We start from the raw sequence: 54,582 nt of genomic DNA, 5'->3' as shown, positions 1-54,582 counted from the left end.
CCTGGCGCCGTTGCGTGGACCGATCTTGGTCTCGTAGGTATCGACGATGACGTCGATCGCGGCTGGATCGATCAGCCCCTTGCGGGTCAGGATAGTTTCGAGCGCCCGAACCCGCGCGGCAAACGGATCGAGTTCGTTGTCGTGGTCATGATCGTGGGACATGACGGCAAATTACGGTTCCGACCCGCCGGCCGCAAGCTCCATGGCTTGGGCCAACGGGACCGGAGCTTTGTCCGTCTGCTACTCGGCGGCCGTCTTCTGCGGCTCGCCCGCGATGTCGTCATTGGTGCCGAACAGCGAAGGCTGATCGCCATCCTCGACCACATGCAGCTCGGCTTTGCGCTTCGGCATGAGCCCGGCCAGCCAGCCCGAGAAATTCTCCATGTAGACATAGATCACCGGTGTCACGAACAAGGTCAGCGCCTGCGATGCGAGCAGGCCGCCGACGACGGCGACGCCCAGCGGCTGGCGCAGTTCCGCGCTGGCGCCGGTGCCGAGCGCGATCGGGAACGTCCCCATCAGTGCCGCCAGCGTCGTCATCATGATCGGCCTGAAACGCATCAGGCAGGCCTTGTGGATGGAGTCCGTGGCCGACATGCCTTCTCGTCGCAGTTCGAGCGCGACGTCGACCATCATAATGCCGTTCTTCTTGACGATGCCGATCAGCATCAGGATGCCGATCACCGCGATGACGGACAGATCCATGCCGGCGAAGCGCAAGGCAACGACCGCCCCGAGCACAGCCGACGGCAGGCCGGTCAAGATGGTGAGCGGGTGGATGAAGCTCTCATACAGAATGCCAAGCACGATATAGATGGTCAGGATGGCGCCGCCGACCAGCAGGCCCTGGTTGGCGAGCGAATCCTGGAAGGTCTTGGCCGTGCCGGCGAAGGTGGTCGAGATCGCCGCCGGCATGCCGATCTGCTCCTTGAGCTGGTCGATGCGTTTCACGCTGTCGCCGAGCGACACGCCCTGCGGCAAATTGTAGGAGACGGTGACGGCCGGAAGCTGGCCGAGCTGGTTGACCGTCAGGGCGCCGGCCGTGCGGTCGACACGGGCGAAAGCGCCGAGCGGGACCAGGCTTCCACTCGCCGTCCGCATCTGGATGGCGAGCATCCTCTCCGGCGACCATTCGATCTTGGGATCGAGTTCGGTGATGACTTCGTAGCTGTCGGCCGAGCCGAAGATCGTCGAAACCTGGTCGGTACCGAACCCGCCATAAAGCGCGGAGCGCAGCGTGTCGGTGTCGATGCCGAGTTGCGCGGCCTTGTCGCGGTCCACCACCAGCGCCGCCTGCAGCGCGTTGTTCTGCAGGTCGCTGGTGACATCGGCGAAGTTAGCGTGGTCGGCCGCCATCGCGTCATTCATCTTCTGAGCCCAGATATCGGTCAGGCCGGTATCGAGGCCCTGAACCACCAGCTGGTAGGCGCTGGCCGACGAGCGCGAACCCAGCCTCAGATTCTGCACCGGCTGCATGTAGGTTTCGATGCCCGCAACGCCGGCCAGGTGCTTGCGCAGATCCGCAAGCACCTTCTCGATATCGGGACGCTGGTCCTTGCCCTTGAGCTGGACGAAGAGCTGTCCCTGGTTGAGCGCATTGTTGCCGCTGCCCGCCGACCACGCCACATGGTCGACATAGGGCGACTTCGAGAACACGCTGGCCACCTGCCCTTGCAGCTTGGCCATGGCGTCGAACGAAATGTCCTGGCGCGCGATGGTGGTCACCGATATCTGGCCGATATCCTCCTGCGGGAAGAAGCCCTTCGGCGAGACCTCGATCAGCCACACCGAGGCTGCCGCGGTGCCGACGAAGACGAGGAACACAAGGAAGGTGTGCCGCAGGCAGAAGCTCAGGATCCGGTCATAGCCGCGCGTGATGAGATCGCGCTTGTGGCCGGCGCCATGCGCCTCGCGGTCGGCCTTGGTCACCGACAGCAGCCGCGAGCACAGCATCGGCGTCAATGTCAGCGACACGAACATGGAAGCCAGGATGGCGACGGTCACCACTACGGCGAATTCGTTGAAGATGCGACCGATCACGCCGCCCATCAGGAGCACCGGGATGAACACCGCCACCAGCGAGATCGAGATCGAAATGATGGTGAAGCCGATCTCGCGCGCGCCCTTCAGCGACGCGTCGAAGGCCGACAGCCCGTCCTCCTCCATGTGGCGGAAGATGTTTTCCAGCATCACGATGGCATCGTCGACGACGAGGCCGACGGCGAGCGTCAGGCCCATCAGCGAGATGTTGTCGATGGAAAAGCCGAACAGGAACATCGCGCCGAGCGTGGCGATCAGCGAGATCGGCACCGCCACGGCCGGGATGATGGTGGCCGTGACGCGGCGCAGGAACACGAAGATCACCATGACCACCAGCGCGATAGTCAACAGCAGCGTGAACTGCACGTCGTCGACGGCCTGACGGATCGAGGTCGAGCGGTCGTTGAGCAGCTTGATCTGGGCGGCGGCCGGCATCTGGTCCTGGAAGGACGGCAGCATCGCCTTGACCCGGTCGACGACGTCGACCGTGTTCGCGTCGGGTTGGCGCTGCACCGCCATGATGATGGCGCGGGTGCCGTCGTACCAGCTTGCGGTCGTGGTCGTCTGCACCGAATCGACGACGCGGGTCACCTCGCCCAGTCGCACCGGATGACCGTTCTTGGTGGCGATGATGAGGTTGGAGAAGCCGGCCGCGTTGGTAAGCTGCGTGTTGGCGGTAATGGTCAGCTGCTGCTTGTTGTTCTGCAGCACGCCGAGCGGCGTGTTGCTGTTGGCCGAAGCCACAGCCGCCTGCAGCTGATCGATCGAGATGCCCCGCGCGGCCAGCGCGGTCGGATCGATCTGGATGCGCACGGCGTATTTCTGCTGGCCGAAGATCGAGACCTGGGCCACGCCGTCGATGGTCGACAGCGACGGCGAGATGACGTTTTCGGCGAAGGCGTCGAGGTCGGTCAGCGGAACCGTATCGCTGACCAGCGACATCAGCAGGATCGGCGCGTCGGCCGGATTGACCTTGCGATAGCTCGGCGGCGACGTCATCTGCGGCGGCAGCGATTTCTGCGTGCGCGCGATCGCGGCCTGCACGTCGGCCGCCGCCGCGTCGATGTCGCGGTTGAGGACGAACTGGATGGCGATCGAGGTCTGGCCGAGCGAGTTGGTGGTCGAAATGGAATCGATGCCGGCGATGGTCGCGAACTGCTTGATCAGCGGCGTCGCCACCGATGTCGCCATGGTCTCCGGCGAGGCGCCGGGCAGCGATGCCGAGACGTTGACGACAGGGAATTCGGCGCTCGGCAGTGCCGCGACCGGCAGGAATTTGTAGGCGAACAGCCCGCCCAGCACGAGGGCGAACGACATCAGGAGCGTGGCGACGGGCCTGCGAATGCAGAATTCGGAGATCATTGGGCCGCCCCGCCGGCATTGGTCGCCTGGGCCACTTTGGGCGCGGCCTCCTTGCCTTCATGCACCGCGGCGCCGTCCTTCAGCCGTGTCTGGCCTTCGGTGACAACCTTCTCGCCGCTTTTCAGCCCTTGGCTGATGGCGCTGTTTTCGCCCTCGGTCAGCGCCACCTGCACTGGCCGCATCTGGACGGTGTTGTCCGGCTTGACCACATAGACGAACGGCCCCTTCTGGCTGGGCTGGACCGCGACGGTGGGAACCGAGGTCATCTGCGGCATGATGCCGGCGTCAAGCACGACGTTCACATATTGGCCCGGCCACAAGGAAAGATCCGCATTGGGAATGCTGGCCCGCGTGGCGATCGTGCCCGACGCGGTGTCGACGCTGGAATCGACGAAATCGAGCGTGCCCTTGCCGATCGGCCTCGGGTCGCCGTTTTGGGTCAGCGTCACCGCATTCTGCTGCGGATTGGCAAGCGCCTTGTGCAGCAGCGCGAGGTCGCGTTCCGGCAGATTGAAGTTGACCTGCAGCGGATCCATCTGGGTGATGGTCACCAGCGGCGTCGCCGTGCTGCTGTTGCCATTGCTGACCGTGACGAGATCGCCGACGGCGACGTTGACCGCGCCCAACCTGCCCGAGATTGGCGCGGCAATGGTGGCAAAGCCAAGCTGGACATTGTCGGCGTCGATCGTCGCCTTGTCGGCATCGACGGTCGCCGCCGCCGCCTTCTGCGCGGCAACGGCCTGGTCGTAGGTCTGCTGCGTCCCGGCCTGCTTGGCGACAAGATCCTTGGCGCGCTGAAGATCGGAATTCGAACTGGCAAGCAGCGCCTGGTCCTTGGCAAGCGTGGCCTGGTCCTTGGCCAGCTGCGCTTTCAGGGCGCGGTCATCCAGTGAAAACAGCACGTCACCGGTCTTCACCATCTGTCCGTCCTTGACGTCGATCGACACGATCTGGCTGGAGACGCGGGCGTTGATGTTGACCACGGCCGGAGAGGAAACGAAGCCGATGGCATAGCGGCGGATCGGAAAGTCAGCTGTCGTTGCAGTCGCCGAAACGATAGAGGCCGAACGGGCGCCGCCATTGCCGCCGCTGGCCTGTTTGCCGCCTGCCGGCTTGTCGGCCGCTGGCTTGTCTGTCGCGGCGACCTGCTTTGTGCCGATGAGCTGCTGAGCCTTGTTCAGCGCTTCCGGCGACAAATAGAGCCAGGCCGCGCCCGCACAGGCAATCGCCAGCAATGAAAGAAGGACTTTTCCACGCATCGACAAAAGACCTCTCCGTCCGACACGCCATAGCCAGGTGGTCGTATTCTAGCGCAATTCACGGCTCACTGCCGCGATTTCGCCGAATAGATAGGACGGGCGTTTGTCGGAAAAGGGCCAAAACACGGCATTACGAAGATTTAATGTGCACTGCACAATAGCTGTGCAGCCGGCTATCGTTTAGGGCCGAAGGCCCGATTGGCCCCGAAAATAGCCTCCGAAAGGGTGGAGCGGGCCGTAGCCTAGCGCAGCATCGGCCAAAGCGTCGCCGCCAGCAGCACGCCCATGGCGATGTTGAACCATTTCAGCCGCACCGCATCCGACAGGAAACCACGCAGCGCCGTGCCGAACCCCGCCCACACCGAGACGCTGGGAAGATTGACCACGGTAAAAGCCACGCCAATCAGAATGACGGACAGGAACGGCCGTTCCGGATTGGTGTAGACGGCCATCGCGGTGATGGCCATCACCCAGGCCTTGGGGTTGACCCATTGGAAAGCCGCCGCATCGACGAAGCGCATCGGCCGCGCATTGGTCTCACCCTTGCCGCTGAGCGAGCGCGACACGGCGATCTTCCAGGCCAAGTAGAGTAGGTAGACGGCACCGGCGATCTTCAGCCCGGTGTGCAATGCCGGAAACGCGGTCAGCACCGCGCCCAGGCCGAAGCCGACGGCGAGCAACAGGACGAGAAAGCCGATGCTGATGCCCAGCATGTGCGGCACTGTCCTGGCGATGCCGAAATTGACGCCGGAGGCCAGCAGCATGAGGTTGTTCGGCCCTGGCGTGATCGAGGTCACCAAGGCGTAGACAAGCAGGGCGAGGAATGCGTCGAGGGACATGATATCCTCCCAGATACGTCAGTACTCTTGTCTCTTTCCGACGGCTGCACAAAGGCCAGTGCCGGCCGTTGGTCACGCCAGTCCTGCATTCGTGGAAAATTCGGCTGGGTTACGTCGGTCTACATGCCTTGCGGGCCGCGGTTCATCGCCGCCACGCCGGTGCGGCAGATCTCGACCAGGCCGAGCGGCTTCATGATGGCGATGAACTGGTCGAGCTTGGAGCCCTTGCCGGTGATCTCGAAGATGAAATGCTCGGTATTGGCGTCGATGACGCTGGCGCGGAAAGCGTCGGCGAGTCTCAGCGCCTCGACCCGGGCCTCGCCGGTGCCGGCAACCTTGACCAGCGCGAGTTCCCGCTCCAGCGGCCGCTCCTGGCCGAGCTCGTGCGAGCGGACAGTCAGATCGACCACGCGGTGCACCGGCACGATGCGTTCGAGCTGATGCTTGATCTGCTCCATCACATGCGGCGTGCCGCGCGTCACGATGGTGATGCGCGAGAGATGTTTTTCATGCTCGGTCTCGGAGACGGTCAGGCTTTCGATGTTGTAGCCGCGGCCCGAAAACAGGCCGATGACCCGGGCGAGCACGCCCGGCTCGTTGTCGACCAGCACGGAAAGCGTGTGCGTTTCCGGCTTCTCGGTTTCCTTGGCGATGAAGTAGGCGGAGCCGGTGGGCTGAAGCTGTGCGTTCATGACGTGAATCTCGATTTCAAACTTTTGAGCTAATTCTCTGTTTTAACACGGCTTCCGCCTGCGGTTAAACCAGTTCCCTGCCCTTGGCGTCGATGGCGTTGGCCACCGCTTCATCCGTCGCCTCGTCGGGCAACAGCATCTCGTTATGCGCCTTGCCCGAAGGGATCATCGGGAAGCAGTTGGCGAGTGTCGCCACGCGGCAGTCGAACAGCACCGGCTTCCTGACCGAGATCATCTCCTTGATCGCATCGTCGAGCTCGTCCGGTTTGTCGCAGCGTATGCCGTGGCCGCCATAGGCTTCGGCCAGCTTGACGAAGTCCGGCATCGCCTCGGTATAGGAATGCGACAGCCGGTTGCCGTGCAGCAGCTGCTGCCACTGCCGCACCATGCCCATATACTGGTTGTTGAGGATGAAGATCTTGATTGGCGCGTCATACTGCACCGCCGCACTCATCTCCTGCATCGTCATCTGCACCGAGGCGTCGCCGGCGATATCGACCACCAGCGCGTTCGGATGCGCGATCTGCACGCCGAGCGCGGCCGGCAGGCCGTATCCCATCGTGCCGAGACCACCCGATGTCATCCAGCGGTTCGGCTTGTCGAAATGATAGTGCTGCGCCGCCCACATCTGGTGCTGGCCGACCTCGGTGGTGATGTAGGTGTCCATGTCCTTGGTCAGCGCGTAAAGCCGCTGGATGGCGTATTGCGGCATGATCACGTCGTTGTTCATCTTGTAGGCGAGTGAATCGCGCGCCCGCCATTTGGCGATCTGCTCCCACCAGGGATAGAGCGCCTTCTTGTCGGCCTTGGCGCTCGCCCGCCACAGCCGCACCAGATCCTCCAGCACCCGGCCGACATCGCCAATGATCGGCACGTCGGTGTGGACGTTCTTGTTGATCGAGGACGGATCGATGTCGATGTGAATCTTCTTCGAATTCGGCGAAAACGCGGTCAGCCGGCCGGTGATGCGGTCGTCGAAGCGCGCGCCGATGCAGATCATCACGTCGCAATCATGCATCGCCATGTTGGCTTCATAGGTACCGTGCATGCCGAGCATGCCCATCCAGTTCTTGCCCGAGGCCGGATAGGCGCCGAGTCCCATCAGCGTCGAGGTGATCGGGAAACCGGTGAGGTCGACCAGTTCGCGCAGCAGGTGGCTCGCTTCCGGACCGGAATTGATGACGCCGCCGCCCGAATAGATGATCGGCTTCTTGGCGCTCGCCATCAGTTCGACCGCGGCCTTGACCTTCTCCAGGTCGCCCTGGACCTTCGGCTGGTAGGAGGTGCGCGGTGCGATCTGCGGCGGGACATAAAAGCCCTTGGCGAACTGCACGTCCTTCGGGATGTCGACCACGACCGGACCGGGACGGCCGGTCGTGGCGACATGGAAGGCCTCGTGGATGGTCGCGGCGAGCTCGTTGACGTCCTTCACAAGCCAGTTGTGCTTGGTGCAGGGCCGCGTGATGCCGACAGTATCGCATTCCTGGAACGCGTCCGAACCGATCAGCGAGGTCGGCACTTGCCCCGTCAGACAGACCAGCGGGATCGAGTCCATCAGTGCGTCCTGCAGCGGCGTCACCGCATTGGTGGCGCCGGGGCCCGATGTCACCAGCATGACGCCGGCCTTGCCGGTCGATCGCGCATAGCCCTCGGCGGCGTGGCCGGCGCCCTGCTCGTGGCGCACGAGAATATGTTCGACCTCGTCCTGCTGGAATATCTCGTCATAGATCGGGAGAACCGCGCCGCCCGGATAGCCGAAGACATGCTTGACGCCATTGTCCTTCAGTGCCTGCACCACCATTTCGGCGCCAGTCATTTCCCTGCTGCTTGGCATGTCGCGCCGCTCACTCTGTCCGTTGCTCATCGGTCTGGTCCCGTACTGTCGCCATTTGGGCGTTTGCTGGTCGTTTAGTCGTGTTTCAGGCAATAAAAAAGGCCCCCGAGGGAGCCTGTGTGGTGCGCATGGGAGGTTTTCGCCCGGCGGTTACACCGCCTTGCCCACGCGCCTTCCTACGAGAATGAGTGCCGTTTTCATGGTGGCGGACCATAAAGGCGAACTCGCGGGGTCGTCAATGGGGTACGGCACGAATTCACTCAGCCGTGAGATCGGCTCCATCACGCGCTACCATAGTACAGTTGAGCCCATCCCATCGACACACCACTATGCCGGGCTGACGACGTCCCTGGGAGGAGACGCGTTGCCGGCGAATGGGAGTCCCATCCCAGGTGGAGGTCCTGGCCGGTCGCTTGCTGTTCCAGTGGAAGCCTGGACAGGCGTTCTTGGAACCCGACAACCGGAGGAGAAACCATGCTCGAGAGAACACCCACGACGAGGGCGCAGGCGCTGCTCGACAAGTTTGGCAAGGCGCTGGAGACCGGCGACATCGACGCGGCGGTCAACTGTTTCCAGGCGGATTGCTACTGGCGCGACCTTGTCACCTTTACCTGGAACCTGAAGACGATGGAGGGCCAGGACCAGGTGCGCGACATGCTGACGGCAACCCTGGCGGAGACCCGGCCGAGCGACTGGAAAGTGGCCGAAGGCGAGGAGGCGACCGAGGCGGACGGCGTCACCACCGCCTGGATCACCTTCGAGACCGAGGTGGCGCGCGGCTTCGGCCTGGTGCGATTCAAGGGCGAACTGATCTGGACCTTGCTCACCACCATGGCCGAACTCAAGGGCCATGAGGAGAAGGCGGGTTTCACCCGCCCGCTCGGCGCCAAGCATGGCCACGGCAAGGACAGGAAATCGTGGCGCGAGGAGCGTGACGACGAGATCGCCGAACTCGGCCGCAGCAGACAGCCCTATGTCGTGATCATCGGCGGCGGTCAGGGCGGCATTGCGCTGGGGGCACGTCTGCGCCAGCTCGGCGTGTCGGCCATCATCATCGAAAAGAACGAACGCCCGGGCGATTCCTGGCGCAAGCGCTACAAGTCGCTCTGCCTGCACGATCCGGTCTGGTACGACCATCTGCCCTATATCGACTTCCCCAAGAACTGGCCGGTCTTCGCGCCGAAGGACAAGATCGGCGACTGGCTCGAGATGTACACCAAGGTGATGGAGCTGAACTACTGGTCCTCCACGTCGGCGAAATCCGCGAAATACGACGAGAAGGCCAAGGAATGGACCGTCGTGGTCGAACGCGACGGCGAAGAGATCGTGCTCAAGCCCAAGCAGTTGGTGCTGGCCACCGGCATGTCCGGCAAGGCGAACTGGCCGAAATACAAGGGCCAGGACATCTTCAAGGGCGAGCAGCAGCATTCCTCGACCCATCCCGGCCCGGACAAATACCGCGGCAAGAAGGTCGTGGTCATCGGCTCCAACAACTCCGCCCACGACATCTGCGCCGCTCTGTGGGAGGGTGGCGCGGACGTCACCATGGTGCAGCGTTCCTCCACGCACATCGTCAAGTCCGACACGCTGATGGATATCGGGTTGGGCTCGCTCTATTCGGAGCAGGCGGTCGAGAACGGCATGACGACACGCAAGGCCGACCTGATCTTCGCCTCCCTGCCCTACCGCATCCTGCACGAATTCCAGATCCCGCTTTACCAGCAGATGAAGGAACGCGACGCCAAGTTCTACGCGGACCTGGAAAAGGCCGGCTTCCTGCTCGACTGGGGCGATGACGGCTCGGGCCTCTTCATGAAATACCTGCGCCGCGGTTCGGGATACTACATCGACGTCGGCGCCTGCGACCTCGTCATCGACGGTTCGATCAAGCTCAAGAGCGGACCAGGCGCCGCGGTGGAAGAGTTGACGCGAACCGGTGTCAAATTCGCCGATGGAACCGAATTGCCCGCAGATCTCGTAATCTATGCCACCGGCTACGGCTCGATGAACGGCTGGGCGGCGGACCTCATCTCTCAGGAGGTGGCGGACAAGGTCGGCAAGGTCTGGGGCCTTGGCTCCGACACCGCCAAGGACCCCGGCCCCTGGGAAGGCGAGCAGCGCAACATGTGGAAGCCGACCCAGCAACAGGCGCTGTGGTTCCATGGTGGCAACCTCCATCAGTCGCGCCACTATTCGCAATATCTGGCGCTGCAGCTGAAAGCCCGGCAGGTTGGCTTGCCGACCCCGGTCTACGGGCTCCAGGAGGTCCATCACAAGGGCTAGTCGGCTCCCCTCGCATCAAGGCGGGCCTGCCCGGCTTCGGGGACTCCGACCGCCGCGGCGGCGCGCCCGCCGGGCTCGCCGCTTGGGGTGGTCGGCGATGGTGTGAAAACGCCCTCGCCGGCCAAACGCTCGCCGCAGGTCTCCATCCGGTATGCGGCCACCGCGTTTTCGCCGTCGAAGCAGAAACACATGGGCTGTCTCTTCCCCGTGATTGGTTGCGTCAGGGCCGATTGGCGAAGTCGTGCACGACGCGCTGCAGCAACGGCACATAGTCGCGAAACGCCCGCGTCCGCATATTGGCGACCTTGCCGCCCTCGTCCCAGATGCGAACCCGCACCGCTTCCTCATGGAACGGGTTCTCGCGGAACTCGGCGACCTCATCGGCGCTCATCGGTCCGCCCTGTAGCGACAGCGTATGAACCGAAGCCGGCGACAGCCTGGAGAAATAGGTCGGGTCCGTGGCGCAGAGATAGCGCTTGGCGGCGACGTGCAGCCGGACGCATTCGACGATGACCGGTGGGAAGAACGGCGCCAGCACCTCGCCGCCGGCCTCGTCATGGTGCTTGTCCTCGACATCGTCGGGCGAATAGGTGCCGAACTCGCTGGTGTAGTGGCCGATGTCATGCAGCAGCGCGGCCGCCACCAGCACCTCGGGCGCTCCATCCTGCTCCGCCAACCAAGCACCCTGCAGCATGTGCTCGGACATCGTAACCGGCTCGCCGAGATAGGATTCGGCGCCCCGGCGCTCGAAAATGTCGGCGATGAACTCGACGATGGTGTCCGCGTTCAGATCCTGGCCGCTCATTCCGCGGCCTCCTTGAAGCCGTGTTCAATCGCCGCGAGCGTCGACAACAGGCCGTCCTTGTCCGCATAGCATCCCTGCAGCCAGCGCTTGCCGGTGCCGGAGAACGCCTTGCGGGCATGCATGACGCGGGTGTTGTCGACGATGAAGGCCTGGCCGGGCTCAAGCTTGAAGGTCACTTCGAAGGATGGATCCTCGATCAGTTCGGCGAAGCGGCGGTAGGCGCCATAGTAGCGATCCATGTCGGCGAACGGCACATCGACGGTCGGCGCCAGCGAGCGGTTGTTGAAGCGGATGCAGATCAGTTCGCCGTCGGGGCCAAGCTCGATCATCGGCCGTTTGGACTGCAGCCGCACGCCCGATGACCCTGCATATTCGAACCGCGCCGCATGGGAGCTCAACAGCCGAAAACCTTCGGGGTTTTCCGCCTGCAGGGCTGCGGCGACGGCAAAACCGTCAACGACGCTCGATTCGCCGCCCTCCACCGTGTTCTCGATGCAGGACAGGATCTGCAGTGTCGGCACCGGATCGCGATAGGGATTGTCGGTATGCGCCTGCAGGCCCAGATTGGTGTAGGCGAGGTTGTTCGGATTGACCTCGGCGCGCACTTCGAACCAGCGCCCGTAATTGGTCTCCCTGACGTAGCCGAACAGGTCGGACACCTTGCACAGCGCTCCGGATTCGGCTGGCAGCCCATTCATCACCGCAAAGCCATAAGTCCTCACCGCCGAAAGCCATTCGCGCAGCACGCTGCGGTCATGGAAGGCCGCCTTGTAGCTGGCGCGCGGCACGCAGTTCTGCATCGTCGCCTTGGTCCAGCGCTGGATGATGTCGCCCGTCCAGCCGGGCTGGCGTGTCTCGTCGCGATCATAGGCGTTTGCACGCAGCCATTGGGCGGGAAAGCTGACCGTCTTTCCCTCCGGTTCGAAGCTGATCTCCAGCGCCCCGGCCTTGATGGAAGCGGCGCCAATTCTCGTGCCAGCGGGAATGTCGAGGATGGTGACGAGCCGCTGGCCGTTGCCGGCGCTGCGCGTCTTGTCGTCGAGCGCATTGTCGCGCAGCCAGATGGCGTGAAAGCGGGTGCGCCTCCCGTCTGCCCAGCCAAGTTCGATTGTTCTGCCTTCGTCGCCAACCAGCGCGTGGGTAAGCATTGAGATCCATCCTGTCCGCTACGCCCCACGGTCCGATCCGCAGGGTTTCGATTGCATGTTGATCGCGCCATAGGCATAATTCAAATTATCATTTTTTGGCCAATGACCCCGATTGACTAATGGCACGACGAACCATCCCCGCCTTGCCTCCGCTCGACTGGCTGCGCAGTTTCGAAGCCGCGGCGCGGCTGTCGAATTTCACGGCGGCAGCGGCCGAACTCGGCCTGACACAGGCGGCGGTCAGCCAGCACATCCGGCTGCTCGAGGAACGGCTGAAGACGCGGCTGTTCTCGCGGCTGGCGCGTGGGGTCGCGCTGTCGCCGGAGGGTGCCGCCTACCTGCCCCACATCCAGTCGGCCTTCGCAACCATTGCCAGCAGCACCACGGAATTGTTCGAACCACGCGCCGTCCGGACCGTCTCTATCCGGGTGCCGATCTCGTTTGCCTTGCTGGCGCTGGTGCCGGCGCTGCCCGATCTCGCCGAGGCGCTGCCGCGCGTCCAGCTCGATCTGGTGACGATCCATCGGCCGACCGACTACGATCTGCCGGGCTCGGCGCTCGACATCCGTTTCGGCAACGGATCCTTTCCCGGACGCGAGGCCGAGAGGCTGACCGCCGAGCGGCTTGTGCCGGTGGCAAGTCCGGCGCTCGCCAGTGCCGCCGACTGGACATCCCTGCCGCTGCTTCTGGTGGCCGGCGCGCGCGAGATGTGGTCGGAATGGTTCGCGGCGGCCGGATTGGCCGGCCATCCCCAGCGGTCGCACCGCTTCGACAGTTTCGTCGCCGCCATGGAGGCGGCGAGCGCCGGCGCCGGCGTGCTGCTGGGGTCGCGACCGCTTGTCGACGCGGCGCTCGACAGCAGGACGCTGGTCCCGCTCTCCGATTTTGAACTCTCCAGCACGTCAGGGCATTTTCTGACCAGGCCGTCGACCGCGCAACTGACAAGTGCCGAGCAGGATTTCCGGCACTGGCTGATAAAGCGCCTTGCCGGCGGGGCCCGGACCTGACTGGCGCGCTACCGCGAAGCTATGCCGATACGCTTCCAGTAGATCAGCGTGCCCGTCAGCCCGCCATGCGGTTTCAGCGCATAGTCAGGAATTTCGCCGGTGAGGATGAAGCCGAGCTTTTCGTAGAGGCCCGAAGCCCCCTCCTCCGCCGCCGTGTCCAGAACCAGCAACGTGCGCCCCTTCTCCGCCGCGAGGCGTTCGGCGGCCCGCATCAGGCGTGTCCCCACACCCCGGCCCCGGTATTCGACTGATGTCATCAGCTTGGCGATCTCGGCCCGATGCGGCTGGTGGGCGGGCAGTCGAGCAGCAAGGTGACCGTCCCGACCAGAGCCCCGCCGTCCCAGGCCCCGAGCACCATTCTTTCTCCTCGTGCCGCCGCGGCCAGCGACGTCTCCCAGAATGCCCTTGCCGCTTCCGCCGCCAGCGGATGCATGAAGCTGACAGATCCGCCGGCGGCAACCGTTTCGACCAGCAGATCGGTCAGCATTGCAAGAGTTTCCCGGCTGGCGGTCAACGGCCCGATTTCGATGGTATTCATACCTGGTCCTCTGGAAACGATTGCCGGGGTCGATGGCGCCGGCGTCATTCGAGATGGTGCGACCGCCGGCGCTTGCGCGCGGCCTTGATGGCGCTGATGCGTTCGGTGTCTTCTTCACTGAGATGTCGCCCGCGCTCCAGGATTTCGAGCGTGTATTCCTCATAGGTCAGGCCCAGCCGCTCAGCCTTGTCCATGCGCATCAGCATGACGTCGCGGCTTGGCGCCTTCCACGCCTTGGCGTGCGCCGCCTGCCAGGCCAGGAAGATGTAAGGGTCGCCCTTGCCCCATGGCGGCCCCTTGTACTCGTCAAGAGGCGGCCCCCCATTGTGGGAGCGCGTAGGCCGTCTTGCCATGACGTCAGCCCCTGACCAGAGCGACGAGATAGTCGGCGCCCGGCTCCAGGGCATGGAAGGTGCAATCCGACGGCGCCCCGAGCGCCAGGCAGTCGCCCGGTTCGAGCCTGTGCACCTGATCGCCTTCGGTGAATTCGAGTTTTCCCGAGATCAGCCAGATCTGCTGCTTGATGAAGGCGTAGGAAGCCGCGGGCAAGCTGACCTTCGCGCCCGCAGGCAGATGGACCTTGATCAGTTCGAGCGGCATGTCGCAGGCCGGCGACAGATGCCGCCTGACATAGCCTGTATCGGGGTCGCGCCATACCGGCTGGTCGGCCGCGCGCAGCAGTCCCCCGCTCTGCAGTTCCGCGCGCGCGATGAGGGTCGACAGCGTCATGCCGAAGGCCGCCGCAATGCGCACCAGAAGTGCGGCCGTCGGGCTGGTCATGCCGCGCTCGATCGTGCTCAGCATCGCCTTGGAGACGCCGGACCGTTCGGCGAGTTCGGCCAGCGACCAGTCCCGCATGATCCTCTCGGCGTGAATCCTCTTGCCGATGGTCGAGGAAATATCGTTCGCTATATCATCCATTCGTCCATTATAGCGAAACAACAAGACAGGTGAAGAGCCATCTCACGATAATTTTCACCGGGTCCTTAATCCTCTCTACACCATCCGACCTCATCCGACCTTAACCCCGTTCCTGTAGGCTCCGTCTCCAGGGAAATGGGGATTGGCCTGTCCATGTATGTCGAACGCGAAGCTTCCGTCGGAGAACCGACATCGCAGGAGCGCCGCAACGCAGAGCAGAACGACCGGCGCATCCTCGGCAACGTCGTGCAATGCGACGGCGCGCGCGCCACCATCAGCGCCTATGCCGACGATGTCGACGGCGCGATCACCGGCCTGTGGACGGTCGGCAAGATGATCTCCATCAATCTGGGCACGACGCGCACCGTTGGCCTGGTCTATGCGATCGGCAAGTCGGATCGGGCCTGGAGCAATGAAGGCCAGAACGCCATCGAGGTCAGCATCGAACTGATCGGCGAAGTGCGCGACGGCGCCGAACCCGGCGCCAAGCCGATCTTCGACCGCGGCATCACCAGCTATCCGCATATCGGCGCCGTCGCGCACCGTATCCGCACCCGCGACCTGCAGGCCGTCTATGACCTGGCCGGCCGCCATTCCATCACCATCGGCTCGCTGGCGCAGGACGAGGCCATCGCCGCCAACATCGCCATCGACGATACGCTGGCGCGCCATTTCGCCATTGTCGGCACGACCGGCGTCGGCAAGTCGACCGCCGTGTCGCTGCTGCTGCGCAAGTCGATCGCCGCGCGACCCGACCTGCGCATCCTGATCCTCGATCCGCACAATGAATTCGCCGCCTCGCTGCCCGAATATTGCGTCCGGGTCGATTCCAAGACGCTCGACCTGCCGTTCTGGATGTTCACGCTGGAGGAATTCGCCGAAGTGCTGTTTCGTGGACGCGAAACGGTGCCGGAAGAGATCGACGCCCTTCGCGACCTCGTTCCGCTGGCCAAGAACCTCTACCGCAACCCCAATTCAGGCGCCTACCTCAGGCGCGGCAACGATGCGCTGACCGCCGATACGCCGGTGCCTTACCGCATCGCCGACCTGCTCAAGCAGATCGACGAGCGCATGGGCATGCTCGAAAGCAAGAACGATCGCCCGACGCTCAAATCGCTGAAGACGCGCATCGAATCCGCGGCTGCCGATCCGCGCTACCGCTTCATGTTCAATTCGCGCCTGATCGAGGACACCATCCACGAGACGATCGGCAACATCTTCCGCGTGCCGCACCATGGCCGTCCGGTAACCTGCTTCGAGATGGCCGGCATGCCCTCCGAAGTGGTCAATTCCGTCTGCTCCGTGCTGGCGCGCCTGGCCTTCGACCTCGCTTTGTGGAGCGAAGGCAAGCTGCAGCTCCTGTTCTTATGCGAGGAAGCGCATCGCTACATGCCGGCCGATTCGCGCCTCGGCTTCGCGCCGACAAGGCACGCGCTGTCGCGCATCGCCAAGGAAGGCCGCAAATATGGCTGCTATCTCGGCGTCGTCACCCAGCGCCCGGGCGAGCTGGACCCGACCATCCTGTCGCAATGCTCGACCTTCTTCGCCATGCGGCTTGCCAACGAGCAGGACCAGGCGATCATCCGCTCGGCAATCGCCGACTCGTCCGCCTCGACGCTCGCCTTCCTGTCTTCCATGGGGCAGCGCGAGGCGATCGCCTTCGGCGAAGGCGTGGCGACGACCATGCGGCTGAAATTCGAAAGACTGCCCGCTCACCTGCTGCCTGGCACGGCCAAGCACGAGGAAGAAGTGACGAAAGCCGGCGAGGTCGACCTGGTGGCGATCGTGGAGCGGCTGCGCAACGTGCCGAAGCCACAGAGCCAGGCGATACCATTCGCCGAGGTGGTCGATTCCGGCCGCCAGGCCGGCGATCCCGACTACCGCAAACCGCCGGCGACGGCGCGCGTGCAGTCGGACGAAGATTTCGACACACGCTACGGCCTCAAACCCGCGACCTTCGGCCTGCGCCCACAGAACGATTGAACCTAACAGGTCTCTGATCTCATCGGCATTCACGCTTGGCCAAATCCCGAAAGGGAATTCGTCAGGCCGAATTGAATGACGTGGCTTTCGAGAAGCCGGAGCGGAGCGGACATTCAGTCCGTGAGCTCAGTTCTACTGCGACGCAGTAGAACGGGGAAGTCGAGAAAGCCGCATCAGGCAACCGGCCTCATGAATTCTTCTTCGGGATTTTAGGCGCAGACGCGATTGCGGCCTTGCCTCTTCGCTTCGTAGAGCTGGCGGTCGGCGCGGCGATAGAACTCTTCGGCGGTTTCCTTGCGGTCCCATACGGCGAGGCCGACGCTGGTCGTGATCTTGAGCCGGACATTGTTGCCGGAGAGGATCGACATGTTGGCGATCGCCTTGCGGATGCGCTCGGCGAATTTGGCCAGAAGGTCCGCCTCCATGTTGGGCGTGACCACGGCGAATTCCTCACCACCCAGGCGCGCCACCACGTCGTGATAGCGGGTCATGTCCTTGAGGCATCTGGCGACAGCCTTGAGCACCTCGTCGCCGACATCGTGGCCGTGGCTGTCGTTGACCTGCTTGAAATGGTCGAGATCGAGGATCATCAGCCCGACCGGTTTTTCGATGCGCCGGAACTCCTCGAGATATTCCTTCAGCGCGTCGTCGAAATAACGTCGGTTCTGCATGCCGGTCAGGCCGTCTGTCAGGGCGGCGTGCTCGAGCGTTTCGGAGCGGGCGCTGAGCGAAACCGTCATGGCGCGCAGCTTGCCTTCTTCCGTCGCCTGTTTGCGGATCAGCGGGTAGATGAAGAAGATGCCGAAAAACAGCGCGGTTGCAAGCAGCACGCCCGTCGCGAACAACAGCTTGTTGAGGTAGATGACCTTGTCCAGGCCGGACTGTGTATGGAGTTCCGTGGCGAAGGATTGCAAGAGCCCATAGGCGTGCAGCGTCACCAGGCCAGCGGCCAGGATCACGAAGATAAAGACGAAAAAAGCGGATTCCGCCTTATGGAAACGCATCTGCTGCCCGATGAAAAGTGCCCTCGATCTTATGGCACGGGCCGCCTTACGGAGCGTTAATCCCGGCAACTTCGGCGGGAACCCTGTCCTCAAGGTCAACTTTTTAAGTTGCATTAGCAACAAGTGTTTGGATCGTGGTTTCGAGATCGTCATCGGGACGCAATCTCTGCCATTCCGGCCCCAGCTGATGTCGAAACCAGGTCGCTTGCCGCTTGGCATATTGCCTGGTTGCGATCTTGGCGCGCTCGATCGCCTCGGGAAAGCTCGATTGCCCTGCCATTGCGGCCTGCAACTCGCGAACCCCGATCGCCTTCATCGCCGGCAGGTCCGGATCGAGTCGAAGGGCGGCAAGCTGTCTGACTTCCTCCAGCGCGCCCTTGTCCAGCATCCGGTCGAAACGCCTTTCGATGCGGTCGACCAGCGCCGCCCGATCCGGCTCGATGACCAGGAAATGCGCGCTTTGCCTGTCGATCAGCGGCCGGCCGCGCTCGGCCTGCCAGTCCAGGATCGACCGGCCTGAGGCGTCGAGCACTTCGAGCGCCCGCACGATGCGCTGACTGTCGGTCGGCTTCAGCTGCATGGCGACTTTCGAATCCTCGCGCAGCAGGATGCCATGCAATTTGACCGCGCCGTGCTCCTTCAACTCATAGCGCCAGCGATCGCGGATCCGCTGCGGAATATCGGGCATTTCCGAAATGCCCTCGGCCAGCGCACGAAAATAAAGGCCGGTGCCACCGACGAAGATTGGCCGCCGCGAGAGCGTTCCGTCGTCGATGAGTTTCATCACGTCGCGTAGCCACGCGCCGGTCGAGTAGGCGGAGCCGGGGTGCACATGCCCATAGAGAAAATGCTGCGCGCGTGCGAGTTCGGCCGCGTCCGGCCGAGCGGTCAGAACGTCGAGAACCGAATAGCCCTGCATCGAATCGGTGTTGACGATGACGCCGCCGGTGCGCTCGGCCAGCTCAAGCGCCAGCGCCGACTTGCCGCTGGCGGTCGGCCCGGCTATCAGGATCGCGTTCTTCACGCGGCCTTCGCCCGCATCCGCGCCGGAATTCTCTATGCCGCTCATTGCCACGCTTGTTTCCCGTCCCGCTGACCGCGCTCTGTCGCCGTCGCTTGCGAATATGGCCTCACGGTCGGTGGGCGCAAGCGCTGTCGTCTGGCTGGCCGAAGGCATTGCCTGTGATCTTGCCCTGCCGCCAGCGGCGCAGGCTGATGAAATCGCTGCAGAGCTTCGTGCCGCACTGGGCGCCGAACCAGTCGACGTGATCGTCCAGCAGGCTGAAACACGCCGCAAGAAAATCCTTCTCGCCGACATGGATTCGACCATGATCGACCAGGAATGCATCGACGAGCTGGCCGACGAGATCGGCGTCAAGGATCGCGTCGCGGCCATCACCGCGCGGTCGATGAATGGCGAGATCGCCTTCGAGCCCGCGCTGCGCGAGCGCGTGGCGCTGCTCAAGGGGCTTGATGCCGCAGTGGTCGACCGTATCGTCGCCAATCGGCTGACGCTGGCTTCGGGCGGCCGCGCACTGGTCCAGACCATGCGCGCCAACGGCGCCTGGACGGCGCTCGTTTCGGGTGGATTCGAGGTCTTCACCACGCGCATCGCCGAGATGCTCGGCTTTCAGGAGAACCGCGCCAACCGCCTGCTCGACTTGGGCGGACGCTTCACCGGACTGGTCGGCGAGCCGATCCTCGGCCGCGCAGCCAAGGCCGAGGCGCTGCTCGAAATCTGCGCGCGCCTTGGCCTGACGCCGGCCGATGCCATCGCCGTCGGCGACGGCGCCAACGATCTCGACATGATCCGCCTGGCCGGAACCGGTGTCGCGCTGCACGCCAAGCCGACAGTGGCGGCACAGGCAAAAGTCCGGATCGACCATGCCGACCTAACCGCACTGCTCTATCTGCAGGGCTACCGGAAGGAAGACTTCTTGCAATGAAACCGATGCGTACCGAACGCCTGATCCTGCGCAACTGGGAGGAGCGCGACCGCGCGCTGTTCCATCGCATCAACTCCGACGAGCGCGTCATGGAATTCTTTCCGTTCCGCCGCGACCGCGCTACCGCCGACGCCAAGATGGACGAGTTCCGATCCTGGATCGCCGAGGACGGCTATGGTTTTGCCGCCGCCGAGATTGCTGCCACCGGCGAGTGCATCGGCTTCGTCGGCCTCCTCGAAACCGATCATGTGCCCTCCCTGCCGGCCGGCACGATCGAGATCGGTTGGCGGCTGGCACCGGAATACTGGGGCAAGGGCTATGTCACCGAGGCGGCGGAGGCCTGGCTCGCCTACGGCTTCCAGATGCTGGGCGTCAACGAGATCGTCTCCTTCGCCGTAACCGGCAATCATCGCTCCACCGCCGTGATGAAACGCCTCGGCATGAGCGCCGACCCGGCCAATGACTTCGACCATCCCGACATTCCGGACAGCCATCCCGCGCTCAAGCGGCATGTGCTCTACCGGTTGCCTCGCCAAGACTGGCAGGCAAGAAAAAGGGCGGCTCTCTAACCGCCCTTTCCATCAAAATCAGATTTTTGCAGTCCTGCCGACTTCAATCCATCCGGATCGTGACAAACCTCAGCTCACCGGTCTTCGACGCCAGCATCAGCAGCGCGTTCTTGCGCCCCTGCTCCTTCAGCGCGCCGATCCGGTCCATGACATCCTTGGGCGTAGCGACCGATTCCTGCGCGATCTCGGTGATCACCTCGCCCGGCTGAATGCCGCGCTCGGCGGCGGCCGAATCCTTGGCCACATCGGTGACGACGACACCCGAGACATCGGCGGCAATGCTGAACTTCTTGCGCGTCTCGTCGTTGAGTTCGCCGACGGTCATGCCGAGCACCGAGGCGGTCGAGACGGCCGGAGCCTTGTCGCCGCCCTTGTCCTGGTCGGTGTTGCCATTCTCGCCGCTGGCGAGCTTCTCGCCATCCTCGAGCCGGCCGAGCGTCACCTTCACCGTCTGCTCGACACCCTTGCGCACGATCAGCACGTCGACGGCTTTGCCCACCGGGCTTTCGGCCACGACGCGCGGCAGGTCGCGCATTTCGTGGATGTCCTTGCCATCGAACTTGATGATGACGTCGCCGGCCTGGATGGTGCCGTTGTCGACAGGCCCGCCCTTGATGACGCCGGCCACCAGCGCGCCCTTGGCGGTCGCCATCCCCAGGCTTTCCGCGATGTCGTCCGTCACCGGCTGGATGCGCACGCCGAGCCAGCCGCGCCGCGTCTCGCCATACTGGCGCAACTGGTCGACGACGCCCGAGGCGAGCTGCGAGGGAATGGAGAAGCCGATGCCGATCGAGCCGCCGGAGGGCGAAATGATCGCGGTGTTCATGCCGATGACCTCGCCGGCGCTGTTGAACAGCGGTCCGCCCGAATTGCCGCGGTTGATCGCCGCATCGGTCTGGATGAAGTCGTCATAGGGGCCTGAATTGATGTCGCGGTTGCGCGCCGAGACGATACCGACCGTGACCGTACCGCCGAGGCCGAACGGATTGCCGACCGCCATCACCCAGTCGCCGACGCGCATCTTGGTGGAATCGCCAAATTTCACCGCCGTCAGCTTGTGGCCTTTCGGATCGACCTTCAGCACCGCGACGTCGGTCTTGGTGTCGGTGCCGACCAGCGTCGCCTTCAAGGTCACACCATCGGAAAAATTGACCTCGATGTCGTCGGCATCGGCGATCACGTGGTTGTTGGTTACGACGATGCCTTGCTCGGCGTCGATGACGAAGCCCGAGCCCAGCGACTGCACCTTCTGCGAGCCGCCATCCTTTTCGCCACCGCGGTTCTTGAAGAAGTCGTCGAAGAAGTCCTGGAACGGCGAGCCTTCGGGCAGCTGCGGCATCGGCACGGCGCTTGGCCCTTCGGTGCCCTTCACCGTCTGCGAGGTCGAGATGTTGACCACCGCGCCGAGCACGCGTTCCGCCAGGTCGGCAACCGAGGCAGGTCCGTCGGCGGCGAATGTCGGCGTCACGAAAGACGGAACGGCTGCGGTGCCCAGGACAAGCGCTGCGGCGCCGGCGACCAACGTCCGTCGAGCGGCGCGCAAAAGGGTGTTGGATGTCATCGAGAAGCCTCCCGGCATTTCTGAAAGAGAAAAGCGCTTCGACGAAAACGCCGTGTCGCGCCATGATGGCAAGAAATACGGCACGTTTGCGGCTATGGCTATCGGCGGAGCGTAAATCGAGCGTTATTCCGCAAACCGGATGCCTTTACCCGCTCCGCACCAGCCAGACGATGCCGACACCGATGGCGATCGCCACCAGGCCGCCGATCCGCAGTGCATTCTCCGGCATCGACAGCACTTCGCCCGCGAGCTTCCTCGCAAAGCTGGGGAAGCCGCCATAGACCAGGCCCTCTATGACAAGGACCAGGCCTATCGCCGCGAAGAAATCCTGCACCGGCCGCTACTGGCCGGTGCTGGGTTGTGTCGTCGGCGCGGCAGGTGCCGCAGCCGGCGCGGTTGCTGGCGAGGCCGGTTTCGCCGGCCCTTCCTTGCCGTCGGGATCGCGGAAGAAGCGGAAGAACTCCGAGCCCGGCGACAGCACCATCGTCGTCCCGGTGTTGTCGAGCGCGGTGCCATAGGCGTTCATCGACCGGTAGAAATCGAAGAACGCCGGATCACGCTGATAGGCTCCCGCGAAGGTGGCGCTGCGCTGGGCTTCGCCCTCGCCGCGCAGGATCTCGGACTCCTTGCGTGCTTCGGCAACGATCTCGACCACTTCACGATCGGCGCGTGCCGTGATGCGCTGTGCGGCTTCGTTGCCGCGTGCCCTCAGCCGCGCGGCCTCCGCCAGGCGTTCCGCCTTCATGCGGTCGTAGGTCTGCTGGGAGACTTCGGCCGTCAGATCGGTGCGGCGGATGCGGACGTCCTCGATCTGCAAGCCGAGCGACGTGGCGTCGGGCCTGAGCTGATCGCGGACTTCGCGCATCATCACGGCACGCTCTTCGGAGAGCGCGGCTTCGAAATCGCGCAGACCGTAGACGCGGCGCAAGGCAGCATCGAGACGCGTCCTGAGCCGGGCCTCGGCCAGTTCGATCTGACCGGACACTGCCGCACGGAAGACGCGCGGATCCGAGATGCGGTAGGCGATGAAGGCATCGACCTCATAGAACTTGCCGCCCGACACCTGGACGCGGATGTTGTCGAGGTCGAAGCGCAGCACCCTGTTTTCGATCAGCTGCACAGTGTCGGCGTCGAAGAACGAGAATGGCGCCTTGAAATAGATGCCTGGCTCGCTCTTGACATCGACGATCTCGCCGAAGCGGAGCACCAGCGCCTGCTGGCGCGCATTGACCACGAAGACCGAGGAGTAGATCAGGAAAAGGATAACCGCCGCCACGACGGCGAAAATGGGAAGACGGTTGGCCATCACTGGGTACCTCCCGTGTTCGCAGCCGGCGCGGCCGGTGCCGGTGGTTTCGGCTGCAATGCGGGCAGCGGCAGATAGGGCACGACACCTTGTCCGTTGCCCTGCTCGACGATGACCTTGCTCGAGTCCTTCAGAACCCTCTCCATGGTTTCCAGATAAAGGCGTTTGCGGGTCACATCGGGGGCTTTGACATATTCGTCGTAGACCGAGATGAAGCGCTGGGCCTCACCTTCGGCTTCCTGCACCACACGGTTCTTGTAGGCGGCCGCGTCTTCGCGGACCTGGGCGGCCTCGCCGCGTGCCTGGCCGAGCTTCTGGTTGGAATACTGATTGGCCTGCTCGACGAACTTGTCCTCGTCCTGCTCGGCGCGCTGCACCTCGTCGAACGCATCCGCCACCTCGCGTGGCGGCGCCGCGTCCTCGATGGAGACGGCGTTGACGTTGAGACCGGCCTTGTAGCCGTCCAGCGTCGTCTGGATGATCTCGCGCACCGAGGCCGCAATGCCCTGGCGGTCGTCGCGGAAAATGTCCTGCGCCGGCCGGCGGCCGACCGCTTCGCGCATGGCGCTCTCGGCAACCTGCCGCAGCATGCCGTCGGGGTCGGAGACGTCGAACAGGTAGGCGCGCGGGTCGGAGACCTGGTAGGCCACCGAAAACTGCACATTGACGATGTTCTGGTCGCCCGACAGCATCAGGCCGTTGCCGCTGGTGTTGCCGCCGCCAATGTCGACGAGCTGCTCTGAAATCTTGGCCGTCTCGACGGTCTCGAGCGGCCACCAGTGGAAGTGCAGGCCTGGCTGGGAAAGCTCGGCCTTCGGCTTGCCGAAGCGCAGTTCGACCGCGACCTCGTCGGGCTGCACGGTATAGACCGCCTGGAAGGCCCACAGAACGACCAGCACCGCGGCGATCAGCCCGAACACGGCCGGACTGGCGCCCCCGCCGCCGGGCAGCGCGCGCCTCAGCCGATCCTGGCCACGGCGAATGATGTCTTCGAGGTCTGGAGGCGACCCCTGCGGGCCGCTCGGTCCCTTCGGTCCCTGCCCCCAGGGGCCCTGGTTGTTACCGCCGCCACCCCACGGGCCGCCGCCTCCGCCACCTTTGTCGTTCCAGGGCATGAATGTCCTTTCGCTTGGAATTCCCTCAAGCGCCGCGGTTACGGCGCAAATCCAGTGTCGTTCTTCTATAGGGACGCCAGGGCGCGCTTTCAACGCGACGCCCGCCGACTTCATCGGATTTGGGCCGGTAGCGACCCTTTGTCGTCCTACAATCGCGCTTTTGTCTTCAAACTATCTCGCGGCGGCGCTCGTAAACCGTATAGCGCGTCGCATGACTGTCCTTTTCTCCTGATGGAACCTCCTGCGAACTGACCACGTGCCATGTATCGGGGTCGATCGGCGGGAAATGCGCATCGCCGTCGACGGCGGCCAGAACATGGGTGACGTGCAGACGGTCGGCCAGCGGCAGCGCCTGGGCATAGATCTCGCCGCCGCCGATGACACAGACCTCGTCGACGCCGCTCATGCAGCGGCCGCGCACGGTCGCCAGCTGGATCGCGGCTTCCAGCGTATGCGCCACCTCGACGCCCTCGGCGCGCCAGGCCTTGTCGCGGGTGACCACGATGTTCAGCCTGCCCGGCAGCGGGCGGCCGATGCCTTCATAGGTCTTGCGGCCCATGATGATGGGCTTGCCCATCGTGTCTGCCTTGAAGCGCTTGAGGTCGGTGGAGAGCCGCCAGGGCAACCCGCCTTCCCGCCCGATCACACCGTTCTCGGCAATGGCGACGTAGATCGTGACATGCATCAGTTTGCGTCCCCGCCATTGCTGTCCGACGGTTCGAGCAGGAGGATATCGATATCATGCTCGGGATAGAAATCCTTCGCTGTCATTTCGAAGCTCGTCGGCCCGACCTTTTTGACATTGTCGCCGCAGAACGAGACCAGGGCTTTCGGATTGCCCTTGTCGACGGTCAGCTTGAACTTGCCGATGGTGCCCGCCGCCCAGTTGCCGCCGGTGGTCAGGATATAGGCGATGCGGCTTTCGTAGAATTTGGGATAGCCGTCCGGATTGTCCTTCGCCGCCCTGCGCACCGCATTCTCGAAAGTGCCGTCCATGCAGTAGCGGGTCTTGTAGGCGGCGTATGAGCCCTGGAACTGGCCCTCATTGAAAAAGCTGACCGACGACGTGCCGCCGACGCTAGGCTTGTAGCGGTGCGAGACGTGAACGTCCTTGTTGGCCGGAAAGGTCGAGCGCCACCAATAGGTCGAGCGCAATTGCCAGAACGGCGCATAGCCGGGTTTTTGGCCGCCACTGTCGTCAACAGTGTCCTCGATGATGATGCCGCGGTTGACCCAATCGTCGGCCACCGCTTGCGGAAGCTTCGCCAGTGCCGCCTTGGCGGCGTCGCCGAACGGGTTGAACGGCACGTTCTGGGCTTTCAAATCCGTGCCGACGTCGATGCCGAGCGCGAACACCTTCTGCTCGAGCTCAGGCTTTGCCGGCGCGCCGTCGATCGTCACCTCGAAGCCGAGGAAATTGTCACTCTGGTTTTCGGGGATCGCCGGCATCTCCTCGGGATCGCCTGAAATGTCGGGCATCGGGAAGGCGACGATCGCCTCGACATCCTTGTCGGTGTTGTTGTGGAAGACGTAGTCGACCGTCACCTTTTGCGGCGAGATGAAGAGGTCCTCGCTTTGCATCGCCACGGCATCGCTGCGCGACAGGATCAGGCCGCCGGTGCCAAGTTCGGCAACCGAGTCGTTGGCCAATGCAGGCGCCGCCGACAGGGCCAGCGCGGTGGTCAAGATATATCGCAGCATGAAAGCCCCCTCGGCGAGAATGCCCTCATGACCCTAGCCGTTTCAATGCGGCGTTTCAAAGCCCTTCCGCGTCCAGGGCATGCGTGACCGGCTGGACACGCATGCGGTCTGGACACGCATGCGGTCTGGACACGCACGCGCGGTCTGGACTAACAGGTTCCGATCGGGCAGGAGTTCGCGCCATGCGCAAGCTTCTCGTCATCGGCATCGGCGCCGGCAATCCCGACCACATGACGGTTCAGGCCATATCGGGCCTGAACCGGGCGGACGTCCTGTTTATTCCCGACAAGGGCGCCGACAAGACAGAGCTCGCCGACCTGCGGCGCGGCATCTGCGACCGCTTCGTCACCAACCCGACCTCACGCCGGGTCGAGTTCGACGTGCCGGTGCGCGCCGAACCAACGTCTTCCTATCGCTCGACCGTCGACGACTGGCATGAGGCGATCGCCGTCATCTACGAGGGACTGATCCGCGACGAGATCGCCGGGGATGGCTGCGGCGCCTTCCTGATCTGGGGTGATCCCTCGCTCTACGACAGCGCATTGCGCATCCTCGAGCGCGTGCGCCTGAGGGGCAATGTCGCCTTCGAACTGGAAGTCATCCCCGGCATAACAGCCATCCAGGCGCTGGCCGCCAGTCACAAAACGGCGCTGAACCGCATCGGCGATCCCGTGCTGATCACCACCGGCCGCCGCCTGACCGAGGAAGGCATGCCGGACAATGCCGGCAGCGCCGTCGTCATGCTCGACGGCAAATGCGCCTTCAACACGCTGGCCGACCAGGATCTTTTCATCCAATGGGGCGCCTATCTCGGCACACCGGACGAGATCATCATCTCCGGCCGCCTCGGTGATGTCGGCGCGGAGATCGAAAAGCGCCGCGACGAAGCGCGTAGGGAAAAGGGCTGGATCATGGACACGTATTTGCTGCGGAAGCAGGAGTGGTGAGTAGTGAAGCTGTCCTAATCCCTACTGACTACTGACTATCCCCCTACCCCGCTTCGATCTCCGCCTGCAGCGCATCCATATGCGTCGCCGCTGCGGCGGACGCCGCGCGCTCGATGGCGCGAAAGCGGCTGACCACCGCCAGGCCGACCGTCGTCAGCTGCGCGCCGCCGCCCTTGCGGCCCCCGGTCTGCGCCGAGACCAGCGGCTTGCCGAACACCCGGTTCATGTCCTCGACCAGATCCCAGGCGTGCTTGTAGGACATCTCCATGCCGCGCGCGGCGGCCGAGATCGATCCGAACGTGGCGATGTGCTCCAGAAGCTCGATCTTGCCAGGACCGATCCGTCCATCCGGATCGAGATTTATCCGCAAGCTCAGCGACGGCATTTTTGCTCCTCCACGATCGCTTCAGCTTCAGCGACCGTTATTCCAAAACAATATATCGGCGATCACCACCCCTGTCAGCCGTCGGCTTCGAGCGGCAAGCCGGCGCCGGTGTTCGCCCGGTCGAAGCTCACCGTCTTGACCACCGCGAGAACCTTGCCGCCGGGACGCAGCTTCAGTGCCTGCCGCGACTGTTCGGTGATGCGGGCGAGCACCGTTGCGCCATTGCAGTCGATGCCGACTTCGACCGTCGGCCCCTCGCCCGGGCTGATCGCGACAATCGTGCCGGGCAGGATGTTGAGCGCGCTGAGGCCCGTCGGTTTCTCCGTGGCGACCATCACGTCGCGAGCGCGAATGCGGATACGCACGGAAGCCCCAGGCTTCATTTCAAGGCGCGGCACGCGGATCTCGCCGGCGGCCGAGCCGAGCACTGTCATCCCGAAAGTCTCGTCGTGACGCAGTACCTTCGTGTCCAGCACGGCGCCACCCTCGCCGCGCTCTTCGGCCGGCAACAGGTCAAGCCTTTGCATGACGGCCTCGGTCGGGCCGCTGGCGGTGACCTTGCCCTGCGCCAGCATCACCACGTCGCTGGCCAGCCGCGCCACCTCGGCGACCGAATGGCTGACATAGACGATCGGGATCTTCGTTTCGTCGCGCAGCCGTTCGATATAGGGCAGGATCTCGGCCTTGCGCGCTTCGTCGAGCGAGGCCAGCGGCTCGTCCATGAGCAGCAGCTTCGGGCTGGCAAGCAGCGCCCGGCCGATCGCCACGCGCTGTTTCTCGCCGCCCGAGAGCTTTGCCGGTCGCCGCCCGAGCAACGGGCTGATGCCGAGCAGTTCGACGACACTGTCCATATCCGCGTAGCGTTCCGCCGCCGGCGTGAACCAACGGCCGTAGCGCAGATTGCTGATCACGCTCATATGCGGAAACAGGCGCGCATCCTGGAACACCATGCCGATACGGCGCTTGTGCCTTGGCACGAAAATGCCGGCACCGGTGTCGACCAGAACGCGGCCGTCGATCTCGATGCGCCCCTTGTCCGGCCGGATCAGCCCGGCGATCATGTTGATCAGCGTCGTCTTGCCGGAGCCCGACGGCCCGAACAGCGCCGTCAGCCGCCCGGCGCTCTCGAAGCGGGCATCGATGGCGAAATCGCCAAGCCGGTGGCTGATGTCGACAAGGACGCTCATTCGATGTCCATCCGCCGCCCGACGCGCCGCGCCAGCACTTCCGAGGCGACCAGTGCCGCCATCGAGATGACGATGGAAATCAGCGTCAGCCGCAGCGCCCCTTCATCGCCGCCCGGCACCTGGGTAAAGGTGTAGATCGCCGATGGCAGCGTCTGCGTCTCGCCAGGGATGTTGGAGACAAAAGTGATCGTCGCGCCGAACTCGCCCATCGCCTTGGCGAAGGACAGGATGGCGCCGGCGATCAGCCCGGGCAGGATCAGCGGCAGCGTGATGGTGCCGAACACCCACACAGGATTGGCGCCGAGCGTCCCTGCGGCCGCCTCCATCTTGCGGTCCACCGCCTCGATCGACAGCCGGATCGCCCGCACCATCAGGGGGAAGCCCATGACGCCGCAGGCAAGGGCGGCACCCGTCCAGCGAAACGAGAAGACGATGCCGAAATGCTCGGCCAGGAATGCGCCGGCCGGGCCGCGCCTTCCGAAAGTCAAAAGCAAGAGATAGCCGGTCACCACGGGTGGCAGGATCAGCGGCAGATGCACCAGCCCGTTGAACAGTGTCTTGCCCCAGAATTTCCCCCGGGCAAGCAGCAGCGCTATCGCTATGCCCGGCGGCAAACTCGCGAGCATCGCGACCGTTGCCACCTTGATGGACAGCCGGACCGCATTCCATTCGTCGGGACTGAGGTCCAGCAGCCAGTTCATCGCGCGGTATCGGGGCCTTTTCGAAGTCAGTTGCTCGGCGTGAGCACGGTGAAGCCCTGTTCCTTGAAGAGCGCGCCGGCCTTGGCGGATTGCAGGCACTTCAGGAAGGCCATCGTATCCTTGTCCTTCGAATCGGTGGTCTGGGCAACCGGATAGATGATCGGCGGATGTGAATCCTCCGGGAAGGTGCCGACCACCTTGACGCCCTTTTCGGCGTGCGCGTCGGTGGCATAGACGATACCGAGGGCCGCCTCGCCGGTCGAAACCAGCTTGAGCGCCGCACGGACATTCTCGGCCTGCGCCACCTTGCCCTCGACCGAGGACCAGACGCCGAGCGATTGAAGCGCCGCCTTGCCGTATTTGCCGGCCGGCACGGCCTTGAAGTCGCCCATGGCGAGCTTGCCGTCGCCAACCAGCATGGCGAGGTCAAAACCCTTCTCGATCTTGGTTTCAACCGTCGAATCCTTCGGCGCCACCAGCACGATCTGGTTGCCGAGCAACTTCACTTCGGTATCGGGCTTGGTCAGCTTCTTGTCGGAGAGATATTTCATCCAGTCGAGATCGGCCGAGATGAAGACGTCGGCCGGTGCCCCGCCCTCGATCTGCTTGGCCAATGCCGAACTCGCGGCATAGGAAACGGTCGCGGCCTCGCCGACATCGGCTTTGCAGGCCTTGTTCACCGCGTCGAGCGCATCCTTGAGGCTCGCCGCCGCAAACACCACGACCTTGTCTTCCGCGTGCGCTGCCGGCATTGCCGCCATCAACGCAGCCGCAAAACCGCCAATGGCGACCACCCTCAACCCGAAACCTTTGCGCGTCATCGGAAACTCTCCCTGTGTTCAAAATCCGATCGGCTCGAACCTGCAGACCGATATATCCGCATGGATATAACAAGGGAAGGCCTGGTCTGCCGAAACGCCATCTGGTCTTGTGATTGGTACTGCCTGATTGTTCTGATAAGACGACCGGGGATAAACAGCGAACGGGACGCCAATGAAGATCAGCGCCCGCAACGTTCTCAAGGGAACGATCACCGAAATCGTCAAAGGGGCCACCACCTCGCATGCCCGCATCGACATCGGCGGCGGCGCCATCGTCACCGCCTCGATCACCAACGAAGCCGTCGCCGATCTCAAGCTCGAAAAGGGCAAGCAGGCCTATGCCGTGGTCAAGGCCTCGGACGTGATGGTCGGCATCGGCTGAAAAAACGCGGCTCAGACCGCGATAGGCGCCTTGATCGACGCATCGGCGGCGTAGTTATCCAGCCGGAAATCCTCGAAGCGGAAGGCGAACAGGTCCTTCACGTCCGGATTGATCCACATCGTCGGCAGTGCCCTTGGCGTGCGCTGCAACTGTTCGCGCGCCTGCTCGAAATGGTTGGAGTAGAGATGCGCGTCGCCGAGCGTGTGGACGAAATCGCCCGGCTTCAGCCCGGTCACCTGCGCCACCATGAGCGTCAGCAATGCGTAGGACGCGATGTTGAACGGCACGCCGAGGAAGATGTCGGCGGAGCGCTGGTAGAGCTGGCAGGAAAGCCGGCCCTCGGACACGTAGAACTGGAACAGGCAGTGGCAAGGCGGCAGCGCCATGGCTTCCACCTCGGCGGGATTCCAGGCCGAGACGATCAGTCGCCGCGATTGAGGATTGCGGCGGATCTCCTTGAGAAGATTGGCGATCTGGTCGATCGAGCCGCCATGACCATCCGGCCAGGAACGCCATTGCTTGCCGTAGACCGGGCCGAGATCGCCATTCTCGTCGGCCCATTCGTCCCAGATCGAAACGTCATGGTCGGTCAGGTACTTGATGTTGGTGTCGCCGGCCAGGAACCACAGGAGTTCATGGATGATCGACTTCAGATGCAGCTTCTTGGTGGTGGTGACCGGAAAGCCGCGCGCCAGATCGAAGCGCATCTGGTAGCCGAAGACGGAGCGTGTGCCGGTGCCGGTGCGGTCGCCGCGATCGGCGCCGTTTTCCAGCACATGCTGCAAGAGGTCGAGATATTGGCGCATCGGTTTCGGCTCGATTCGAGTGTTTGGGCATTATAGCGGCCAGACCGGCGGCCGAACACAGCAAAACGGTACAAACGACGCTTGCCCCACCACTCTTTCCAGAGTCGGCGCTGCCCCTCATTGTCCTGCCGGACATTTCTCCCCGTATAGTGACGGGGAGAAAGAAGCTGGCCGCTACGCTGACGCCCTTTTTGCAACGTTGGTCATTGGCGAAATCATCGATGGCAGATCCCCTCTCCCGGTCACTATACGGGGAGAGGATGCCGGCAGGCAGGTGAGGGGCGGCGCAAACCCCCGACAAAGCGAAAATAAAAGTTGGAGCGGCTATTCTGCCGTACCAGCCCTCGCAAACTGATGCGCGAGCGTCACAGAGAGCCGAGCTTGCCCAGATCCTTGGCCACCAGATAGTAGAAGGTCACGCGGTTCTTGGTGTTGTCGGCGTGCATCGCCTTGCAGGTCTTCTCGATCGCGGCGTCGGCCTTCGCCCCGTCGGTGACGCCGAGCTTCTTGGCCACCCAGCTCTCCTTGACCCGCCCCAATTCCTTCGGGTCCGTGCAGGACACCAGCGAGGAGTCGCGGTTCCTCAGCGCAATGCCCAGATGCTTGACGATCTTTTCGACCGCATCGGCGTTTGCCGCGGCGTCATACTTCTTCACATCCGCAAGATAGTCGGCCATCAAAATTCCCCTCGTCGGCGCCACGGATCCGATCGATGAGGACTGTGGCGCGCTTCGCAACTTGTGCGCTAGGTCGCTAACTCCTCACCGCTCGCAAAGCTTCGGTTGAGACCGCGCCCAAGTCAACCCTTGGCGTCGCGATTTGACACAGGGACAAAGCATCATTGCGGCCTTTCATTTCCGGCAAACGCCCCCTATATTCGTTTTGTCGGCTTGACCGACTATGGCGATAAATGGGCGATGAAATAAGCCGTTCGGACCCGGGGGCGGTACCCGGCGCCTCCACCAAAAGCCGCTTTTGACGACAGGGCGGTTTTTGCTGGGGGCGAAATAGGATCGACGAAGGTGTAAAGATCGTACTTTTGCCCGGCATTGTACCACCGTCATCGGGCTAAACTTATAGTTGCCAACGACAACTATGCGGAAGCACGTCTCGCTGCTTAATGCAGTGCGATAGCTTCAAATCAAGCCCTAGGGGTTCGCACTTCTAGGCGGGGTTCGGAGGTACCTGGCAACAGAAACCTCCACTTCTCCCCCTTCAATTTGCATCACGCGCAACGGCTCCTGCCGTCAAGACTTCGCACGGCCTGATGCATGTCGCCCGGAAGTGTCCTCGGTTCCGGGATAACGACATGCATAAATCAGAAGCTTACAGCAGGTCGGGCGAATCCTATTCGCCGCGACATGCTGTAGAAGCCGCGAAGCCGCTGCGTCGCGTGCCCTTTCTCCATGGACAAAAAATGCAAAACGATTCCAATCGATTCTTCGTGCTGACCGGCGGCCCGGGCTCCGGCAAGACCACCTTGATCGAAGCCTTGCGGCAGACGGGCTTTGCGACCTCTGTAGAAGCCGGACGCGGCATCATCCGCGACCAATCCGCCATTGGCGGAACCGCCCTGCCCTGGAGCGATCGCGCATTGTTCGCCGAACTGATGCTGTCCTGGGAGATGCGCTCGTATCGTGCGGCCCGCGCGTTGGCAGGGCCGGTCTTCTTTGACCGCGGCGTGCCGGACACGATCGGCTATCTCAGGCTCTGCGGCCTGCCGGCGCCGGATCACCTCACCAGCGCCGCCATGGAATTCCGCTATGCGCGTCGCGTCTTCATCGCCCCGCCATGGCCGGAAATCTTCACCCAGGACGAAGAACGCAAGCAAACGCTCGACGAGGCCGAGCGCACTTGCCAATTAGTGGCAGGCGTCTATGCCGAACTTGGCTACGAATTGGTGACCTTGCCGCTTGCGCCAGTCGAGGAGCGCGTGCGCTTCCTCCTCGACGCTGCTGGATTGCCGCCGACATTGCGGACATAGAGCGGCCGGCCCGGTCCGGCCCTTCATGCGCGTTGTCGGAACCAGGCGACACCTTGTAGATTGAACCGGCATCCTGGAGGTTGAAAACATGGCGCTCAAGCGGATGGACAATGTAGGAATCGTGGTCGAGGACCTCGGAGGGGCGATCGATTTCTTTCGCGAACTCGGCCTCGAGTTCGAGGGGCGGGCCACGATCGAGGGAGAATGGGCCGGGCGTGTCACCGGACTGGGCGATCAACATGTCGAGATTGCCATGATGCGCACACCGGACGGCCACAGCCGGCTGGAGCTCTCCCGCTTCCTCACGCCGCCTGTCGTCGCGGATCACCGGAAAGCCCCGGTCAACGCGCTGGGCTACCTCCGCGTCATGTTCACCGTGGACGACATCGACGATACGCTTGAAAGGCTCCGCACGCGCGGCGCGCAGCTCGTGGGCGAAGTGGTCGACTACAAGGACGTGTATCGGCTCTGCTACATCCGTGGGCCTGAAGGACTTCTCATCGGACTCGCCCAGGAACTCAACTGAGCGCGGTCGTGAACCCAGGCAAACGTTGGGCCGGTGCAAAGAAACATTGTTGGTAGCGCGTCTTGCGCCGGGTAAACGACCGCAGCTTGTCGCCCGCACTGCCTTCGACATTAAAAAGGCCGGGATTGACCCGGCCTTTCGGTTCATTTGAGGATTGGCTATTCCGCCGGCGCTTCGACGGCTTGCCGCGAACGGCCAAGCGTGACCTTCGCCAGTGCGAACGATATCACCGCGCAGAGCGTGATGCCGGCGACCATCGGCAGCGGCGTGCCGTCGAAGAACACGCCGGCAACGCCCATGGCGAGCGCGCCGATGGCAAAATGCAGCGTGCCCATCAGCGCCGACGCCGTGCCGGCGATCTCGCCATGCTCTTCCATGGCCAGCACCGAGGTGGTCGGAATGACAAGGCCGAGGAAGCCGTAGCCGACGAACAGCAGGGCCGCCATAACATCGAGCCGGTCGACCCCCGTGGCCATGATGGCGAACAGCGCCACCATCGTCGTGGCATAGCCGGTCACCGCCACCCACACCACGCGCTTCAGCCCGAACCGTTCCGAAAGCAGGCCCGTCAGCTGCGACATGCCGATGAAGGCAACCGCGTTGATCGAGAAGAACACGCTGTAGACCGAAGGCGACAGCCCGTAATGGTCGATCAGGATGAAGGACGAACTCGACAGATAGACAAAGAAGCTCGCAATGCCGAAGCCGGCGATTGCCACCAGGCCAAGGAAATTACGGTCGCCCATCAGGAAACGGTAGCCGGCAAGCGCGGTACCGAAGGAGGACCCGACACGCTCTTCCGCCGGCCGCGTCTCCTTGAGCGAGGTCGCGAGCAGGATGGTGGCAAGCACCGCCGCACCGGTCACCGTCCAGAACACGGCGCGCCAGCCGAAATTCTCGATGATCTGGCTGCCGGTCAGCGGCGCCAGGATCGGCGACACCGAGAACACCAGCATCAGCAGCGACATCAGCTTGGCGGCCTCGTTGCCGGTGTGCAGGTCGCGCACGATGGCGCGCGGAATGGCCATGCCGGCGCTGGCGCCAAGCCCCTGCAGGAAGCGGAAGGCGATCAGCCACTCGATGGTCGGCGCCATTGCCGAGCCGATGCCGCCGGCCATGAACAGCGCCAGGCCGCCATAGAGCGGCAGCTTGCGGCCGACCATGTCGGAGATCGGCCCGACGACGATCTGGCCGAAGCCCATCGACAGGAAGAAGATCAAAAGGCTCATCTGCACGGCGGCGGTGCCGGCATGCAGATCGGTGCCGATCGACGGCAGCGCGGGCAGATACATGTCGATTGCGAACGGGCCGATGGCCGACAACAGGCCGAGCACGACCGCGATGCGGAGGAATTTGGGACTCATGATATTGGCTTCTTTCGAATCTGGTTGCCGCCGCTAGGCGACGTCTGACCCCAGGACGTTCCATCCCGAGGGATTCCTACTCCCAGAGCGAATTTATTCGTCCCTCTGGAGTGAAATCCCCTTATATCGTGTCCACAAATTTAGACACTCTTGTCCAAATCGTCAATCACCTCTATATAGATTTTCATGAGACCGGACGTTTCTCCTGACACTTTCCCGCCACGTGGCCATGAGGCCAAGCGCATGTCGATCGTCGACGCCGCTGCCGGCGTGTTTTGCCGCGAGGGTTTCGCCGGCGCCAACATCGACCTGATCGCGGCAGAGGCCGGCGTCTCGCGCCAGACCGTCTACAACCACCATCGCGACAAGGAAAAGCTGTTCATCGCCGTGGTGCGCGACCTGACCGAACGCTGCAACGCCGGCATCTTCGCCACCATCGCCACCTTCCCCGATCAACCCGGGAATCTCGAAGCCGACCTGATCGGTTTTGCCGTGCGCCTGAACCAGAACTGCATCTGCAACCGCGACGGAAAGTTCCTGCGCAAGCTGATCCAGACCGAGGGCGAGCGCTATCCCGAGCTCTTTGCCGAATGGCGCGAACAGGGCCCGGGCCGGACATGGCCGGCAATCGCCGCCCGCTTCGCCCGCCTAGCTTACGGCGGCCATCTCACGATCGACGATCCCGACGTGGCGGCACGCCAGTTCCTCGGCCTCGTCAATGCCGAATTGCAGACCACCTTCATGCTTGGCGGCACGCCGCGCGAGGACGAAGTGGTGCAATCGGCGACAAACGGCGTGCGCACCTTCCTGCGCGCTTTCGGCAAGCGCCCTTCCCCGACCGGCGTGAAAAAACACACTGCGCTGGCTAACGCATAACATTTGCGGTTGCGGCGAAGCCGCCTTGCCGATCAAATCGTTGGCAATAGTCCTCGCTTCGGCGCGGCGGCGGTCTATATCAGGTTTACGCCGCCCTCAAGCTTGATTACAGCTATGCGGACGATTCAACGGAACCCGACCAACTCATGGCCGACGACCACATCCGCTACGACATTCTGGCCCAGGAGGCGTTGCGCGGCGTCATGCGCAAGGTCCTGGCCGAGGTCGCGCGCACCGGCCTTCCCGGCAACCATCATTTCTTCATCACCTTCCTGACCGGTGCGCCGGGCGTGCGCGTCTCGTCGCGGCTGCGCGAACGCTATCCCGAGCAGATGACCATCGTCATCCAGTTCCAGTATTGGGACCTGAAGGTCACCGACACCGGATTCGAGGTTGGGCTCTCCTTCTCCGACGTGCCGGAGAAACTCGAGATCCCGTTCTCGGCCGTGCGCGGCTTCTACGATCCCTCGGTCAATTTCGAACTCGAGTTCGACGTCAAGACCGATGCGCAGCCCGACGAGGAACCGGCCGCACCAGCGCCCGAACCGCTGGCCATCGTCTCCGAGAAGAAGCCGAAGGCCGAGAAGAAGGCCGCCGCCGAAGCGGAGAAAAAGCCCGCCGCCGCCGATGCCGGTACCAAGGGCGCCGAAGTGGTCTCGCTCGACGCCTTTCGCAAGAAATAGGCTCGCGGCTCCCGCCATGGCCGAAATCGTCAACCTTCGTCAGTTCCGCAAACAGAAGGCGCGGGCCGATAGAGAACAGGCGGCCGGCCAGAATCGCGCCTTGCACGGCCGCACCAAGGCCGAAAGGCAACGCGACCGCATGGTCGCCGACAAGAGCGAAAGGTTCGTCGCGGGCCATCACCGCGAAAAGCCCGGCGAACCGGGCGATCCCAGTGACGGTCAATGAGCGCCGTCGAAAAACGCTCGGTGACCATACGCGGCCATCGCACCAGCTATTCCCTCGAAAAGCCTTTCCATGACGATCTCGTCGCGATGGCGGCGGCAAGGAAGCTGACGCTCGCCGCCCTTGTCGCCGAAGTCGACGAAACGCGGCCCCGCGACACCAACCTGTCCTCCGCGCTCAGGCTGCATGTCCTGGAGTGGGCGAAGCGCGGCGTCGCCGGCGAGACTTAAGAAGAAGCCGTGCGCTGCTCTTTCTTGCCTCCGGTGCCGAAGCCAAGCAAGGTCGAGCGCTCGCGTTCCTCGGCCTGCTTGCGTGAGCGCACGCGCATCAAATCCTTCCAGCCGACATAGCCGACCAGCCTTCCATCCTCGCGCGCCACGACCGGCAAATGCGATACATTGGCCGTCAACAATTTGTCCGACAGACCTTCCAGATATTCGTCGGGATAGGCCAGCGTCACCTTGCTTCCGGCCAGCAGCTCGCCGAGCGTCGTCGTCCGGTGCTTGCCGGCACGGCGCCAGCGCAGGATCGCCGGCGGATCGATGAGGCCGAGCACCTGCCTGTTGTCATCGACGACGGGAAAACTCGGATGCCGGGTTTCCGGCGCGGTCAGGAAGGCGGCCGCGCCATGCAGCGTCATCGTCGCCGGCACGCTCTCGACCTCTGACGTCATCACCTCACGTACCCTGGTGAGCGCGAATGGATCGACGCGATATTCGCGCACCAGGTGGTGCCCTCGCCTGGCGATCTTCTCGGTCAGGATCGAACGCTTCATCAACAGCACGGTGACCGCATGCGCCGCCGCACAGGCCGCGATCAGCGGTACCAGCACATGGGTGTTGCCGGTCAACTCGACGGCGAAGAAAGTGGCTGTCAGCGGCGCGCGCATCGTGCCGCCCATGGTGGCGGCCATGGCCAGCAGCGCCCAGAAGCCCGGGTCCGCCGCCGGCAGGACCCCGGCAAGCACCGCGCCCATCGCGCCACCCATGATCAACAGCGGCGCCAGCACGCCGCCCGAGGTTCCCGAGCCGAGCGCCACCGACCAGATGACGGCCTTGACCACCAGCAGCAGCAGCGCCGCGGTGGCGATCGCGCGGCCGTCCAGCATGTCGGCGATGTTGTCATAGCCGACGCCGAGCGCCCGTGGGTCGATCAGACCGCCCATGCCGACCACCAGGCCGCCGAGCATCGGCCACCACATCCAGTGGATCGGCAGCTTCTGGAAGCCGTCCTCGCAGGCATAGACCATCTGCGTCAGCAGCCCGGACAACAGACCCGCGCAGATGCCGATCAGCACCCAGCCGCCAAGGCCGAGGAAGGAAACCGCCATGCTGCCCTGGAACGGAAAGATCGGCCCCGGCATATGCAGCATCGTGCGCTCCACCTCCGCCACGATGGCCGCCACCGCCACGGGAATGAAGCTGCGCGGCGTCCATTCGAACAAAAGCAGTTCCACCGCCAGCATGATGGCCGCGATCGGCGTGCCGAACACGGTGGTCATGCCGGCGGCCGCACCCGCCACCAGCAGCGTCTTGCGCTCGGTATCGCTGACCGGCAGCATCTGCGCGATCAGCGAGCCGATGGCGCCGCCGGTCATGATGATCGGACCCTCGGCGCCGAACGGCCCGCCGGAGCCGATCGAGATCGCCGACGACAGCGGCTTCAGGATCGCCACCTTGGCATCGAGCCTTGAGCGCCCGAGCAGGATCGCCTCGATGGCCTCGGGAATGCCGTGGCCGCGGATCTTCTCGCTGCCATAGCGCGCCATCAGGCCGATGATCAGCGCGCCGATGACGGGAACGAAGACGGCGGCAAGTCCGAGCGGCGTATCCTGCAGCTTCAGCTCGGCAAGCGAGAACTGGCCGAAATAGGCGATGTTGGTGGCCAGGCGGATCAGCTTCAGCAGCACGATGCCGGCAAACAGCCCGGCGGTCGCCACCACCACCGCTATCGCGGCGACGAGCAGCACCCTGGCGTCGGTGGTGAAATCCCTGAGATGACCGGGATTGGAATTGTGGGTCTTCATGGTGGCTTTGCTTCCTGGCGGCGGCCGTGTCTGGTTTTGCGGCACGGTCGAAGTGGCCAGCCGGTTGTCGGTCGGCTATGTATCGTAACACGATATATCTGTTCAAGCTGTTTCGTTCGAAATTTCGTTTGAGCTTTCACCGGAAAACGAAGACATCTGCGATATGACGCAGCCGCCCAAGACCCCACGCCCCGCCATCAGGCAATCCGACTACCAGCGGCTGTCCGAGTTCCGCTACCTGATCCGCCGCTTCCTCGAATTCAGCCAGGTGCAGGCCGAGGACGCCGGCCTGACCCCGCGCCAGCATCAGGCGCTGCTGGCGATCAAGGGATATCCGGGCGGCGGGCCGGTGACGGTCGGCGACCTTGCGGAACGCCTGCGCATCCGCCACCACAGCGCCGTCGAACTGGTCAACCGCCTCGGTGAGGCAGGACTGGTCGCACGCGATCAGGACAAGGACGACCACCGCCGCGTGCTGCTGCGGCTGACCGAACGCGCCGACGATTGCCTGGCCGAACTCTCTGCCGCGCATCTCGACGAGCTCTCGCGCATCGAACCCATGCTGCGGCGCCTGCTCGACCGGGGCCAGGACTGACACCAGGCGTCTGCGCGGGCCGGTACCGAACTATTTTTTTGAAATCCGAATCCTTCGGCCTGGCTGAGGCGTCTTGGACAGACGACAGCCAAGGGAGCCGATGCGATGAAACATCATTTGATACGCTACAAAACGAAGCCGGACCGGGCGGACGAGAACGAGCGCCTGGTCAAGGCTGTGTTCGAGGAACTGCGCGGCAAATCGCCGGAAGGCGTTCGCTACATGACCTGGCGCTCCGGCGACGGCACTTTCGTCCATCTCGTCGAGATCGAAACCGACGAGCATGCTGACATCATCCCCGGGCTTGCCGCTTTCGAGGCCTTCCAAAACGGCATCAGGGATCGCTGCATCGACCCTCCGCATCGTGACGTGATGACAGTGGTGGGCCATTATCGGATGCTGGACGAGTAGCCTGAATAGAACCATGGCAAGAACGGCCGGTGCATGAACAGTCCAGGCGAGATCCCAAGGCCTTTCGACCGCTTGTTCGGCGAATTGCGTCCCAAACTGCATCGCTATTGCGCCCGCATGACAGGCTCGGTCGTCGATGGCGAGGATGTCTTGCAAGAGGCGCTGGCCAAGGCATTCGAGGCCTTGCCCAACGCCGGCCTGATCGCCAATCCCGAAGGCTGGCTGTTTCGCATCGCGCACAATACCGCGCTCGACTTTTTGCGCCGCCGCGCCCGTGAGAAGACGTTCTACGAGGAGGAGCCGGACATGATCGCCGACCCGGCAAATTCGATCGCCGAACGGCAGGCCGCGGTAGCCGGATTGCACAGTTTCATGCGCCTTCCCGTCGCGCAACGAAGCAGCGTCATCATGATGGATGTCCTGGGCTATTCGCTGCGGGAGATCAGCACCATGCTCGACACCAGCGTCCCCGCGGTCAAGGCCGCGCTGCATCGTGGCCGCGGCCGGCTGCGTGAGATCGCCGACGAACAGGACGATCGTCCTGTTCCCAGGCTGAGTGCATCGGAGCGCCTGTTACTCGACGCCTATGTCGATCGCTTCAACGCCCGCGATTTCGACGCCGTGCGGGACATGCTGGCCGATGAGGTACGCTTGGAACTGGTGGCCAGGGCAAGGCTCAGCGGCCGCAAGGAGGTGGCAACCTATTTCGGCAATTATTCCCGGGTGCGGGACTGGCATTTCCAGCCTGGTTTCGTCGAAGATCGTCCGGCAATCCTCGTGCGCGATCCCAACGATCCCACGGCAGCGCCGGCATACTTCATCCTCCTGGGTTGGCAGGGCGGCAAGCTCGCCGCCATCCGCGATTTCCGCCACGCCAGATACGTCGCTGACGGCGCTGAAACATTCGTTCTTTGAGGCGATTGCCAGTCGGGCGGGCAGCCGGAATGCCTAGTCCTACCGCAGCGACTTCAACAGATTGTCGACCGTGAATGGGTTGGCTTTCGGCTTGGCCGGAGGCGGATTGTCGTTGGCGGGCGACTGCTCGGCCTTGGGCGCCTGTTGCGCCGCCTTGCGCTCCGCCTCGAGCCTGGCTTTTTCCTGGGAGGCAATGCGCATCGCCTCCTCCGCCTTCTGGCGCTCCTGCTCTGCCTGCGCCCTGGCCGCCTCGTCGGCTGCCTGCTGTTCCGCCGCCGCCTTGGCCTCCGCATCGGCCTTGGCTTTCGCTTTCGCGTCTGCCTCCGCCTTGGCTTTCGCTTCCGCGTCGGCCTTTGCCTTGGCATCCGCTTCAGCCTGGGCCTGAGCGTCGGCTTCCGCTTTCGCCTTGGCGTCGGCCTCCGCTTTCAGGCGCGCCGCTTCCTCCTGTTGGCGCAGTTCCTCGGCGGCCTTGTCGCGGGCATCCTGAAGTGCCGCGTAGTAGCGCACCTCGCGCCGCAGCCGCTGTTTCTCGAGCAGCGCGGCCTGCATCGCCTCGACGCGCTGCTGTTCCTTTTCCAGCGCGCGCTGGGTCAGGAACTGCGCCAGCGGCTGGCTGTCGAACTGCCGTTTCACCGCGCCGAACGGCCCCTCGGCGGTGAAATTCACGGCCGGCTCGGAGCCGACCAGCGCTTCGTCGCCGGGCCGATAGGTGACCGCGCCCTTGGCCGAAACCGTGCTGGCGTTGAGGTCGGCCGTGATGTCGGCCGACAAGGTCGCCGCCGGATTTTCAAGGCTGATCGGCGGCGCCCTGAGCGTGCCGCCGGCAATCGTGAAGGCGACCTCGGCGTCCTTTGCGGCGAAGCTGCCGCCGGCGGCGATGTCAGGCGCGAAGCCGGCGGTCTTGGCCGCGTCGATATCGCGGCCGATCGCATCCGCCTTGGCGAGGAATGCGCTGAAGGCATCAGGATTGACGCCGGCGATCTGCAAATCCTTCAGCGCCGCCGTGCCGGAACCAGACAGGGCGGCGATCATTGCGTCGACCGACTTGCCGCTGGTCGACAGCGTCGTCGAGAAATCGCTGGTGCCGCCGATGCCCGCGTCCGGCAAGACGCTTGCCAGATCGGCACCCGCCAGCTTCATCTGTCCGGTGAAAAGCCCCGTGCCCTCATTGTTCTTCAACTCGAACAGGCCGGTCAGCGCCCCGCCGAGGAATTTGGCCTTGAGATCGGCCACGCGGATGCCGTCCGGGTCGAGCTTGAGCGAGAAGGCCGCGTCATAGGCGGTGGCGAGCGGGCCGGCGGCCAGCGAAGCCGTGGTCAGGTCGAGATCGGCCGTGAACGGCAAGCTGGACTTCTGGCTGAACGGCGCCGACGGCCACGCACTGGCCCTGTTACTCTTGCCGGCCTTGTCACTCTTGCCGGCATTGTCACTTTTGTCGGCCCCGTTCTTGTCCACGAGAAAAGCGGAATCGCCGAACAGCGCCACCGCCATCGGATCAAGGTCGAGTTCGTCGAGCGCCAGCGCGCCGGCCAGATGCGGCACGCCGTCCTTGCCGTCCACGCCCTGCTTGACATCGAGGTTGATGTCGCCGGACACGGCTGCCTCGTTGATGGCGCCGCTGAGCCCGGAGAGCACCAGCAGGCCGTTGCCATAATCGGCCTGCGCGGCCAGCGATGTCGACATGCCGGCGCCCATGCCGGGCAGGCCGATGCCCGTCGTCATCAGCCATGGCTCGATGTCGGAGGCGTCGAGGTTGACCTTGCCCTTCGCCGTCGGACCTTGCGGCGTGTCGGCGACCGTTCCCTCGAAGCCGGCCTTGAAGTCGTTGCCGGCAAGGCTGAAGCTCGTCGTCAGGCCGCCGCCGAACGTGCCCTTGGCCTGGATATCGGTGCTTGCCTCGCCCAGCATGCCGAGCGGTAGCGCCGGCAAGCCGTAGAGCGCCAGCAAGGCGGTTGCGTCCGGGTTCCTGGCATTGAACGTCAGTGTCACGGGGGCGTCAGAAAGCTTGCCCACCGCGCCCTTCCCCGACAGCGACGCCGAAAACGCCGAGCCGCCGGCCTTGCCTTGCCCGCTCATCGCCAGGCCCGTGGAGCCGTCGCCATTGTCGGCGGCACTGGCCACGAGGTCGATGCGCGCATCCTGGAACAGCTCGGGATAAGCGGCGGCGCGGCCCGCGAGCCCCTTCAGCACGGCATTATCAGGATAATGCTGCGCGGCGACATCGATCAGCGGTTTCAGGTCGACAGCGACCACCGAGGCGTCGAGCTTGCCGGTCGGGCTCGCCGGAAAATCCTTGATCCGGCCGGTGGCGCTGATCGAGGCGCCAGCCAGTCCGCCCACCGACAGCCGGTCGATTTCGAGCAGCCCGTCCCGCAGCCTTAGTGCGGTATCGACCGTGTCGGCGGTCAAGCCGCCGGCGCTGACCGGGCCGGCCTTGATCTGGAAATCGAGGTCGCTGCTGGCAAAGCGGTTGGCGCCCTTGTCGCTGACGAAGATCGAGGCGAAGGCCGCCAGCCCGTCCACATCGAGTTCGCCGCCCTCGAGCCGCATCAGCACCGAGGGCTTTGCGTCGTCGGGCTGGCTGGAATCGATGCGGCCGGAAAACTTCGCCTTGCCCAGGATCAATTCGAGATCGCTAAAGGATTGATGGTTTTGCGAGAGATCGACCTTGGCCTTGAAACCGGCGGCAGGCAGACGGCGGATCGCCTCGTCGACATCCTTCGACAGCCACGCCGCAAAACCTGAAGGTTGCGCCACCGCCAGCAGCAACGAGCCGGTGAAGCCGAAATGGCCCTGCACGTTGAGCATGACCTTGCCATCGGCTTCCAGCTTGGTGCGGCCCGGCAAGGTCGCGGCGAGCGATTTCACCGACCAACCGTCATCGACCGGCTCGGCGGAAAGATGAACATCGCGCACCGTCGTGTCGCCGGCCACCACCGCCGGCAGCTTGACCTCGACCGTGCCGGGAATTGTCGGCTTCGGCAGATCGAGCAGCGCCTGTTCCAGCCCCGCGATACGCTGGTCCAGCGTCAGGCCCGCGCCGGCCGGCGCACCCACCGCCTCGTCGAGTTGCACCTGCGCGCCATTGGCCTCGATGGCGAAACTCGGTTTCTGGCCGAGATCGACCGAGGCCTTGCCGTCGGCGGTATAGGGATTGTCCAGCGGACCGGTCTCGAAACGGAATTCGTCGACGCCAAGCTTCTGGTGATCGAGCGAGAACTTGCCGTTCAGCCGAAAGCCCGGATCGGGCTTGCCGGCGCTGACCTTCACCGTCTCGCCATCCGTGCCGCGCAGCTCGGCTGAATTCTTGTCGGCGCCCGAAATCTTGAACTGGCCGGAATAGACGGCCGCACTGTTGACGATGCCCGCATTGCCGTCGGTCTCGATGACCAGCGGATAGGCATCGGGGTCCGCCTTCAGCCGAAGCCGCAGCTGCCCGGAAGGTTCGGCCTTGCCGGTCGAGGCCGCAACCGTGGCGCGCAAGCCGTCGAGACGCAACGTCCCGTCCATGCGCCACGGACCGGCCAGCGATTTGGCCGAAATGGTCGAGTTGATCTCGGAGAAGATGTGGCTGCGGCCGCCGGCGGCATGGCGCAGTTCGATCTGCCCTTCCGTCACCGTCAGTTTCTCGATCGAGACTTGTCCGGGGTCGAAGGGCGAAGACGGGCGCATCGCCCAGTCGACGGTACCATTGGCGGCGATGTCTATGATTGCCTTCGGCCGCACCAGCCGCATGTCGAAAATCAGCACCTCGCCGCGCAGGAAGGGCGCGAGTTCCGCATCCATCGAAAACGTCTCGACGGTCATGGCCGGCTGGCCGTTGGGGCCGCCGGCGACGGCGACGTTGGAAAAGGTCACCGAGGGAAACGGCAACAGCCTTGCCGTGGCGTCGCCCTGCACGGTCACCTTGCGGCCCAGGATGGCGCTTGCCTCGCGCTCGAACTCGGCGCGGTAGCCGGTCCAGTCGACAAAATACGGCACCACCAGCGCCGCGCACAGCACCAGCACGAACAAGCCACCGAAGATCACGAACAGGCGTGCGAGCATCAGCTCCGAACAGGTTGATTGAAATTCTGCCGCACTCTACCCGCATCCGCGTGTCGATAAAGAGGCAAATCATCCCGTGTTGCGTCCTGCCGGACGATCTGAAACAAATCCTGGAAAAAGCGGAGATTCTCGGATGTCGGGCAAGAACTGGGACCGTGTGCCGATCGATGCGCAGAGCGTCGATGCCCCGCTTTCGCAATCGGCGATTTTTCTTGTCGTCACCGTCGCCGGCGAACAGCCGGCCCTGGCCAGGGTGTGCTCCGTGCTTGGCGAACTCGACGATCTGGTCAAGACTGTCGGATTCCGCGACCTTGGTGGCCGCCTGTCCTGCATCGCCGGCATCGGCAGCGATCTCTGGAACCGGCTCAGCCCCGGCCGGCGGCCGCTGGAGCTGAAGCCGTTCGCTCCGATCAAGGGCGCGGTCCATTCGGCGCCAACGACGCCGGGCGACCTGCTCTTCCACATTCGCGCCGAGCGGCCCGACATGTGCTTCGAATTCGAACGTATCCTGCTCGACAGGCTTGGTCCCGGTGTGACCGTCGTCGACGAAGTGACCGGCTTTCGCTATTTCGATGCCCGCGACCTGCTCGGCTTCGTCGACGGCACCGCCAACCCGGCCGGCCTCGACTTGCCCGCCTCGGCGCTGGTCGGTGAAGAGGACCCCGACTTTGCCGGCGGCAGCTATGTCGTGGTCCAGAAATATTTGCACGACATGCAGGCCTGGGCGCGCATTCCAACGCCCGAGCAGGAGGCGATCATCGGCCGCACCAAGATCGACAACATCGAAATCGATGATGACGACGCGCCGCGCAAGTCGCACAAGTCGCTGGCCACTATCGAGGATGCCGACGGCAATGAATACGATATATTGCGCGACAACATGCCGTTCGGCAGGCCCGGGCAGAACGAGTTCGGAACCTACTTCATCGGCTACAGCAGATATCTCTGGGTCACCGAGAAAATGCTGCAGCGCATGTATGTCGGCGATCCGCCCGGCGCCTATGACCGGCTGCTCGACGTCTCGACGCCGCACACCGGCACGACCTTCTTCGCCCCCACCCGTCCCATGCTGCAGACGCTTGTGCAGGCGAAGTAAGAGAAGCTTTGTCGCTGCGCAGTAGAGCGTCGGCTGGCGGCCTCTATCCGCGGCCCCTCAACGTGCGTCGCGTTTCGCCTGCGCCACCTTGGCCGCCTTGCGCTGCCGGCCGAGTTCAGCCGGTCGGACCAGGCTTGCAACCTTCTGGTTGGCCACGGCCCGCATACCCTTGTGCGCCGTGCGCGAATTGTGCGTGGGACCGTTCGGGGCTTTCTGCTTCAAGGTCAGCGCCTTGCGCGCATTGTCGACCAGCGAAACGCGTGCCGCCAGTTGGCGGCGCCGTTCGGCCTCGCCGTTCAGCCGCCTCATCGCCATGGCCAGCACCGTGAGCTTCACTTGCGAACCGCCGTCGGCCTTCGAGGCGGTCGCGCCCTTTGCCGCGCCCTTGCCGCGTATCTCGCGCCGCCTGCGATGCGCTTCGGTCTGCGCCTTGTCGCGCCGTTCCCGCAACTGCTTGACCAGGCCGGAAAGGTCGGCGTCGGAAAGATCCTGCACCGCCGGATGGTGCGACTTCTCCACCAATTCCTTTTCATCGGCGCTCAGCGCGCGCGCTTCTTCCTTGCGTGAAATGGCCATGACAGTCCTCCTCTGCCGGCACGCCTGTCTTTCCAGGCTTGCCACGGGAGGAGCCTCGACCTGAATGGCGGCACGGTCAAGACCGGCGCCTCTCGACGTCCTTAGCCCATGTCAGGCAGGATCTTGCCCGGATTCATGATGTTTTGCGGATCGAGCGCCTGTTTGATGGTGCGCATGATGTCAACGCCGTGGCCGAGTTCATGGCGCAGGAAGCCGATCTTGCCCTGGCCGATGCCATGCTCGCCGGTGCAGGTGCCCTCCATGGCGATCGCCCGCATGTTGAGCCGCGCGACGAACGTTTCCGACAGCGCGATTTCCTTGGGATCGTTGACATCCATCAGCACCAGCACATGGAAATTGCCGTCGCCCGCATGGCCGACGATCGGCGCGATCAGGCCCATCTCGGCGATATCGGCTTCGGTTTCGGTGACGCATTCGGCAAAGCGCGAGATCGGCACGCAGACATCGGTCGACAGGCCCTTGGCGCCCGGCCGCAAGGTCAGCGAGGCCCAGTAGGCGTCGTGCCTCGCCTTCCACAGTTTGGTCCGCTCCTCGGCGACGCTGGTCCATAGGAACGGCCCGCCGCCATTTTCTTCGGCGATCATGCCGAAAGTCTCGGCCTGCTCGGCAACGCCGGCATCGCTGCCGTGGAATTCCACGAACAGGCACGGGCTCTCGGGATAGTCGAGCTTGGAATACGTCTTCATCGCCCGCATCTGCAGCGCGTTGACCAGTTCGATGCGCGCCACCGGAATGCCCATCTGGATCGTTGCGATCACCGCGTTGCAGGCCGCCTCGACGCTCGGGAACGGGCAGACGCCGCCCGAGATCGCCTGCGGAATGCCCTGCAGCTTCAAGGTCAGCGCGGTGATGATGCCGAGCGTGCCTTCGGATCCGACCAGCAGCCTGGTCAAGTCATAGCCCGCCGAGCTCTTTTTCGCCCGCTTGCCGGTCGTCACGGTCTCGCCGTCCGCCATCACGGCGGTCAGCGACAGTACGTTCTCGCGCATCGTGCCGTAGCGGACGGCATTGGTGCCGGAGGCCCGCGTCGCCGCCATGCCGCCGAGCGAGGCATTGGCGCCCGGATCGATCGGGAAGAACAGGCCGGTGTCGCGCAGATGCCGGTTCAGGTCCTCGCGCGTCACGCCGGGTTCGACGGTGCAGTCGAGATCCTGCGGATTGACCGCAAGAATGCGGTTCATCCGCGACGTATCGACCGAGATGCCGCCACCCGGCGCGTTGGTGTGGCCTTCGAGCGACGAGCCGACGCCAAACGCGATCACCGGCACGCGGTGTGCCGCGCAGGCGCGCACGATTTCCTGCACCTCGGCCGTCGTCTCCGGGAAAGCGACGCCGTCGGGCGCCTGCGTCGGAATATAGGTGGTCGTATGCGCGTGCTGCGAACGGATCGCCTGGCCGGTCTGGAAGCGCTCGCCCAGACGCTGCTTGAGAATGCCGAGTACGGCCGCGATGCCTTCCTCGTTGCGTTCGACCGGATTGAGGTCGCTCAGAGCCATGGAATCCTCCGCGAATGGACCAGCATGCATCCTTGTTATGCGGTTATGGATGCCTAAAGCAATTCCAGGAAAAGTGTGAAGCGGTTTTCCCAGGAAAAGCGCTAACGCTTTCCCTAGGGAATTTCGTCAAAACAAAAAAGTCTCCACGACCACGCTCTGTCCAGCACCAGAACAAGGAAGTTTCGATGTCCATCCTCGCCCCCTTCGTTTCCAAGCCCATGGACATCGAGAAGGACTGGATCGACTATAACGGCCATCTCAACATGGCCTATTACAACGTGCTGTTCGACCGCTGCTCGGACGAGGCCTTCGAGGCGATGGGCATGGGCCTGCCCTATGTGAAAGAGCGGCGGCTCACCATCTACACCGCCGAAGTCCATGTCTGCTACGTGCAGGAGTTGCACCTGGACCACAAGGTCATAGTCTCCTTCCAACTCATCGACCATGACGACAAGCGGCTCAGGGCCTACCAGGAAATCCGCCATGTCGATGGCCGGCTCGCCGCCACGTCCGAGACCCTGTCGCTGCATGTCGACATGTCGGGGCCGAAGGTGGCGCCCTTCCCGGCCGATGTGCTGGCCAGGATCGAAGCCATGCGCGCCGCCCATTCGGTGCTGCCAATGCCCGAACGCGCCGGGCGCTCGATCGGAATCAGGCGCAAGCAGGGCTAGGGCAAATTCGAGGACGGAACGACTTCAAAGCCACACCCGCGAACCAAAATCGCCGGCCCCCTCAAATCGACTGGCGCCAGCGCTTGAAGCGGTCCTGGACCCACATTAACCTTACCGAGGTTTTAACGGGAACAAGCCAATTGAGCCGTTGAACGACTCAGCGGAGCGGTCGAAAACGTCCGCACCAGGGTTGTTTACGGGCGGCGGGGCGAAGCCGGTTCGAGGGACGTGCATGAAAACCGACATCAAGGTCGAGGTGGATAGGCTGGCGGCCGATCCGCGCATATCAGACTATGATTTCTGGCGTTCGCTCAAGAATGTCGACAACGAGATCTTTCACATCGCCAACAACAACGAACCGATCCCATTCGACATGATTCGCTGGCGCAGCATCCTGAAACGCGCCCGCCTGAAGCGCGGCCACGCCTGAGGCAAGCAATTTCGATCGCCGTCTGGCGCTGACATTTTTCTCAAGCAACATCTCACCGAGATCAAACCTGCCGCTTGATCGCCGCCAGCGGCGAGCGCGCGATCACCGGCGACGACTGGATGATCGCCGTGTTGGTCATCGCATGGGGGATGATGCGATCGATCACCCGTTCGAGTTCGGCCACCGAGCCGACATGCGCCAGCGCGATGAAACAGTCTTCGCCTGTCACCCGGTCGCATTGCGCGATCTCGGGCAGGGAGCGGATGATCTCGGCCACGACCGCCAATTGCCCCGGCACCGGCCGGATGCGCAGCCATGCCGACAGTTTCAGGCCAAGCGCCGCGGGATTGATTCTGACCGAATAAGCTTCGATCACGCCGTTCTCCTGCAGCCGCTTGAGGCGCTCGGCCACACTCGGCGCCGACAGGCCGACCGAGCGCGCCAACTCCGCCGTGCTGATGCGCGCGTCCTCTTCCAGCAAGCGCAATATTTTCATGTCGGCGGCGTCGAGGTCGACGCTTTCGCTTCGAAGGCGTTTCATGGAAAAATCCTTGCTTCCGGGAAAGAAATGACCGGACTTGCTGCTCATCGTCCATATAAACCGGAAAGATCGCCTGCGATACTGCGCCGATGGATGACCAGGCGCAAGTCCCGACTGCCGGTCGCGATGCCACCAGGCCTGCTCTTGCCGGCCCGGGCAGCCTGGCGACGAGACTGCCACCGCATCTCTGGTTCGCGGTCAGCGCGGTCTTCCACTATCTCGGGCCGGCCTTCGCCGTGCTGCTTTTCCCGCATGTCGGCGTGCTCGGCATGGCGTGGCTGCGCATCGCCACAGCGGCGCTGATCTTCGCGCCGCTGACGCGGCCCTGGCGAACCTTCGTCGGAACCGATACTCGGACGCGCCTGTTGTTGCTGGCCTTCGGCGCTTGCCTGGCGGTGATGAACTGCTCGTTCTACTTGGCGCTCGACCGCTTGCCGATCTCGTTGGTGGCGGCGATCGAATTCGTCGGCACCATCGGCATTGCGCTGGTCGGCCTCGGGAGCGCCCGCAATCTGGCCGCTCTTGCCATAGCCGTCACCGGCACCTTGCTGTTGATCGACGTCAGATGGTCAAGCGACCCGGTCGGGCTGTTCTGGGCTTTCCTCAACGGCGCGCTCTTTGTCGGCTACATCATGCTTGGCCACCGTGTCGCGCGCGCGGGCGCCGGCGACGGCATAGCCGGCCTGGGTGCCGCCATGGCGGTCGCCTTCGTCGTCGTGCTGCCGATCGGCTTCACCGACGCGCTGCCCGCCTTTTTCTCGCCGCCGCTGCTCATTGCCGCCATCGGCGTCGGCGTCTGTTCCTCGGTCATACCCTATGTCTGCGATCAACTCGCCATGGCGCGGTTGCCGCGCTCGAGTTTCGCGCTGATGCTGTCCCTGCTGCCGGTCACCGCGACACTGATCGGAGTCGTGGTGCTGCGTCAGATCCCCGGTCCGGCCGACTGCATCGGCATCGCCCTGGTGGTGGCCGGTGTCGCCTTCCACAAGCCGGCCTCCGCCGGCTAGTCGAGAAATCCCTTTTCTCCCAGTCGGTTGCAAAAAGCATCCGTTGGTTCCCACCTGCGACGAACTGCGACAGGCCGTTCGAGATTGAACCAAATCCGACTTTGAGCCGTTGTCTCCCACGAAAAATGGCTTGGAGCGACGCGATGGACTGGAAGAGGACCAGGGAACCGGCCGACGCATGGCACATGACCGACGACCTTCATGTCGAGCAAGGCAAGGGCGACCCGTTCGCGGCGGCCATCCGTGCCACGCGGATGTCGATGATCATTACTGATCCGCGCCGGCAGGACAATCCGATCGTCTTTGCAAACGACGCCTTCCTGCGCCTGACGGGATACGAGCGCCATGAAGTTATCGGCAAGAACTGCCGCTTCCTGCAGGGCCCCAAGAGCGACAAGGCCGCCATCGCAGAGATACGCGCCGCGATCGAGAACGAGACCGATCTTAGCGTCGATATCCTGAACTACCGCAAGGATGGTTCGAGCTTCTGGAACGCGCTCTACATAAGCCCTGTCTCCAACGACAAAGGCGAATTGCAATTCTTCTTTGCTTCCCAGCTCGATGTTTCAGACCGCAAGCGTTCGGAACATCGCATCACCGCGGACAAGGATCGCTTCGAGAAAGCCGTGAGGGAACGTACTGCGGAACTCGAGGCGGCGCTCGAGGCGCAGACCACGCTGCTGCACGAGGTCGATCATCGCGTGAAGAACAACCTGCAGATGATCTCCTCGCTCATCCTCATGCAGAGCCGGGCCGCCAGTGACGAGAATTTGAAGCGCTCGCTGGGCACGATGCTGGAACGCATAGAGGCGCTCAGCACCGTGCACCGCCGGCTCTACCAATCCAAGGACGTCAGCAAGTTCGATGTCTCGGATTTTGCCAGGGATCTCGTCTCCGAGCTGCTCACGGCTTCGGGACGCTCGGAAATCAATCCGAAACTTGATCTCGAGTCCATCATCATCCCAGCCGAGAAGGCAACGCCGGTGGCATTGATGGTGAACGAACTCCTCACCAACGCGCTCAAGCATGCGTTCAAGGAAGGGCCGGATGGCACGAGATCGGGCAGCATCGGCATCAAGATGAGCCAGCCGGACGGTCATTTGAACATCGAGGTCTCGGACGACGGCGTCGGCATGGCGGACGCCAATGGGGACGCCTCCTTCGGCATGCGGCTGATCAAGTCGCTTGCACGCCAATTGCGCGCCGACATCGAGTGGCGCGATGCCGGTCCCGGCACTCGCGTTGTCATTTCGATGCCCAACGGACCACAGCACAAAGGGAACCTGTCATGAATGAGCCTCTCAAGGTCCTGATCGTGGAGGATGAGGCCTTGCTGGCCATGGAGCTGGAAAGCCTTGTCCAGGACGCCGGCCACAGTGTGGTGGGCTGGGCGACATCCCTGGCCGAAGCAAGGGAGGTGGTCGATTCGACGCGGGCCGACATCGCCTTTGTCGACATCCACCTCACCGACGGCCCGACCGGCATCGATGTCGCCGAATATATCGACGACAGGAAGAACTCCATGGTCGTTTTCATGACCGCAAACCCGAAGCGCATTCCCGACCATTTCGCCGGCGCGATCGGGGTCATTGCCAAGCCCTACACGGTCCACGGAGTGACTTCGGCCCTGCGCTATTTGCAGGAAGGCGTGCGGCGCCCACCGCCGACATCGGAGCGTCCGGCGGGCTTCACCTTGTCGCCGGCTTTCGAGACGGTCTGGGCGCCGGGAAGGTGACGACGATCAAGCCAGCTTCTGCTTGAGGAAAGCGACGGTCCTGCCCCAGGCGAGATCGGCCGCCTTCTTGTCGTAGCGCGCCGCCGAGGTGTCGTTGTTGAAGGCATGGTTGGCGCCTTCATAGACATAGACCGTGTATTCGACGTGGGCGGCGTCGAGCTCCTTCTTGAAGGCATCGATCCCGGCGTTGGTGCGCTGGTCGAGGCCGGCATAATGCAGCAGCAGCGCAGCCTTGATCTTAGACGCGTCGGCGGCGTTCGGCTGCATGCCGTAATAGGCGACGCTGGCGGCGAGGTCGGGCGCATTGACGGCCAGCATGTTGGCCGTGCCGCCGCCCCAGCAGAAGCCGATGGCGCCGACCTTGCCGTTGCCGTCCTTGTCGGCCTTGAGAAAGGCGACCGTCGCCACCCCGTTGGCCACGGTCTGCGCCGGGTCGAGTTTCCCGAACATGTCGCGCGCCTTGTCCTCATCGGCGGGCGTGCCGCCGAGCGGCGACAGGAAATCGGGCGCGAGCGCCACGAACCCTTCCAGCGCCACACGCCGGGCGACGTCGCGGATATGTGGGTTGAGCCCCCTGTTTTCATGGATGACGATGACGGTGCCGAGCTTGCCGGTCTGGTTTGCCGGTTTGACCAGATAGCCTTTCATCTCGCCGCCGCTGCCGGGATAGGTGATGTCCTCGCCTTTCAAGCGGGCATCGTTTTCGGCCACGATTGCCGCCTGGGCGGAGTTCGCAGCCAGCATCGGCGCGATCGCGGCCGCCGCCGCGCCCGATCCGGCAAGCCTGGTCAGTTGCTCCATGAAGCGGCGGCGATCCAGCGTCAGATGGGTGTATTCGTCATAGGCGTCGATCATCGCCTGGGTGATGACGGGCTTGGTGGTGACGTCGGTCATGGGCTTCCTCGATCTCGGTGTCTTGACTTCGGTTTCCTTGCCGTCCGCAAGATAGGGGCGAGCCTGTCATCGTCCACTGGACGGTGACACCTCGCCGCCTCCAAGACCGCCAGCCAGGCCGCTGAAGATCATCACGTTTTTGTCATCGGTGAATAATCTTGATGGCGCTGCCACAATAGTGGGGGAAACTGGCTGGCCGGCCGCTTTTGGCGGTCACGGTAGAGCAATTCCAGGAAAAGTGCGTAGCGGTTTTCCCGGGAGAAGCGCGCAGCGCTTCCCCTTGGGAATTGCGTAAAAACAAGAAGTTAGAGCGGGGCAGAGGTTCTATCAAACTCTGAACCGCTCTAGGCCCGATCTGGAAGGAACAATGCCGATGACCATGACCTCGCCGATGCTCGCAACAGCTTTCATGGTTGCGACCGCCGTTCTGGCGATGCGCGCGGCCGTTGTTGCGGCGAGCCGCAAGTCCATGGTCAAGGTACGCAGCCGCCAGCGTCATCCGGCAAACACGAAAACCCAAGGTTGAGGTGAAGTCATGGACGTCCAGGACATCGTGAACACCGTCTCGCAGAAGGCCGGTCTCGACCAGGCGACGACCGAAAAGGTCGTCGGCACCATTTTCTCGGTGCTCGAGCATGAGGCGGAAGGCACCAGCGCCTCCTCCTTCTTCGCCAAGATTCCGGGCGCCGATGCGCTGGCGCAGAAATACGACGTCATGGCCGCCCCGACCGGCGGCGGCGGCTTCCTGTCCTCGCTGCAAGGCGCGCTTGGCGGCGTTCTCGGCGAGAAAGCCGGCGCGCTGGTCAACGGCCTCGCCGCGCTCAAGGCATCCGGCCTCGACATGGCGCAGATCCAGAAGGCAGGCGAGACGCTGGTCCAGCAGGCCGAGGCAGCCGCCGGCCCCGATTTGACCAACCAGGTGCTCGGCTCGGTGCCCAGCCTGAAGAGCCATCTGGGGCTCGGCTAAGACGGCGACGCCGGCCGCCCGGTCGAAGGCAGAAAAACGTCCTGCATTGCGACGCTTTGCTGACCATGGCTGGCGCTGCCCCTCACCTGCCTGCCGGCATCCTCTCCCCGTATAGTGACGGGGAGAGGGGCGTTGTCATCGCCGATTTCGCTAATCCCCAATGATGCAGGAAGGCGCCGCGGTTGCGTCCAGCCCCTTCTCCCCGTCACTATACGGGGAGAAGTGCCCGGTGTCCGAACCGGATAGATAGGTAACAGAATGGACCGATAGCATGGGTGACAGTTTTCTTGTCCGCCGGGAGGACCGGCGATGGTTTGGCGAGAAACTGGGATCATGGACGAGCGGCTACGGTTTGT

The 54,582-nt window shown here is 63.7% G+C and carries 56 protein-coding genes, 1 other RNA gene and 1 pseudogene (1 of these 58 only partly in view); 26 read left to right on the top strand and 32 right to left on the bottom strand.

What is annotated here, in order from left to right:
* From nthA to EN808_RS09495, 6 genes are all read right to left on the bottom strand, one after another.
* Nucleotides 1-162, bottom strand: the start of a protein-coding gene (gene nthA, locus EN808_RS09520) for a nitrile hydratase subunit alpha (RefSeq protein ID WP_127279410.1). Its footprint begins 459 nt before the window's first position; 162 of the gene's 621 nt are visible here — the first part of the coding sequence; the start codon lies at nt 160-162; its stop codon lies off the left edge, out of view.
* A gap of 78 nt (nt 163-240) precedes the next feature.
* Entirely contained in the window at nt 241-3,402 is a 3,162-nt protein-coding gene (locus EN808_RS09515) for an efflux RND transporter permease subunit (RefSeq protein WP_135915649.1), read from the bottom strand.
* Nucleotides 3,399-4,661, bottom strand: a complete 1,263-nt coding sequence (locus EN808_RS09510) for an efflux RND transporter periplasmic adaptor subunit (protein ID WP_135866508.1) — start codon at nt 4,659-4,661, stop codon at nt 3,399-3,401. Before EN808_RS09510 ends, EN808_RS09515 begins: the two co-directional genes overlap by 4 nt.
* A 242-nt stretch (nt 4,662-4,903) precedes the next feature.
* Nucleotides 4,904-5,500: a LysE family translocator gene (locus EN808_RS09505; protein ID WP_135915648.1), complete on the bottom strand. Its 597-nt coding sequence runs from the start codon at nt 5,498-5,500 to the stop codon at nt 4,904-4,906.
* A 119-nt stretch (nt 5,501-5,619) separates the two neighbouring features.
* The gene (gene ilvN / locus EN808_RS09500) at nt 5,620-6,192 is read right to left on the bottom strand and encodes an acetolactate synthase small subunit (RefSeq protein ID WP_027051201.1); all 573 of its coding nucleotides are present in this window, start codon (nt 6,190-6,192) and stop codon (nt 5,620-5,622) included.
* A 64-nt stretch (nt 6,193-6,256) separates the two neighbouring features.
* Nucleotides 6,257-8,056 (bottom strand): acetolactate synthase 3 large subunit, encoded by a 1,800-nt coding sequence (locus EN808_RS09495; RefSeq protein ID WP_135915647.1) that lies wholly within the window; start codon nt 8,054-8,056, stop codon nt 6,257-6,259.
* A gap of 444 nt (nt 8,057-8,500) precedes the next feature.
* Between EN808_RS09495 and EN808_RS09490 the strand changes: the two genes are divergently transcribed.
* Nucleotides 8,501-10,309, top strand: a complete 1,809-nt coding sequence (locus tag EN808_RS09490) for an NAD(P)/FAD-dependent oxidoreductase (protein ID WP_135915646.1) — start codon at nt 8,501-8,503, stop codon at nt 10,307-10,309.
* A 220-nt stretch (nt 10,310-10,529) separates the two neighbouring features.
* Here the strand turns inward: EN808_RS09490 and EN808_RS09485 are convergent, their stop codons facing one another.
* Nucleotides 10,530-11,114: an HD domain-containing protein gene (locus EN808_RS09485; RefSeq protein ID WP_135915645.1), complete on the bottom strand. Its 585-nt coding sequence runs from the start codon at nt 11,112-11,114 to the stop codon at nt 10,530-10,532.
* Nucleotides 11,111-12,262, bottom strand: a complete 1,152-nt coding sequence (locus EN808_RS09480; RefSeq protein ID WP_135915644.1) for a gamma-butyrobetaine dioxygenase — start codon at nt 12,260-12,262, stop codon at nt 11,111-11,113. The genes EN808_RS09485 and EN808_RS09480 overlap by 4 nt, the downstream gene beginning before the upstream one ends.
* A gap of 119 nt (nt 12,263-12,381) precedes the next feature.
* Between EN808_RS09480 and EN808_RS09475 the strand changes: the two genes are divergently transcribed.
* Nucleotides 12,382-13,269, top strand: coding sequence for a LysR family transcriptional regulator (locus EN808_RS09475; protein ID WP_135866497.1), 888 nt, complete (start codon nt 12,382-12,384; stop codon nt 13,267-13,269).
* 8 nt (nt 13,270-13,277) lie between these two features.
* Here the strand turns inward: EN808_RS09475 and EN808_RS09470 are convergent.
* From EN808_RS09470 to EN808_RS09460, 3 genes and pseudogenes are all read right to left on the bottom strand, one after another.
* Nucleotides 13,278-13,807, bottom strand: a pseudogene (locus tag EN808_RS09470) (GNAT family N-acetyltransferase).
* A 44-nt stretch (nt 13,808-13,851) separates the two neighbouring features.
* A complete protein-coding gene (locus EN808_RS09465; RefSeq protein ID WP_127280697.1) occupies nt 13,852-14,160 on the bottom strand; it encodes a hypothetical protein in 309 nt (102 codons plus the stop codon).
* Between the two features lie 4 nt (nt 14,161-14,164).
* Entirely contained in the window at nt 14,165-14,728 is a 564-nt protein-coding gene (locus EN808_RS09460) for an XRE family transcriptional regulator (protein ID WP_127280696.1), read from the bottom strand.
* A gap of 153 nt (nt 14,729-14,881) precedes the next feature.
* Between EN808_RS09460 and EN808_RS09455 the strand changes: the two genes are divergently transcribed.
* Nucleotides 14,882-16,711 carry an ATP-binding protein gene (locus EN808_RS09455; protein ID WP_127280695.1) on the top strand — a complete coding sequence of 610 codons (1,830 nt, stop codon included), beginning with the start codon at nt 14,882-14,884 and terminating at the stop codon, nt 16,709-16,711.
* A gap of 209 nt (nt 16,712-16,920) precedes the next feature.
* Here EN808_RS09455 and EN808_RS09450 read toward each other — a convergent pair whose 3' ends face one another.
* Nucleotides 16,921-17,715: a GGDEF domain-containing protein gene (locus EN808_RS09450; RefSeq protein WP_135915643.1), complete on the bottom strand. Its 795-nt coding sequence runs from the start codon at nt 17,713-17,715 to the stop codon at nt 16,921-16,923.
* Nucleotides 17,716-17,818: 103 nt separating this feature from the next.
* Nucleotides 17,819-18,784 (bottom strand): tRNA (adenosine(37)-N6)-dimethylallyltransferase MiaA, encoded by a 966-nt coding sequence (miaA, locus tag EN808_RS09445; protein WP_135915642.1) that lies wholly within the window; start codon nt 18,782-18,784, stop codon nt 17,819-17,821.
* Between miaA and serB the strand changes: the two genes are divergently transcribed.
* Complete coding sequence (serB, locus tag EN808_RS09440; RefSeq protein ID WP_127871637.1) at nt 18,774-19,661, top strand: phosphoserine phosphatase SerB; 888 nt, start codon at nt 18,774-18,776, stop codon at nt 19,659-19,661. The two genes, miaA and serB, sit on opposite strands and share 11 nt — an antisense overlap.
* Nucleotides 19,658-20,230: a GNAT family N-acetyltransferase gene (locus EN808_RS09435; RefSeq protein WP_135915641.1), complete on the top strand. Its 573-nt coding sequence runs from the start codon at nt 19,658-19,660 to the stop codon at nt 20,228-20,230. Before serB ends, EN808_RS09435 begins: the two co-directional genes overlap by 4 nt.
* 43 nt (nt 20,231-20,273) lie before the next feature.
* On the opposite strand, the gene EN808_RS09430 is transcribed toward EN808_RS09435, so the two are convergent.
* Entirely contained in the window at nt 20,274-21,791 is a 1,518-nt protein-coding gene (locus EN808_RS09430; protein ID WP_135866490.1) for a DegQ family serine endoprotease, read from the bottom strand.
* Between EN808_RS09430 and EN808_RS37590 the strand changes: the two genes are divergently transcribed.
* On the top strand, nt 21,781-21,906 hold the full coding sequence (locus EN808_RS37590) for a hypothetical protein (RefSeq protein WP_272483008.1): 126 nt from the start codon (nt 21,781-21,783) through the stop codon (nt 21,904-21,906). The genes EN808_RS09430 and EN808_RS37590 overlap by 11 nt on opposite strands.
* 30 nt (nt 21,907-21,936) lie before the next feature.
* On the opposite strand, the gene EN808_RS09425 is transcribed toward EN808_RS37590, so the two are convergent.
* The 5 genes from EN808_RS09425 to EN808_RS09405 form a co-directional block, all read right to left on the bottom strand.
* Nucleotides 21,937-22,125: a DUF2065 domain-containing protein gene (locus EN808_RS09425; protein WP_127281294.1), complete on the bottom strand. Its 189-nt coding sequence runs from the start codon at nt 22,123-22,125 to the stop codon at nt 21,937-21,939.
* 6 nt (nt 22,126-22,131) lie between these two features.
* Nucleotides 22,132-23,097: a protease modulator HflC gene (locus EN808_RS09420; protein WP_135866488.1), complete on the bottom strand. Its 966-nt coding sequence runs from the start codon at nt 23,095-23,097 to the stop codon at nt 22,132-22,134.
* Nucleotides 23,097-24,212: an FtsH protease activity modulator HflK gene (gene hflK / locus EN808_RS09415; RefSeq protein WP_127871641.1), complete on the bottom strand. Its 1,116-nt coding sequence runs from the start codon at nt 24,210-24,212 to the stop codon at nt 23,097-23,099. Before hflK ends, EN808_RS09420 begins: the two co-directional genes overlap by 1 nt.
* 166 nt (nt 24,213-24,378) lie before the next feature.
* Nucleotides 24,379-24,897 (bottom strand): dihydrofolate reductase, encoded by a 519-nt coding sequence (locus tag EN808_RS09410; protein ID WP_127279687.1) that lies wholly within the window; start codon nt 24,895-24,897, stop codon nt 24,379-24,381.
* Nucleotides 24,897-25,913 carry a DUF4424 domain-containing protein gene (locus EN808_RS09405; RefSeq protein WP_135866485.1) on the bottom strand — a complete coding sequence of 339 codons (1,017 nt, stop codon included), beginning with the start codon at nt 25,911-25,913 and terminating at the stop codon, nt 24,897-24,899. The genes EN808_RS09410 and EN808_RS09405 overlap by 1 nt, the downstream gene beginning before the upstream one ends.
* Nucleotides 25,914-26,095: 182 nt before the next feature.
* Here EN808_RS09405 and cobF point away from each other — a divergent pair, with 182 nt between their 5' ends.
* Entirely contained in the window at nt 26,096-26,860 is a 765-nt protein-coding gene (gene cobF / locus EN808_RS09400; protein WP_127279685.1) for a precorrin-6A synthase (deacetylating), read from the top strand.
* A gap of 43 nt (nt 26,861-26,903) precedes the next feature.
* Here the strand turns inward: cobF and EN808_RS09395 are convergent, their stop codons facing one another.
* The 4 genes from EN808_RS09395 to modA all read right to left on the bottom strand — a co-directional run bounded on the left by EN808_RS09395 (nt 26,904) and on the right by modA (nt 29,954).
* A complete protein-coding gene (locus tag EN808_RS09395) occupies nt 26,904-27,245 on the bottom strand; it encodes a winged helix-turn-helix domain-containing protein (protein ID WP_127279684.1) in 342 nt (113 codons plus the stop codon).
* A gap of 74 nt (nt 27,246-27,319) precedes the next feature.
* Nucleotides 27,320-28,432, bottom strand: coding sequence for a molybdenum ABC transporter ATP-binding protein (modC, locus tag EN808_RS09390; protein WP_135866483.1), 1,113 nt, complete (start codon nt 28,430-28,432; stop codon nt 27,320-27,322).
* On the bottom strand, nt 28,429-29,133 hold the full coding sequence (gene modB, locus EN808_RS09385; RefSeq protein WP_135915640.1) for a molybdate ABC transporter permease subunit: 705 nt from the start codon (nt 29,131-29,133) through the stop codon (nt 28,429-28,431). Before modB ends, modC begins: the two co-directional genes overlap by 4 nt.
* A 26-nt stretch (nt 29,134-29,159) precedes the next feature.
* Nucleotides 29,160-29,954: a molybdate ABC transporter substrate-binding protein gene (gene modA, locus EN808_RS09380; RefSeq protein WP_135915639.1), complete on the bottom strand. Its 795-nt coding sequence runs from the start codon at nt 29,952-29,954 to the stop codon at nt 29,160-29,162.
* A gap of 172 nt (nt 29,955-30,126) precedes the next feature.
* On the opposite strand from modA, the gene EN808_RS09375 reads away from it, so the two are divergent.
* Complete coding sequence (locus EN808_RS09375; protein WP_135915638.1) at nt 30,127-30,336, top strand: molybdopterin-binding protein; 210 nt, start codon at nt 30,127-30,129, stop codon at nt 30,334-30,336.
* 11 nt (nt 30,337-30,347) lie between these two features.
* Here EN808_RS09375 and EN808_RS09370 read toward each other — a convergent pair whose 3' ends face one another.
* Both EN808_RS09370 and EN808_RS09360 read right to left on the bottom strand, forming a co-directional pair.
* Nucleotides 30,348-31,142 carry a thymidylate synthase gene (locus EN808_RS09370; protein WP_135915637.1) on the bottom strand — a complete coding sequence of 265 codons (795 nt, stop codon included), beginning with the start codon at nt 31,140-31,142 and terminating at the stop codon, nt 30,348-30,350.
* 365 nt (nt 31,143-31,507) lie between these two features.
* Complete coding sequence (locus EN808_RS09360; RefSeq protein WP_127281000.1) at nt 31,508-31,819, bottom strand: DUF2853 family protein; 312 nt, start codon at nt 31,817-31,819, stop codon at nt 31,508-31,510.
* Nucleotides 31,820-31,987: 168 nt separating this feature from the next.
* Between EN808_RS09360 and ssrA the strand changes: the two genes are divergently transcribed.
* The 3 genes from ssrA (at nt 31,988) to EN808_RS09345 (ending at nt 33,652) form a co-directional block, all read left to right on the top strand.
* Nucleotides 31,988-32,348, top strand: a transfer-messenger RNA (tmRNA) gene (ssrA, locus tag EN808_RS09355).
* A 211-nt stretch (nt 32,349-32,559) separates the two neighbouring features.
* Nucleotides 32,560-33,126 carry an AAA family ATPase gene (locus EN808_RS09350; protein ID WP_135916018.1) on the top strand — a complete coding sequence of 189 codons (567 nt, stop codon included), beginning with the start codon at nt 32,560-32,562 and terminating at the stop codon, nt 33,124-33,126.
* Nucleotides 33,127-33,214: 88 nt separating this feature from the next.
* On the top strand, nt 33,215-33,652 hold the full coding sequence (locus tag EN808_RS09345; protein WP_135881883.1) for a VOC family protein: 438 nt from the start codon (nt 33,215-33,217) through the stop codon (nt 33,650-33,652).
* Between the two features lie 158 nt (nt 33,653-33,810).
* Here the strand turns inward: EN808_RS09345 and EN808_RS09340 are convergent, their stop codons facing one another.
* Nucleotides 33,811-35,016 carry a multidrug effflux MFS transporter gene (locus EN808_RS09340; protein ID WP_127279265.1) on the bottom strand — a complete coding sequence of 402 codons (1,206 nt, stop codon included), beginning with the start codon at nt 35,014-35,016 and terminating at the stop codon, nt 33,811-33,813.
* A 186-nt stretch (nt 35,017-35,202) separates the two neighbouring features.
* Here EN808_RS09340 and EN808_RS09335 point away from each other — a divergent pair, with 186 nt between their 5' ends.
* The 4 genes from EN808_RS09335 to EN808_RS09320 all read left to right on the top strand — a co-directional run bounded on the left by EN808_RS09335 (nt 35,203) and on the right by EN808_RS09320 (nt 37,028).
* Nucleotides 35,203-35,892, top strand: a complete 690-nt coding sequence (locus tag EN808_RS09335) for a TetR/AcrR family transcriptional regulator (RefSeq protein WP_135915636.1) — start codon at nt 35,203-35,205, stop codon at nt 35,890-35,892.
* 146 nt (nt 35,893-36,038) lie between these two features.
* A complete protein-coding gene (locus EN808_RS09330; protein ID WP_127279263.1) occupies nt 36,039-36,575 on the top strand; it encodes an SspB family protein in 537 nt (178 codons plus the stop codon).
* Between the two features lie 16 nt (nt 36,576-36,591).
* Nucleotides 36,592-36,801 carry a DUF4169 family protein gene (locus EN808_RS09325; protein WP_127871652.1) on the top strand — a complete coding sequence of 70 codons (210 nt, stop codon included), beginning with the start codon at nt 36,592-36,594 and terminating at the stop codon, nt 36,799-36,801.
* Nucleotides 36,798-37,028, top strand: coding sequence for a ribbon-helix-helix domain-containing protein (locus tag EN808_RS09320; protein WP_127279261.1), 231 nt, complete (start codon nt 36,798-36,800; stop codon nt 37,026-37,028). Before EN808_RS09325 ends, EN808_RS09320 begins: the two co-directional genes overlap by 4 nt.
* Here the strand turns inward: EN808_RS09320 and EN808_RS09315 are convergent.
* Nucleotides 37,025-38,824 carry a chloride channel protein gene (locus EN808_RS09315; RefSeq protein WP_135915635.1) on the bottom strand — a complete coding sequence of 600 codons (1,800 nt, stop codon included), beginning with the start codon at nt 38,822-38,824 and terminating at the stop codon, nt 37,025-37,027. The two genes, EN808_RS09320 and EN808_RS09315, sit on opposite strands and share 4 nt — an antisense overlap.
* Nucleotides 38,825-38,987: 163 nt before the next feature.
* Between EN808_RS09315 and EN808_RS09310 the strand changes: the two genes are divergently transcribed.
* The 3 genes from EN808_RS09310 (at nt 38,988) to EN808_RS09300 (ending at nt 40,745) form a co-directional block, all read left to right on the top strand.
* Complete coding sequence (locus tag EN808_RS09310) at nt 38,988-39,419, top strand: MarR family winged helix-turn-helix transcriptional regulator (protein WP_189521740.1); 432 nt, start codon at nt 38,988-38,990, stop codon at nt 39,417-39,419.
* Between the two features lie 105 nt (nt 39,420-39,524).
* The gene (locus EN808_RS09305) at nt 39,525-39,830 is read left to right on the top strand and encodes a hypothetical protein (protein WP_135881888.1); all 306 of its coding nucleotides are present in this window, start codon (nt 39,525-39,527) and stop codon (nt 39,828-39,830) included.
* 33 nt (nt 39,831-39,863) lie between these two features.
* The gene (locus EN808_RS09300) at nt 39,864-40,745 is read left to right on the top strand and encodes a sigma-70 family RNA polymerase sigma factor (RefSeq protein WP_135915634.1); all 882 of its coding nucleotides are present in this window, start codon (nt 39,864-39,866) and stop codon (nt 40,743-40,745) included.
* A 39-nt stretch (nt 40,746-40,784) separates the two neighbouring features.
* On the opposite strand, the gene EN808_RS09295 is transcribed toward EN808_RS09300, so the two are convergent.
* Nucleotides 40,785-44,792, bottom strand: coding sequence for an AsmA-like C-terminal region-containing protein (locus EN808_RS09295; RefSeq protein WP_135915633.1), 4,008 nt, complete (start codon nt 44,790-44,792; stop codon nt 40,785-40,787).
* A 133-nt stretch (nt 44,793-44,925) separates the two neighbouring features.
* Between EN808_RS09295 and EN808_RS09290 the strand changes: the two genes are divergently transcribed.
* On the top strand, nt 44,926-45,888 hold the full coding sequence (locus tag EN808_RS09290; protein WP_135915632.1) for a Dyp-type peroxidase: 963 nt from the start codon (nt 44,926-44,928) through the stop codon (nt 45,886-45,888).
* Nucleotides 45,889-45,945: 57 nt separating this feature from the next.
* Here EN808_RS09290 and EN808_RS09285 read toward each other — a convergent pair whose 3' ends face one another.
* A complete protein-coding gene (locus tag EN808_RS09285) occupies nt 45,946-46,464 on the bottom strand; it encodes a hypothetical protein (protein WP_135915631.1) in 519 nt (172 codons plus the stop codon).
* Nucleotides 46,465-46,565: 101 nt separating this feature from the next.
* Nucleotides 46,566-47,981: an FAD-linked oxidase C-terminal domain-containing protein gene (locus tag EN808_RS09280; protein ID WP_135915630.1), complete on the bottom strand. Its 1,416-nt coding sequence runs from the start codon at nt 47,979-47,981 to the stop codon at nt 46,566-46,568.
* Nucleotides 47,982-48,166: 185 nt separating this feature from the next.
* Between EN808_RS09280 and EN808_RS09275 the strand changes: the two genes are divergently transcribed.
* Both EN808_RS09275 and EN808_RS09270 read left to right on the top strand, forming a co-directional pair.
* Nucleotides 48,167-48,652, top strand: coding sequence for a thioesterase family protein (locus tag EN808_RS09275; RefSeq protein WP_135915629.1), 486 nt, complete (start codon nt 48,167-48,169; stop codon nt 48,650-48,652).
* 232 nt (nt 48,653-48,884) lie between these two features.
* A complete protein-coding gene (locus tag EN808_RS09270; RefSeq protein ID WP_015317249.1) occupies nt 48,885-49,082 on the top strand; it encodes a hypothetical protein in 198 nt (65 codons plus the stop codon).
* A 61-nt stretch (nt 49,083-49,143) separates the two neighbouring features.
* On the opposite strand, the gene EN808_RS09265 is transcribed toward EN808_RS09270, so the two are convergent.
* On the bottom strand, nt 49,144-49,623 hold the full coding sequence (locus EN808_RS09265; RefSeq protein WP_127277573.1) for an Lrp/AsnC family transcriptional regulator: 480 nt from the start codon (nt 49,621-49,623) through the stop codon (nt 49,144-49,146).
* A gap of 89 nt (nt 49,624-49,712) precedes the next feature.
* On the opposite strand from EN808_RS09265, the gene EN808_RS09260 reads away from it, so the two are divergent.
* The 3 genes from EN808_RS09260 to EN808_RS09250 all read left to right on the top strand — a co-directional run bounded on the left by EN808_RS09260 (nt 49,713) and on the right by EN808_RS09250 (nt 52,365).
* Complete coding sequence (locus EN808_RS09260) at nt 49,713-50,630, top strand: DMT family transporter (protein ID WP_135915628.1); 918 nt, start codon at nt 49,713-49,715, stop codon at nt 50,628-50,630.
* Between the two features lie 143 nt (nt 50,631-50,773).
* Complete coding sequence (locus EN808_RS37585) at nt 50,774-51,922, top strand: histidine kinase dimerization/phosphoacceptor domain -containing protein (protein ID WP_135915627.1); 1,149 nt, start codon at nt 50,774-50,776, stop codon at nt 51,920-51,922.
* Nucleotides 51,919-52,365, top strand: coding sequence for a response regulator (locus EN808_RS09250; RefSeq protein ID WP_127277581.1), 447 nt, complete (start codon nt 51,919-51,921; stop codon nt 52,363-52,365). The genes EN808_RS37585 and EN808_RS09250 overlap by 4 nt, the downstream gene beginning before the upstream one ends.
* A 6-nt stretch (nt 52,366-52,371) precedes the next feature.
* Here EN808_RS09250 and EN808_RS09245 read toward each other — a convergent pair whose 3' ends face one another.
* Complete coding sequence (locus EN808_RS09245; RefSeq protein WP_135915626.1) at nt 52,372-53,259, bottom strand: dienelactone hydrolase family protein; 888 nt, start codon at nt 53,257-53,259, stop codon at nt 52,372-52,374.
* A 373-nt stretch (nt 53,260-53,632) separates the two neighbouring features.
* On the opposite strand from EN808_RS09245, the gene EN808_RS36260 reads away from it, so the two are divergent.
* Both EN808_RS36260 and EN808_RS09240 read left to right on the top strand, forming a co-directional pair.
* A complete protein-coding gene (locus EN808_RS36260) occupies nt 53,633-53,785 on the top strand; it encodes a hypothetical protein (protein WP_189524110.1) in 153 nt (50 codons plus the stop codon).
* Between the two features lie 9 nt (nt 53,786-53,794).
* Complete coding sequence (locus tag EN808_RS09240; protein WP_135915625.1) at nt 53,795-54,226, top strand: hypothetical protein; 432 nt, start codon at nt 53,795-53,797, stop codon at nt 54,224-54,226.
* Nucleotides 54,227-54,582 lie beyond the last annotated feature (356 nt).

Origin of the sequence: Mesorhizobium sp. M8A.F.Ca.ET.165.01.1.1 (genome assembly GCF_004792065.1) — a bacterium.
Lineage (GTDB): Bacteria > Pseudomonadota > Alphaproteobacteria > Rhizobiales > Rhizobiaceae > Mesorhizobium.
The sequence above is the reverse complement of the archived record's forward strand: the minus strand, read 5'-3'. Positions and strand labels throughout refer to the sequence as shown.

Coding starts and splice junctions, on each gene's coding strand:
- EN808_RS09325 (WP_127871652.1), top strand. CDS start 36,592: ATGGCCGAAATCGTCAACCTTCGTCAGTTCCGCAAACAGAAGGCGCGG.
- EN808_RS09285 (WP_135915631.1), bottom strand. CDS start 46,464: ATGGCCATTTCACGCAAGGAAGAAGCGCGCGCGCTGAGCGCCGATGAA.
- EN808_RS37585 (WP_135915627.1), top strand. CDS start 50,774: ATGGACTGGAAGAGGACCAGGGAACCGGCCGACGCATGGCACATGACC.
- hflK (WP_127871641.1), bottom strand. CDS start 24,212: ATGCCCTGGAACGACAAAGGTGGCGGAGGCGGCGGCCCGTGGGGTGGC.
- EN808_RS09420 (WP_135866488.1), bottom strand. CDS start 23,097: ATGGCCAACCGTCTTCCCATTTTCGCCGTCGTGGCGGCGGTTATCCTT.
- EN808_RS09460 (WP_127280696.1), bottom strand. CDS start 14,728: ATGGATGATATAGCGAACGATATTTCCTCGACCATCGGCAAGAGGATT.
- EN808_RS09395 (WP_127279684.1), bottom strand. CDS start 27,245: ATGCCGTCGCTGAGCTTGCGGATAAATCTCGATCCGGATGGACGGATC.
- serB (WP_127871637.1), top strand. CDS start 18,774: ATGCCGCTCATTGCCACGCTTGTTTCCCGTCCCGCTGACCGCGCTCTG.
- EN808_RS09335 (WP_135915636.1), top strand. CDS start 35,203: ATGAGACCGGACGTTTCTCCTGACACTTTCCCGCCACGTGGCCATGAG.
- EN808_RS09490 (WP_135915646.1), top strand. CDS start 8,501: ATGCTCGAGAGAACACCCACGACGAGGGCGCAGGCGCTGCTCGACAAG.
- EN808_RS09305 (WP_135881888.1), top strand. CDS start 39,525: ATGAAACATCATTTGATACGCTACAAAACGAAGCCGGACCGGGCGGAC.
- EN808_RS09370 (WP_135915637.1), bottom strand. CDS start 31,142: ATGCGCCAATATCTCGACCTCTTGCAGCATGTGCTGGAAAACGGCGCC.
- modC (WP_135866483.1), bottom strand. CDS start 28,432: ATGAGCGTCCTTGTCGACATCAGCCACCGGCTTGGCGATTTCGCCATC.
- EN808_RS09465 (WP_127280697.1), bottom strand. CDS start 14,160: ATGGCAAGACGGCCTACGCGCTCCCACAATGGGGGGCCGCCTCTTGAC.
- EN808_RS09330 (WP_127279263.1), top strand. CDS start 36,039: ATGGCCGACGACCACATCCGCTACGACATTCTGGCCCAGGAGGCGTTG.
- EN808_RS09320 (WP_127279261.1), top strand. CDS start 36,798: ATGAGCGCCGTCGAAAAACGCTCGGTGACCATACGCGGCCATCGCACC.
- EN808_RS09480 (WP_135915644.1), bottom strand. CDS start 12,262: ATGCTTACCCACGCGCTGGTTGGCGACGAAGGCAGAACAATCGAACTT.
- EN808_RS09245 (WP_135915626.1), bottom strand. CDS start 53,259: ATGACCGACGTCACCACCAAGCCCGTCATCACCCAGGCGATGATCGAC.
- ilvN (WP_027051201.1), bottom strand. CDS start 6,192: ATGAACGCACAGCTTCAGCCCACCGGCTCCGCCTACTTCATCGCCAAG.
- EN808_RS09340 (WP_127279265.1), bottom strand. CDS start 35,016: ATGAGTCCCAAATTCCTCCGCATCGCGGTCGTGCTCGGCCTGTTGTCG.
- EN808_RS09515 (WP_135915649.1), bottom strand. CDS start 3,402: ATGATCTCCGAATTCTGCATTCGCAGGCCCGTCGCCACGCTCCTGATG.
- EN808_RS09450 (WP_135915643.1), bottom strand. CDS start 17,715: ATGCGTTTCCATAAGGCGGAATCCGCTTTTTTCGTCTTTATCTTCGTG.
- EN808_RS09495 (WP_135915647.1), bottom strand. CDS start 8,056: ATGAGCAACGGACAGAGTGAGCGGCGCGACATGCCAAGCAGCAGGGAA.
- miaA (WP_135915642.1), bottom strand. CDS start 18,784: ATGAGCGGCATAGAGAATTCCGGCGCGGATGCGGGCGAAGGCCGCGTG.
- EN808_RS09310 (WP_189521740.1), top strand. CDS start 38,988: ATGACGCAGCCGCCCAAGACCCCACGCCCCGCCATCAGGCAATCCGAC.
- cobF (WP_127279685.1), top strand. CDS start 26,096: ATGCGCAAGCTTCTCGTCATCGGCATCGGCGCCGGCAATCCCGACCAC.
- EN808_RS09300 (WP_135915634.1), top strand. CDS start 39,864: ATGAACAGTCCAGGCGAGATCCCAAGGCCTTTCGACCGCTTGTTCGGC.
- EN808_RS09485 (WP_135915645.1), bottom strand. CDS start 11,114: ATGAGCGGCCAGGATCTGAACGCGGACACCATCGTCGAGTTCATCGCC.
- EN808_RS09290 (WP_135915632.1), top strand. CDS start 44,926: ATGTCGGGCAAGAACTGGGACCGTGTGCCGATCGATGCGCAGAGCGTC.
- modA (WP_135915639.1), bottom strand. CDS start 29,954: ATGACGCGCAAAGGTTTCGGGTTGAGGGTGGTCGCCATTGGCGGTTTT.
- EN808_RS09405 (WP_135866485.1), bottom strand. CDS start 25,913: ATGCTGCGATATATCTTGACCACCGCGCTGGCCCTGTCGGCGGCGCCT.
- EN808_RS09430 (WP_135866490.1), bottom strand. CDS start 21,791: ATGACATCCAACACCCTTTTGCGCGCCGCTCGACGGACGTTGGTCGCC.
- EN808_RS09265 (WP_127277573.1), bottom strand. CDS start 49,623: ATGAAACGCCTTCGAAGCGAAAGCGTCGACCTCGACGCCGCCGACATG.
- EN808_RS09270 (WP_015317249.1), top strand. CDS start 48,885: ATGAAAACCGACATCAAGGTCGAGGTGGATAGGCTGGCGGCCGATCCG.
- EN808_RS09350 (WP_135916018.1), top strand. CDS start 32,560: ATGCAAAACGATTCCAATCGATTCTTCGTGCTGACCGGCGGCCCGGGC.
- EN808_RS09475 (WP_135866497.1), top strand. CDS start 12,382: ATGGCACGACGAACCATCCCCGCCTTGCCTCCGCTCGACTGGCTGCGC.
- EN808_RS09410 (WP_127279687.1), bottom strand. CDS start 24,897: ATGCATGTCACGATCTACGTCGCCATTGCCGAGAACGGTGTGATCGGG.
- EN808_RS09280 (WP_135915630.1), bottom strand. CDS start 47,981: ATGGCTCTGAGCGACCTCAATCCGGTCGAACGCAACGAGGAAGGCATC.
- EN808_RS09375 (WP_135915638.1), top strand. CDS start 30,127: ATGAAGATCAGCGCCCGCAACGTTCTCAAGGGAACGATCACCGAAATC.
- EN808_RS09505 (WP_135915648.1), bottom strand. CDS start 5,500: ATGTCCCTCGACGCATTCCTCGCCCTGCTTGTCTACGCCTTGGTGACC.
- EN808_RS09250 (WP_127277581.1), top strand. CDS start 51,919: ATGAATGAGCCTCTCAAGGTCCTGATCGTGGAGGATGAGGCCTTGCTG.
- EN808_RS09510 (WP_135866508.1), bottom strand. CDS start 4,661: ATGCGTGGAAAAGTCCTTCTTTCATTGCTGGCGATTGCCTGTGCGGGC.
- EN808_RS09240 (WP_135915625.1), top strand. CDS start 53,795: ATGGACGTCCAGGACATCGTGAACACCGTCTCGCAGAAGGCCGGTCTC.
- EN808_RS09275 (WP_135915629.1), top strand. CDS start 48,167: ATGTCCATCCTCGCCCCCTTCGTTTCCAAGCCCATGGACATCGAGAAG.
- EN808_RS09345 (WP_135881883.1), top strand. CDS start 33,215: ATGGCGCTCAAGCGGATGGACAATGTAGGAATCGTGGTCGAGGACCTC.
- modB (WP_135915640.1), bottom strand. CDS start 29,133: ATGAACTGGCTGCTGGACCTCAGTCCCGACGAATGGAATGCGGTCCGG.
- EN808_RS09455 (WP_127280695.1), top strand. CDS start 14,882: ATGTATGTCGAACGCGAAGCTTCCGTCGGAGAACCGACATCGCAGGAG.
- EN808_RS09435 (WP_135915641.1), top strand. CDS start 19,658: ATGAAACCGATGCGTACCGAACGCCTGATCCTGCGCAACTGGGAGGAG.
- EN808_RS09295 (WP_135915633.1), bottom strand. CDS start 44,792: ATGCTCGCACGCCTGTTCGTGATCTTCGGTGGCTTGTTCGTGCTGGTG.
- EN808_RS09360 (WP_127281000.1), bottom strand. CDS start 31,819: ATGGCCGACTATCTTGCGGATGTGAAGAAGTATGACGCCGCGGCAAAC.
- EN808_RS36260 (WP_189524110.1), top strand. CDS start 53,633: ATGACCATGACCTCGCCGATGCTCGCAACAGCTTTCATGGTTGCGACC.
- EN808_RS09315 (WP_135915635.1), bottom strand. CDS start 38,824: ATGAAGACCCACAATTCCAATCCCGGTCATCTCAGGGATTTCACCACC.
- EN808_RS09260 (WP_135915628.1), top strand. CDS start 49,713: ATGGATGACCAGGCGCAAGTCCCGACTGCCGGTCGCGATGCCACCAGG.